Consider the following 56,692-nt stretch of genomic DNA (forward strand, 5'->3'; position numbering starts at 1 on the left):
GGGGCTCGTCGCCCTTCGCCTGGGTGGAGTTCTCGGTGCACTGCTGGTTCTGCGGCGCGGAGAGGATCGGCACGTCCTGGGCGACGGTGACCGGCACGACGCCGACCAGCGAGGCCAGGTTCGCCTTGGCCGGCAGGCCGATGCAGGGCTTGTTCAGCGAGCCCTGGATGAGCGCCATCTGCGGGCTCATGTTGCCGTACGTGGCCTGGTTGCCGTAGACCTGCTCGGCGCCGTTGCCATTCGTCGTGGTGACGCCGTTGTCGTTACCGATCGCCATCGCCGGGGCGGCGACGGCAGCCGAGGCTCCGACGACGGAAGCGGCGACAGCCGCAGCAGCCATAACCTTCTTGATCACTTCATGATCCCTTCTGGAGTAACCCCGTCCACCGGAGCGACCTGAACAACTGGCACCGGGCCGCATGGTTGCTCCGATTCACTCCAATGGCCCAGATGAATCCAACCGGGTGAAGACACGCAACCATTCCGGCCCACCCCGGTTGATCGGGGAGCAGGAATTGTGTCTCTGCCAGGAAAGGACCGCAGAAATGCTCAAGAAGGCAATGGCTGCGACGGCTGTCGCGGCTTCCGTCGTCGGCGTCTCGGCGACGGCCGCCCCGCAGGCGCTGGCCATCGGCAACGACAATGGCGTCACCACGGTCAACGGGAACGGTGCCGAGCAGGTCTACGGCAACGCCAAGACCACCGGCGACATGAGCCCCCAGCTCTCGCTCGCCCAGGGTGACCTGAACAAGCTGTGCCTCGGTGTCCCGGTCAAGGCCAACGCGGCCTCGCTCGTGGGCGTCCTCGTGCCGGTCACCGTCCTCCAGGACGTGCCGATCCTGTCGGCCGAGCAGAACCAGCAGTGCGCCGAGAACTCCACCCAGGCCAAGGGTGACGAGCCGCTGTCGCACATCGCGGACAACATCCCGGTGCTGTCGGGCAACGGCGCCATCGGCAGCTGATCGTCCGTCAATGAAGCGGCCAGGGCGGCCCGTACGGGAATTTCCGTACGGGCCGCCCTCGGCGTTTTCCGAAGTTGTCTTCCCGCTGCCTTGCCTTGAAGAGAAGCGTTTCTGCGTCGGTGCGGCCATCGCGTCAATTAAGTGCCGACGATCGAGTGAATTGTCAGGTGACACGCGTTCTTCAGTTTCTTCCTGTGTCTATCCCTCGTTTCACAGGCTGCAGGTCATGGTGCGAGCCGCCCAAGCTGTGCTCGCTCGGTTTCGGCCGTCATAGGGCATGACCGCAGAGAAGGGAACGTTCATGAAGAAGAGCGCTGCTGTTGTCGCTGGTGCGATCATGGCTCTCGGTATGGCCGCCCCGGCCTTCGCCGACGCGGGTGCCGAGGGTGCCGCCGTCGGTTCGCCGGGTGTCCTCTCGGGCAACGTGGTCCAGGTTCCCGTGCACATCCCCGTCAACGTGTGCGGCAACTCGATCGACGTGATCGGCCTGCTGAACCCGGCGTTCGGCAACACCTGCGTCAACGACTGACGACGTAACGCACCAGCCGTTCCGGCTGTGTCACGGCCGGCCTTGGACACTTTCCTGTTCCAAGGCCGGCTTTTTTTCCCACTTCTTCAAGCAGGAAGACAACGAGATTGCGACAGACCCTGGGTAAGGGAATGGTCGCGGCTGCCGCCGCGACAAGCATTCTGTCCCTGTGCGGCAGCCCCGCCATGGCCGAGACGTACACGGCCGGCGCTGCCAAGGATTCGCCGGGCGTCCTGTCCGGCAACAGCCTCTCTGTCCCGGTCGACGCGCCGGTCAACGCCTGCGGCAACTCCGTCGACGGCGTGTCCGGGCTCAACCCGACCTTCGGCAACTCCTGCGCCGGCGGCAAGGAATCGCACCGGCACAGTGAGCACACCGGACACCACCGGTGGGCCGAGCAGGCCTACGACGACTCCGACGACTCGGGCTACGGCTCCGGGGACGACTCGGGGTACGGCTCCGGCGATGATTCGGGTTACGGCTACGGCGAGCACTCCGGCCACGGCTACGGTGACCACTCGGGTTACGGCTCGGGCGATCACTCGGGCTATGGCTCGGGAGACCACTCGGGCTACGGCTCCGGTGACTCGGGCCACGGCAAGCCGGAGGACTGCGAGGAGACGCCACCCCCTCCGCATGGCGGTGACCATCACACGCCTCCGCCTACGGGTGGGGATCACCACACGCCGCCTCCTACTGGCGGTGACCACCACACACCTCCGCCTACCGGTGGGGATCACCACACCCCTCCGCCCACTGGCGGTGACCACCACACCCCGCCCCCGACCGGCGGGAACCACACCCCTCCGCCCACGGGTGGGGATCACCACACCCCGCCCCCGACCGGCGGCAGCCACACGCCTCCGCCCACTGGCGGCGACCACCACACCCCGCCCCCCACGGGTGGAAACCACACCCCGCCTCCGCAAGGCGGCGACCACACCCCGCCGCCTCCGCACGGTGGGAGCCACACCCCGCCGCCCGTTCTGGCGCACACCGGCAGTGAGGCCATGTTGGCCACTTCCGCCGTCAGCGCCGCGTTGATCGCGGGTGGCACGATCCTCTACCGACGAGGCCGGGCAGCGACCCGTAGGTAATGCGCACGGGGTGCCGGACGTCACCGCCCGGCACACCCGCGCCGCACTACGCGGTCAGCGTCGTACGAAATCCAGTGCGCCGCGCCGCCCCGGCGCCGGGATCATCCCGCCGCGCGGCTCCGAGTTCAGCCGGCGCCGGACTCCCCGGACCAGCGCGCCCGCCGTGAACGTGGCGCCGTGCACGAAGCGCATCGCCGGGCCGAAGCCCGAGGCCGTCAGCAGACCCGCCATGAAGAGGCCCGGGAGCGAGGACTCGAAGTCCCGGCCGACCTCCGGGGAACCGTCTCCCACCGTGGCCAGTGATCCCCGCAACTCGCTTGAGAGCAGCCCGAGTCGGCCGGTCGTCGCCTTGAACCCCGTGGCCGCGATGACGTGTTCGGTCTCCAGGGAGCGTGTCCCGCCCGCTCCGCTCACCGTCTCCAGGCGTACCCCGCCGGGCACCAGGTCGGCCGCCGCGACCTCGTGGCCGAGCAGTACCTCCACCGCCGGTTCGAACCGGTCCCGCACCCACCAAGCACCGGCCGGACCAAGGGCGTTGGCTGCGATCCTGGCCCGGGTCGACTCCGGGAGACGGCGGAAGAGGTCGGGGCGTTCGGCGTAGAACCAGTTGCGCCAGCCGGGGCCCAGGCCGCTGTGCGGGGAGCGGGCCTCCTGCCACCACGGGCGCTCCCAGGCCGGCGGTACGTCGTTCCAGTACAGCTCGTCAGCGCGCGCCAACACCCTTACCCGCGTGCCCTGTTCGGCGAGCAGGGCGGCCGTCTCCAGCGCCGCCTGGCCGCCGCCGATCACTGTGACGTCCTTGTCGCGGAAGTCGTCCAGCGCGCTGTGGTGGCTGCTGTGCGAGACGAGGGAACGGCTCAACCCCCGTAGCGCGGACGGGATTTCGACGAACGGCATGACACCGACCGCGAGGGCGACGGTCCGGGCGTGCAGCACCGTGCCGTCGTCCGTCACCGCCTCGAAGCCGCCGGGCACCGGTGCGATCCGTTCCACGGTCCGCTCGTCCACCTCGGGCACGGCGTTGCGGGCGAACCACAGTCCGTACGAGGCGAACATCTCGACCGGGATCGGCTCGCCGTGCCGGGACTCCACGCCCTGGGTCGCGCAGTACGCGTCGAGCGGCCAACGGCCTTCGGGATCGGACAGGTTGGAGGCCCAGGGTTCCGACTTGAGGAACATGCCCCGGGGCATGTGGTCGCGCCAGGACGCCATGGGCCGGCCGAAGACGCGCAGGTTCAGCCCGGCAGCCGCGGCGTGGGACGCGATGGACAGGCCGTACGGGCCCGCGCCCACCACCAGCAGGTCGTACATCAGCAACTGCTCGCTTTCTCGTCGTCGGTCAACTTGGTCAACTTGGTCAACTCGGCCTGTTCGGCGGGCTCGTCGAGCGGGCTCGTGCTCGACTGCCGCACCACCCGCGTCGCCGCGCGCGGCGGCACCGGTCCGCCGCCCAGTCGCTCCCGCAGCTTGCGGAGCACATGCCCGGCCCACAGGCCCCACATCGCCCGGCCCGGTGCCCGGTCGTCCGGCGCGTACCAGGCCAGTTCGCGTCCGGCGGGGGCCGGCCGCAGCGCGCTGAGCGGCGCGTAGTTCTCCACCACGAACGAGCGCCCGGGGCGGGGCGCCCCGTCCGGCAGCGGACGGTGGGTCAGGTCCAGGTGCAGCGCGCGGACCACGTCGAGGCCCGCGCTGTCGGTGAAGAGCCGGAACTGTGCGCCGGGCCGCGGGTTGAAGTCGAGCAGGTGGTAGCGGCCGGTCGTGCCGCAGAGGCGGAAGTCCAGGTCGAAGATGCCGCGGTAGCCGAGTTCGGCGGTGAGACGTTCGGCGAGCGCCTGTACCTGGGAGTTGGGCGTCCAGCGGCCCACCGCCGTCAGGCCCGCACCGCGGGGCCAGGCCCGCTGCTTGCGGCCGGGGCCGCCGCCGCGCACGGCGCCGGTGCGATCGACGTAGCCGTGGAAGAACCAGTCGCGGTCGGGCCCCGGGGGCAGGAACGACTGCAGCAGCAGTCGGCTGCCCGCTTCCTCGGCGCGCAGATACAACTCGCGTGCCTCCTGCGCGCTGTGCACCACCACCGTGCTGCGCAGCCCGGTCCCGCACGGCACCAGCCAGGGCCGGCTCCACTTCGCGACCACCGGCAGCCCCAGTTGCCAGGCCGCGCTCGCGGCCTGCGCCGGGCTCTCCGGGATCAGCGTCACCGGGTGCGGGATGTCGGCGCTCGCGCACACGGCGGCCAGTTCGGCCTTGTCGGCGACCCGTTCGGCCAGTGCGCCGGGCTGCTGCGGCAGCAGGTAGGAGGGCGCGAGTTCGTCGCGCAGCCGGCCGACGGCGACGGCGCTCGCGTCGTCCATCGGGATCAGTACGGCGGGACGCGCGATCCGCGCGGCCACCCGGCGCAGCGTGACGGCGATCTCGGCCAGGGACGCGCCGGGCGCCGGCGGGGGGTGCATCTGGCAGACAAAGCGGGAGCTGCGTACGGGACTTCCGGCGGAATCGGCGACCACATGCACCTCCACTCCCGCCCTGCCGAGCGAACGCACGGCCCCCAGCGTTCCGTGGTGAAAGGGATTCCGGTCGATCCGCAACAGAACTGCGGGGACACGGATGTCGAGCAGCGACACGGACTGTTTCCTTCGGTTCGGTTCACCCACGCGGGCGACAGGGACACTCAAAAGCCGTAACGGCGGTGGCGTAATTCATATTCGTATGACTGAGTGTCAAAAAGAGAAACGAGAACACGAGAGTGGAGAGAGGAGCAGGCATGGCCCCACAGCAACGACGGTCCCGGACCGGACGACTGGCCTTCGTCGCGGCTACGGTCGCCGCGTCGGCGGCACTGGCGTCGGGTCCCGGGTTCGCGGCGGGGGCGGAGGTGGCGCGGGCCACCGACCCGCCTGCTCCCGTGACCACCGCGCCCACGACCACCGTGCCCGCCACGCCTACGACCACCGCACCCGCGGTCGCCGTGCCCACGACCCCGGCCGTCGTCGCACCGGTGAAGACCCCCGAGCCGAAAGAGGCGCCGGCCTTCGGTGCCTTCCTCGACTCCGGTGCCCGTGGTGTGGCCCGGATGGCCGCGCTGAGCAGCTGGTTGGGCGGTGCCGAACTCCGCGTCGGCCACACCTACCTGCCCGGCAACCACTGGAGCGACATCGAGGGCGCCCCCGGTCTCCTCGACGTGTGGGCGGACTGGCGCACCGAGAAGACCGACCGGATGCTCGTCCTCAACGTGCCCATGCAGGAGCACAACGAGGACGGGGTCTCCGACTGGCAGGTCCGGCGGCTGCTCCAGCTGGGCGCGGCCGGTCAGTTCGATCAGCACTTCAAGGCTCTGGCCGAACGGCTGGTCGACCTGAAGGTGCCGGACACGGTGATCGTGCTCGGCTGGGAGATGAACGGCACCACGTACACCTCTCGCTGCGGGCCGGACCCGGAGGCCTGGAAGAAGTACTGGAACAGGATCGTCACCACGATGCGCTCGGTGCCGGGCCAGAAATTCCGGTTCGACTTCACTCCGAGCCGCGGTCGGGACGCCGTTCCCTGGACGCAGTGCTATCCGGGGGACGACACGGTCGACATCGTCGGAATGGATTCGTACGACCAGCCTTCCGGGCTGACGTTCGACGAGCAGGTGAAAGAGCCCTACGGACTCCAGGAACACGTGGACTTCGCCAAGTCCCACGGCAAGCCCATTTCCTATCCTGAATGGGGACTCTTCCGCAATGGCGACAACGCGGAGTACATGAAGCGGATGCTCGCCTGGATGGACGAGCACAAGCTGCTGTACAACACCGTGACCGACTACTGCCCGCACGGTGTGTGGCAGTGCTCCCAGAACCCGAAGTCGTCCAAGGTCTACCGTTCGGTCCTGTTCGGCCGCACGGAGGACCCGACCCCGGTCACTCCGGTGCCGACCACACCCACGACACCCACGACCCCGGTCACCCCGGAGCCGCCCAAGCCGACCACGCCTCCCACCCCGACGCACCCGGCCAACTGCTCGCCCGTGGAACTCGGCGACTGGGTCGAGTACTGGCTCGGCGGGAAGCTGTGCGTGAAGTTCGACTGGTGGCAGCGCGACCGCTGAACCAGAGGTGGCGGCGGGCCGCTCACGGTCCGTCGCCACCGCGTTCCCTCCACTTCCGCAGTATCGCCTTGCCCTGCCGGCGCGCGGCGACATCGCAGACGACCGCCGTCATCAGCGGCGCCGTGCGCCTCCGGGCCAGCAACAGCCGCTGGTTGAGCACCGGTTCGGGCCGCCAGTGGTGCTTGTACGGCTCGTTGCCGCGCAGCAGGCTGAGCGTGCCGGGCCCGTCGGTGCCGGTGTGCTCGGCGCACGCGTCGAGCAGCATCACCGCCACGTCCGCCTTCCGCTCCCGCAGCCGCGGATGCGCGCCGTAGAGATACCCGCCCGCGAGCCGCCGCGACAACAGCGTGAGGTCTACGGCGACCACGTCCTCGTCGAGCCGGAACTCGGTGACGACGGCGTCCCCGGAACGGACCATCGGCCCGACCGAGCGGACCAGGTGTTCGCAGAACCGGGTCTGGAGATGCTCGGACGTCACCTTCCGCCCCTGCCACTGGAGTTGATGCAGCTCCAGCAGCCGCCGCAGTGCTCCGTCCACCTCGTCGGGTCGTACGACAGTGCGCTCGACGCCGAGTGCGGTGAGCTTGCGGAGTTTGGCGCGGACGCGCTGGGCCTTGGAGGAGGGGAGACGGGCGACCAGTTCGTCCATCGGTACGGCGGGGAGCTCCAGGCACAGCGAGTCGTGGACGCGGCGGCGGGGGCCGTGCCAGCGGTCGTAGACGCGCTCGACCGCGCCGCCGGGCCGCACCTCGCGGAAGTCGATCAGCGCGGTGCGGGCGGCGGACGCGAGGGCCTCCGTCAGTGCGGCGACCGCCGGGTCGCCGTGGTCGTCGTCGAGCAGGACGTCGCCGTAGTCCGAGATCGCGCCGCCGAGCGGGACCAGCGAGGAGACCGGGCGGCGGACGAGCATCAGGGGTGCGGCGGCGACGAGTTCGCGGCCGTCGCGCACAACGAGCAGGCGCAGTCGGCCCGTTCGGCCGTACGACAGCCACCAGGAGTGCAGCCAGGCGTGGCTCTGGAAGGGGGTCGCCGCGCCGCACTTCTGGTACAACCGGCCCCAGGATTGGGCCAGTTCGGCGAAGGCCTGGGCGTCGGTGACGAGTTCGGTCGAGTACACCGGTGTCACAGGACGTCGGCCGCGGTGGCCGGGCTGGGCACGGAGGCCGGGCGGCCGGTCTCGTCGGTGGTCCGGCGCGGCCGTACCAGGAGCAGCAGGCCGCCGAGGAGGCCGCCCGCGCTCGCGCCGACCAGACCGGTCACCGCGGCGGAGGCCGAGGAGGGCCCGGCCGGCTTGATCGCCCGGGCGAAGGTCTGGAGTTCGACGTGGGTCGAGTCCTTCGAGTCGTTCGCGTGCACGGTCAGCGAGCGGGACACCGCGTTGGCCATGTCGGCGGCGAGGTCGGCGCGGGAGGAGACGGCTGTGACGGCGACCATCGGCGCGTCCGGCGAGGTCGCCGTCTGCACGCTCGACTGGAGCGTCTTCACCGGGACGCCCGCCCACACCTGCGCGTCGCCGAGCACCGCGAGCTGGGTGGCGACCCGGCCGTAGGCCTGCGCGAAGCCGAGCGCGGTCGAGGAGTCGGCCTTGTCGGTCGGTACGGCGATGACGTAGCTGGTGGCCGTATACGTCGGCGGCTTGGCGAGGCCGTAGCCGGCGCCGAGGAGTCCGCCGGTCATGGCGCCGGCCGCGAGGAGGGACCAGGCCGGAAGGGTCTTCGCGCGGGCGAGCGGTCGGTGCTGTCGGATCTCGGTCATGAGGAACTGGCTCCCTGGGGTGCGGGGGACGGCGACGAGGTGGAGACCGCCGCGTACACGTCCATGAGTTGGGCGGCGCTGCGGGTGATGCAGTAGTGGTGGGCGGCGTCCGGCGCGGTGCGCGGGCGCGGGCCCCGGGCGCGGGCCGCCGCCAGCGCGCGGGCGAAGACCTCGGGGCCGCCCTGGACGCGGAGTGCGGTTTCGGCGGCCTGTGGCGGGAGGTCCTCGACGGCGGGGCAGGAGGCGTAGAGCACGGGCAGCCCGGCCGCCAGACCCTCTACGACGGCCAGGCCGAAGGCCTCCTCGGGGGACGGCGAGGCCAGCAGGTCCATCGCCGCGGTGAGGGAGGGCAGGTCGGGGCCGGGGGTGCCGTCCGGGACGTAGGGGCGTTCGCCGGTGAACAGCACCCGGTCGGCCACTCCGCAGTCGTGGGCGGTGCGGCGCAGGAGGTTCTCCTCGGGGCCGCCGCCGACCAGCAACAGCCAGTAGTCGGAGGGGAGTTGGGTCAGGGTGCGGATCAGGACGTCGAAGCGTTTGCCGGCCGCGAGCCGGCCGATGCCGCCGACGACGTACGCGTCCTCCGGCAGGCCGAGGCGCTGGCGGGTGCGCAGCCGTTGGACCGGGTCGAAGCGGAAGCGGGGCAGGTCGATGCCGTTGGGGACCACTTCGATGCGTGGGCTGGGCACGCCCCACTGCTTGAGGCGTTCGGCGACCGTGGGGGAGACGGCGACCGTGGAGCGGCCCAGGCGTTCGCTGGCGAGATACAGGGCGCGGACCCCGGTGTTGAGGCCGCGACCCTCCATCTGCGAGTCGCCCAGGGAGTGTTCGGTGGCGACGACCGCCTTCACACCCGCGATCCGGGCGGCGAGCCGGCCGTAGACGCAGGCGCGGTAGAGGTGGGTGTGGACCAGGTCGTAGCCGCCGTTGCGGATGATTTTGACCAGGCGGGGGAGGGCGGGCAGGTCGCGGTTGCCGGTCATGCCGAGGTGGTGGACGCGCACCCCGTCGGCCGTGAGACCGTCGGCGACCGCGCCCGGGTTGGTGAGCGTCACGACATCGCAGTCGACCGGCAAGTGGCGCAGCAGCAGCCGGAGTTGCTGCTCGGCGCCGCCGATGCCGAGCCCGGTGATGATGTGCAGGGCCTTCATGCGGGACCCTCCACCGGACGGCGGCGCAGGCCGTGCAGCCGGTACTTGAGGAAGAGGCGGACGGCGGTGTCGTTCTGGCCGATGTGCACGCGGGGGAAGGCGTGTTGGCCGTTGAGGTCGCAGGGGTCGATGGCGCAGGCGTAGGTGTAACCGGCTTCGCGTACGGCGGCCACGGTGCGGGCGTCGATCGTGCCGTACGGGTAGCAGAAGCCGTCGACGTTCGTGCCGGTCAACTCGGCCAGTACGGAACGGCTTTCGGCGACTTCGGCCTTCAGGGTGGCGTCGTCCGCCTTGGTCAGGTCGACGTGGGTCAGGCCGTGCGAGCCGATCTCCATGCCCTCGGCGGCGGCTCGACGGATGCCGTCCGCGGTGAGGAGCGGTTTGCGCGGGCCCAGCGGGTCCCAGGAGTTGTCGCCGCCGAGCCTGCCGGGCAGCACGAAGAGGGTGGCGCCGCAGTCCCAACGGGCCAGCACGGGAAGGGCGTTGTCGACGAAGTCGGCGTAACCGTCGTCGAAGGTCAGCCCGACCAGACCGTGGCCCTCGCCCCGGGCGCGGGCGGTGAGCAGCTCGGCCATGGACACGCCCCGCAGACCGCGCCGGCTCAGCCAGCGCAGCTGCCGGTCCAGGCGGTCGGGGGTGACCGTGATGTGGTAGGGGTCGTCGGAGCAGTCGCCCACGGAGTGGTACATCGCCACCCACGGGACCGGGCCCGTGACGCGACTGCCGGTGGTCGGGGAATCAGCGGGAGCGGCCATGCGGGAGCCTTCGTGTGACGGAGCGGACGGATTCCAGTGCGGGTGCGAAGCCCTGGGCGTCCAGGGCCCAGCCGAGCAGGACGAAGACGACGGTGACGGTCGTGCAGCCGACGGCGAGACCGGGCAGCGGTGAGGGCATCGCGCGGGCGGCGAACGCCCCGGCGACCGTCGCGACCGCCGCCGCGCGCACCGGCCGGGTCAGCTCGACCAGGACCTGCCGGGTGCGGATCGGGACACTGCGCGGGCCGCTGCCGCACAGCAGGAGTACGGCGGTGACGGTGATGCCGGTGGCGTTGGCGGTGGCGATGCCGATGACGCCCCAGGGACCGACCGTCCAGGCACCGATCCAGGAGGTCACGACGATGCCGGCGGCCATCGCGCCGACCGGGAACCAGGTGGGGCGGCCCGCCGAGAAGTACGAGCGGACCAGGACACCGACCAGGGTCTGGCCGAGCAGCCCGAGCGCGTACACACGCATCACGCCGGCCGTGGCCGCGGTGTCGTGGGCGGTGAACGCGCCCCGCTGGAAGAGGAGTTCGATGATCTGCGGGGCACAGGCGATCACCGTGGCGGCGCCCAGCAGGACAAGGCACGCGGCGAGCGCGAGGTCCCGCTCCACCCGGTTGCGGGCCTTCTCCGTGTCGCCCTCGGCGAGCGCCCGCGCGACCACCGGGAAGGTGACCGTGCACAGCATCAGCGACAGCACCATCGGCATCTGGGCGACCTTCTGCGCGTAGTTCAGATGCGAGATGGCGCCGGCCGGGAGGTGGGAGGCGAGGAAGCGCTCGATGAGGACCTGGGACTGGCGGCAGAGTGCGAAGAGCAGCACGGTGGCCATCAGGGCGAAGTTCATCGGGCGGGGGGCCTCGGTGGTGCCGTCGACGCCGGTGTCCGGTGCCGTCGGCTTGTGGCTCCTCAACTGGCTTACCAGTGCGGGCAGTTGGGTCAGCACCATCAGGCAGCCGCCCGCGGCCACACCGAGGGCCGCCGACCGTACGCCCCAGTGGGCACCGAAGGCGTACATCCCGGCGATGATGCCGATGTTGTACGCCACGTAGATCGCCGCCGGTGCCACGAAACGACGGTGGGCGCGCAGGGCGGCGCTGCAGTAGCCGGCGAGGCCGAAGCTCAGGACGCAGGTCGCGGTGATGCGGGTGCAGCTGACGGCGAGCGCGGGGTTGGGCAGGCCGGGGGCGAGGGCCTCGACCAGGTAGGGGGCTGCTGCGATGAGCAGTGCCGATACCGCGATGAACGCCAGGGCGAGGCGGGGGAGGGTGGCTCTTACCAGGGTGCGGACGGGGTCGCCGGGGGCGCCTTGCGCTCTGTGGGCCAGCGCCATGCTGAACGCCGGGATCAGGGCGAACGCGAGGCCGTCCTCGATGAGGAGGGTGGCGGCGAACTCGGGGACGGTCCAGGCGACGAGGAAGGCGTCTGTTTCGCTGCCGGCGCCGAAGAGGCGGGCGAGGGACTGGTCTCTGGCGAGGCCGAGGAGGGAGCCGGTGATGGAGAGGGCGGCGGTGATGAGGGCGGCTTTGGCGAGGAAGCGGCGGGACTCGGGGGCCGGGGTGACTTCTGGGGAGGGGGACGGGATGAGGGCGGTTTCGGTGGGTTGTTGGGTGCTGCGCCGTTGGGGCTGGTCGCGCAGTTCCCCGCGCCCCTTTGGGGCGCTACCTGTCACCGTCATTGGATCCCGGCCTCTGCCTTGATCGCGCGCACCGGAGCCGCAACAGGAAGCTGCTCCTCCTCCCTGTTCGCCCCCACCAGCGACCACCACGCCGCCACCCCGAACACCACCGCCGTCAGGACTGTCGACGGGCCGCCGATGTCCGCGTACATGAAGTCGATCAGCTGCCAGATCAGGAGGCCTGAGGACACCAGTGCGCAGTCGACGCCGGGCTGGCCGGTGCGGTGGGTACGGAAGAGGCCGCGCAGGGCGCACACCAGCAATGCCAGCCAGCTGCCGGCCAGGGTGAGGAGGCCGATCAGGCCCTGTTCGCTGAGGACCAGGAGGTACATGTTGTGGGGGGAGAGCAGGGGCTGCTTCAGGTACCCGGCGCCCGCGCCGTCGGTGTCGCTGCCCGAGGAGAGGGCCAACGAGGCGTTGCCGTCGCGGTGTTCGGGGAAGCCCTTCAACCCGACGCCGGTCAGCGGGTGTTCGCGCCACATCGCGGTTGCCGCCGCCCACATGGTGTACCGGTCGATCACCGACTGGTCGGGGGCGTCGGTGACTTGGGTGATGCTGCTGATCCGCTCCTGGAGCATCGCCGAACCGACCCCGAAGCCGCCGACCAGGACCACGCCCGCCGCCGTCACGGCCGCGGCCACCTTCAGTGCGCGCCGCAGTCCGGCCAGCGCCAGTTGCAGCGCGCAGGTCGCGGCGGTCGCGATCCAGGCGCCGCGGCTGAAGGAGAGGGCGAGGGGGACGAGGAGAGCGAAGGTGCATGCGGCGGCAACTGTCCGTTGCCGTACGTCCTTTCGGCCCAGGCCCAGTGCCAGCGCGAGCGCGCAGATCAGGCCGAAGGACACGACCGTCGCCATGCCCATCACGTCGGTCGGTCCGAAGGTGCCGACGGCGCGGATGTCCTCGCCCTGGTAGGAGGCGCCGGTCGCGGTGACGTACTGCTTGACGCCGATCGCTCCCTGCCACAGGGCGAGGGAGACGAACGACCAGGCCAGCACGCGGAAGTCGCGCCGGTCGCGGACCAGCAGCACGACCGCCGCCGGGACGAGGACGAAGATCTGGAGGTAGCGGCCCAGGCCGCTCAGCCCCGCCCCCGGCGAGGACGCGCCCATCGCGGCGATGGACAGGCCCAGGACCGGAAGTCCCATGACCACCATGGCAGTTGGGGTGAGTGGACGCCTGCGCTCGCGGAGCAGCCGGATCCCGCAGTACAGCACCACCAGCCCGGAGACCGCGTCGGCGGGACCCGCGCCGCCCGCGCCCGGGGCGAGCGGCAGGCCGAGCAGGGCGATCACGGCGATGACCGGCAGGACCGGGGCGAACGTGCGCAGGCGGTGGTTCACGGCTCAGCTCCCCGTCGGACGTACGAGCGCGGTCGCGGTGCGGGCGAGGATGCAGATGTCCTGCCACAGCGACCAGTTGTCGATGTACGCGTTGTCGAACCGGCAGCGGTCCTCGATCGAGGTGTCGCCGCGCAGCCCGTGGATCTGGGCGAGGCCGGTGATACCGGTCTGCATCCGGTGGCGGGCCGCGTAGCCGGGGTAGGTCTGGCTGAACTGCGCGACGAAGTAAGGGCGTTCGGGGCGCGGGCCGACCAGGCTCATGTCGCCCCGGAAGACGTTCCAGAGCTGGAGCAGCTCGTCCAGCGAGGTCTGCCGCAGGAAGCGGCAGAAGCGGCTCATCTGGTGTTCGCCCGCGACGCTCCAGCGGGTCGCCGCCTCGTGCTCGTCGACCGGGCGGTGGGTGCGGAACTTGAGGAGTGTGAAGGGGCGGCCGTCCTTGCCGATGCGTTCCTGGCGGAAGACGACGCCGGGTCCGTCGGTGAGGCGCAGCACCGTCGCGCACACCAGGAGGAGGGGGCTGACCAGGAGGAGCAGGATCCCGGACACCAGGACGTCCAGTGCCCGCTTGCCGAGGCTGCCGCGCCTGCGGGAGCCCAACTCCAGCCGCCGGCAGGCGAATCCGGCGAGCTGGTCGCGCATCTCGTACGAGGGCGAGTCCGCGTCGACCTCCCAGACCACGCAGCCCGACTCCGCCAACGCCCGCAGCAGCGGCCCGCGTTCGGACCGTACGGAGGGATGCACGGTGAGAACGGCCCGGACGCCGTTCTGGATGAGGGCGCGTTCGACCTCCTCGCCGGTGGTCAGCACGGGCAGGCCCTCGGTGCCGTCGGGGCGGTCGGCGACGATGCCGATCGGCTCGACCCCGCACCCAGGGTGTCGTAGCACCGCTGCCGCGACGCGTTGCGCGGTCGTCGCCGGGCCGATGACCAGGGCGGTGCGGGGGTGGTTCAGCAGGGCCTTGCGGCGGCGGCGGTGGACCGCGCCGCGGGCCACGCAACCGGCCGCCGACTGCAGGGCGAAGCCCAGCAGCAGGGTGCGCGGGGACAGGGCGCGGTCGGGGGCGTAGGCCGCGGTGAGGGTGCCGAGCGCGAGCCAGGCGACGGCGATCCGGCCGCAGACGGCGGGCAGTTCGTCGAGGACACGCGGTACGGCGCGGGGGAGGTGCGGGCGCAGCAGTATCGAACCGGCGATCAGCAGCGCCACCAGGAGCGGCCGGCGCTGGCCGCCGGTCAGCGCGAGGGCGCCGAGGAGGGCGGCGGCGAGGTCCGCGCCCAGCAGCGGCAGCGGTGAGGCCGGGCGCGCGGGCGGTCGGCGGACCGGGAACCGGAAACCGCCGCCGGTGCGCCGGGGGATGACCGAGACGTTCGAGGATCCGTGGTCCCGTGGCTGTCCGCCGGGGGAGGGGACGGTGCTTTCCGCAGTCACGAGTGGATGGACTCCCTGCACTCGGTGGGCACGACGGACGTGTCCTTCTGTTTCGCCTCCGGGGCGCCGAGCAGTTCGCGGTATACCCCCGCGACCGCCTCGGCGGAGTGCCGCACGTCGTGCGTGGACTGGACGTACCGGCGTCCCTGGTGGCCGAGGGACTCACGCAGCAGCGGGTCGAGCAGCAGTTCGGCGACGGCCCCGGACAGCACCGCCGGGTTGTCGGCCGGGACGAGGCAGCGGGGCGCGAGTCCCGGGGGCAGGCTCTCGCGGGCCCCGGCCACATCGGTGACGACGACGGGCCGGCCGCAGGCCATCGCCTCCAGCGGGGCCAGCGCCATGCCCTCCCAGCGCGAGGGCAGCACCACCAGGTCGGCCGCCTGGTACCAGGGCACGGCATCGGCGACCGCGCCCGCGAACAGCACCGATTCCGGGGCGAGTTGACGCAGTGCGGCCCGGTCGGGTCCGTCGCCGACGAGCACGAGCCGCGCCGTCGGCACCCGCCGGACCACCTCGTCCCACGCGCTCAGCAGGACGTCCTGGCCCTTCTGCCGGCACAGCCGCCCCACGCACACCACCAGCGGCGCCGCCGGATCGACCCCGGCGAGCTGCTCGATCCCGGCCCGTACGGTGTCCACGGGGGCCGGGTGGAAACGCTCGGTGTCGATCCCGTTCGGGATCACGCTCCAGCGGCCCCGGACCCCGGCCCGCAGCCCGGTCGTGCGCTCCGCCTCGCTCACGCACACCGTCCGGGTGGCCCACCGGGCGCCCCAGCGCTCCCAGCCGACGGCGAGCGCGGCGGTGACCCCGCCGACCGCCTCGAACGACCAGGCGTGCGGCTGGAACACGGTCGGGATCCGCCCCCGCACGGCGAGCCGCCCGGCCAGCCCCGCCTTCGCGCTGTGCGCGTGCACCAGATCGGGCCGCACCTCCGCGACCACCCTGGCCAGCCGCCGCACCTCGGAGACGAGCGCGGGACCCGGCGACCGCGTGGCCTGCCACCGTCGTACGTCGGCGCCGAGCGCCCTGATGCCGTCCGCGAGGGAGCCGCCGTCGGGGCAGGCGACCGTGACGTGCAGGCCGGAGGCGAGCTGGGCCCGCGTCAGATCCGTGACGACCCGGGCGACCCCGGCGTCCACGGGCTGGGCGAGGTGCAGGACCCGTGGCCGAGGGTCGGTTGCTGGCTGGTGCATTGCGCGGTTTCCTCGCTCACGGGTGGCGCTCGGGACTGCGGGCGGGAACGCGCCTCACTGCTGGGCGTCGACGGCGACGAAGAGCGCCCCGAACCACGCCGCGTCCCGCTGGGAAACGAGCCGGAAGGCCAGCTGGTCACCGCCCGGCCGCAGCGCCTTGCCGAGATCGAACACATCGGAGTCGTAGCCGAGCGTGTTCGCATACGCGGGCGCACGCTCCGAAGGCGCCGCCCCCGGCTCGCTGATCGTGGAATTCAGCACGTCGTCACGGGGATTGGCACCGTCACCGAGCGGGACGGCGTTCGTACGACCGGTCGAGAGCGTGAGCGAATCCCCGGTCCGGCCGCGATCTCCGTTGTACGCCACCACGCCCGCGCGTCCCCCGGCGTGCGCGGGCGTGCGAAGCGCGCGCAGCCGGATCTGCGCGCCGGTAGCGGAGTTCAGCGCGTCGAACCCGTCCCACAGCTCCAGCCGGCGCAGCGGCTCCTGTGGCTTCTCGTACGCCACGACGAGCGTCCAGCCGCCCCACGCGCCGGCCGCCGACTGCCCCATCGCGGTGTTGACCTGGGCCACCGTGTAGCTGCCCGAACCACTCTCCCGGACCAGCTTCGTGACGTCCGCCGAGGCCTGGAACGCGTCCGCGCCGCCCGCCACCCGGTGCCCGACGACGGTGTCCGCGAGCACGTCCCGGTACTCGCCGCCGGGCTCCGCGATCAGCACCCGCCCGTTGTCCTTGGGCGGCTTCTGCTCGCCCACCCGGAGGTTGCCGCCCCAGTACAGGCGTGCGTACGTGGCCCGGGCGCCCTCGGGCAACCGGACCTCGGCGCGGGAGGAGTTGTAGGTGTTCGGGTCGTGGTCGACGTCGACGTAGAACATGTCGAAGTCGCCGTTGACCGCCTTCTGGCCCTCACGTGCGGAGGCGCAGGCGGCCGTGTCCGTACGGCAGCTGATGGAGGTGTTGGCCGCGCGGACGAAGCCGCCGTGCTGGAGGGCCCGGTAGCGCTGGGCCGGGGGGATGCGCTCCGTCTCGGCGGCGGACGGGGCGGAGGCGCCGGAGGCGGCCGGGGCCCAGATCGAGGCGAGGGCGAGGGCGCCCACCGACGCCCGGCGCAGCAGCGGACCCTGGGAATTGCGCATGACCGGCGGTGCCCTTTCGGGAAGTACGGCCCCTATATGCGATTTGCTGGCTATAGGGGTACTTCGGGAGGTGCGCAACTCTAGTAGCTATCCGGATTAATCAGGCGAAACGTGACAAGTGTGTCGGAATGGTGAAGTTCGGCCCTGTGGGACATCACCCCATTGGCGGCACAACCCCCGTGGGTGCCGCGCGTTGACACAGCGCCGGGCATCCCCGCCCGGGTGTTTGTTTCAACCCCAAGGAGCACCTCTCCATGTCGCGTATCGCGAAGGGCCTGGTCCTGACCTCCGTTGCCGCCGCCGCCATGGCGGGCACCGCCGGCATCGCCGCCGCCGACAGCGACGCGCACGGCGCCGCCGCCCACTCCCCGGGCGTGCTGTCGGGCAACGTCGTCCAGGTTCCGGTTCACATCCCGGTCAACGTCTGCGGCAACACCGTCAACGTCATCGGTCTGCTGAACCCCGCCTTCGGCAACACCTGCGTCAACGACTGACGTCCGCGCGCATCCCTTCGGCCGGCCGTTTCCCCGTGGTCCTTCCACGGGGGGACGGCCGGTTGGCGTTGGGGCGGTCGCGCGGGGCGTTGCCCCGAATGGGCGGTAGCGGCAGCGGCCCGGCGGTCCGGTCTTGACATGGCCCTCACCAGGCACGACGTCGTCCGTACGACTGACGGACGGTCACCCGGCGCGATCGACCGGTTGCAGATGGTGGTGAGCGCTTTCACGGTGGGCTCAAGATCTCAAAGCACCACCGAAAGGAACACCCCATGCGTGGTCTGCCCGCACGGCGCATCGCGTCCTCCGTACTCTGTGCCACCGTCCTGATCGGAATCGCCGGCCCCGCCGCCGTCGCCGCCGACAACGACTCGGCGCGGAAGCACGTCCACGCCGCGTCGAGCGTGCCGGTCCCTGGAGCCGACGGGCTGCTCGCCCAGGTCAAGGGTCTCGGTGACGTCGGCAGCGTGCTCACCCCGGTCACCGACCTGCTCACCCAGGTGCTCAAGGCCGACAACGGTCAGCTCTCCGCCGACCAGGCGCAGAAGCTCGCCGACACCGTCAACGAGGCCGTCGCCAAGATCACTGCGGCGGCTCCGGCGGCCCCGGCCGTGCCCGCGGCTCCGGCTGTTCCGGCGGCTCCCGCTGTCCCGGCCGTACCGGCGACGCCCGCGCTGCCGGCCACCCCGGCGCTGCCTGCGACGCCCGCCCTGCCCGCGACTCCCGCCCTCCCAGCTCTGCCGAAGAGCGGTGACGACTCCAAGGGCAAGGCCAAGGCGCCCGCCGACCTCGCCGGGGACGCCCTCGCCTCCCTGCAGAAAGCGGTCGCCACCCTGCTCGCCGCCGTCACCTCCGGCGATGTCGGCGCGGTCGTCCCGGCGGTCACCGGTGTGGTGACGGGCCTCGTCAACGTGGTCGCGGCCACGCTGCTGGGCGGCGGGCTGCCCGCTCCGAGCCTGGCCGGTCTGCCGGCGCTGCCCGCGCTGCCGTCCACGTCCGCACTGCCGTCCACGTCCTCGCTTCCGGCAGTGCCCGCGGCGCCGGCCCTTCCGGCGGTTCCCGCGCTGCCGGGAGTGTGACGCGAGCGGTCGTAGAAAAGCCGTTGGGCCGGTCCCTTTCCGGGGCCGGCCCAACGGCCTTTTCCGCCGCACGTCCCTTTCATATGAGGATGGGAAACGCCGATGAGACACACTCCGCATTCGGGTGGGGGCGCAGAAAGTTTCTGCGCACGGGTTTCCGGCCCGGCCGGAACTCGTTACACACGGCGACAGAATTCCCTCTGGTGACATGAGTTGCCGAAGAAAGGAACACGATGAAGTCCCTGAAGGCTGCCGCTGTCGTTGCCGGGTCCGTCGCCCTCGCCGGTGCCGCCGCGCCCGCGTTCGCCTACAGCCCCGCCGACGTGACGCCCACCAGCCTCACCGGCGCCGTCAACACCCTCACCAGTGGCCGGATCCAGCCCGTCGACGTGATGCCGCTGCAGCACCAGTCGGACGCGCTCGACACCGAGAACAAGCAGTCTCCGCTCAGCACCGTCAAGGGTGCGGCCGGCGCGCTGAACCAGCACAACCCGCTGCTCGGCGGTCTGCCGCTGCAGGGCTGAGTCCCGCCGGTGGTGTTCGAGGGGCGTCGCGAGGCGTCCCTCGTTCGTGTGGCGGGTCGACCGTGCCATCGGCCGGACGGGTGAGAACGCGTCCGGTGGCCTTCCGGCCCGTCGATAAGGTCGCGCGGTGACCTCAACCTCAAGCGAAACGCGCCCCTTCCGCGTCGCCGACCTCGGCACCCTCGTCGTCCTGGCGTGGAGCGGCGAGGCCCCCGACGGGGACATGCCCTACCTCCTCGCCTACACCCTGGGCGACGCCGCGGACGGCCCCGAGGCCGCGAGTGCCGCGGTGGAACGACTGCTGACCGACAACGGACTCCCGGTCGGCGGCGACGTCGTCGACGGAGCCACCCGGCCCAGCCTGCCGATCACCATGCTCGTCGAGTCCGGGCAGGCCGTCCTCAACATGCCGCAGCTCAACGCCCAGTGCGTGCCGCCGCCCGAGTGGCTCGCGGCGGTCGGCGAACGCGCCTTCGCCTACCTGGTGTTCACCACCCGCCCCTGGCCCGAGGCCGAGCCGGGCAAGCCCGTCACCCCCGAGGCGCTGGCCGAGTTCGCGGGCGCCGAGGAGACCCTGACCGCCGCCGCGCACGTGGTCCTGCCGGCCCGCAGCCTGCGCGGCTGACGACCGGACAGCGGGCGGGAACGCCGGTTCCGGCCCGCTGACGGTAAGCCGGCTCCGGCCCGCTGATGGGAATTCGGGAAAAGCTGACTACTGCGGCACTCGGGGGAATCTTGAACTGGTCTCCTTCCCGGGATCGTTACCCGGTCAGCACAAAGAGCCTCAGAACGCAGAGCCTCCGAATTCCGAAAGGGACCGTACTCACGATGAAGTCGACCACCCGAGGAACCATCGCCGCCGTCATCACGGCCGTGGCGGCCGCGACCGGCGCCGCCGCCGCGACCCCCGCCGCCGCGCTCGGCACGGTCCCGGTGCCCGTGCCGCTGGAGGGTGCGGAGAGCGCCCTCGGCATGGAACTCCCCAAGCTGGGCGGCGAGATCCCGGTGCCGATGCCGGGCACCCCCGAGGGCCCGCGGTACGTCGAGGGCCGGCTCATCCCGGAGCACGCGCTGCCCCAACTCCCGGTCCACGGCGGCCTGCCCGGTCTCGGCCTGCGCGCCCCGCTGCCGCACGTCCTCGGCGACGGCTTCGACCACATCGGCGTCAGCACCCCCGCCTCGGACCTGCGCACGCTGGCCCCGGGCCTCGCCCTGGACGCCCCGCTGACCCCGCCCAACCCCGACAACTTCGGCCTCCCGGACCTGAAGGCACCCCAGGCGGGCGTCCTGGCACCGGTCCTGCAGACCGTGCCGGGCGCGGACCTGGTCACGGGGGCGGGCCTCTAGGGCCGTAGCGCGGGAGCGCGGACGGTCGTACGGCTGGAGCGAACGCGGCCGGAGCACGAAGGTGGACATGGGCCCGGGTGGTGCGACCCGGGCCCTTCCGCATGTCATGGGTGCTTTCGGACGGTGACCGGGCGGGGTGTCGGACGGTTAGCCCCTCGAACGGTCGGAACGGACGAGGGAGTTGGACCATGAGCGTGAGCGTCGGTGGAGTATCAGTGGGCCGGGAGCCGGTCAGACCGGGGTCGGCGCGCAGGACGCGGCGGGAGGCGCTGCGCGGGGCGTTCGGTGCCGCGCTCGCCGTGGCCCTCGTGCCCGTCGTCGCGGCCTCCCGGCCCACCCGCTCCGGTGAGGATCCCGGGGACACCGCCTTCGACGAGACGTACCGGGGCCGCCGTATCCGCGGTGTGCTGAAGGGCAGTTGGCAGGTGACGGTCGACGGCCGGCCGCTGCATCTCATGCGGCGCGCCGACGGCACCTGGCTGAGCATGGTCGACCACTACCGCTCGTATCCCACCGCGCTGGAGGCGACCCGCGCGGCCGTCGACGAGCTCAGCCCCGGCCGTGAACTGCGGGAGGCGGACGGACAGATGGGGCAGATGCACATGGGGGGAGACCATGGCGTACACGCGTAAGGACGTCAGCACACTCACCGCCGGCGAGAAGCGGCGGTTCGTGGCGGCGATGCTGGAGATCAAACGGCGGGGCGAGTACGACGAGTTCGTGCGTACGCACATCGAGTTCTTCGTGCCCGACGGGGAGTACGGACTGCGCTCCGCGCACATGGCGCCCTCCTTCCTGCCCTGGCACCGGCAGTTCCTGCTGGACCTGGAGCGGGCGCTGCGCCGCGTCGACTCCTCGGTGACGGTGCCCTATTGGGACTGGACGCGGGACCGCAGCCCGAGTGCCCTGCCCTGGACGAAGGACCTGCTGGGCGGTACCGGGCGGCGCTCCGACCACCAGGTGACGACCGGGCCGTTCGCCTACGCGGCGGGCAACTGGAAGATCACGGAGAACATCACCGACGAGCCGTACCTCACCCGGGACCTCGGCCGGGCCGGTGCGCCGATCGCGCTGCCGACGAAGAACGACCTGGACGGAGCGCTCGCCGACCCCGTCTACGACACCGCGCCCTGGGACTCGACCTCCCGCACCGGATTCCGCAACCGGCTCGAAGGGTGGGGCACCGGGTCGGGCAGCGCGTCCTGGCGCAACCACAACCGGGTCCACAAGTGGGTCGGGGGCGTGATGCTCGGCGGCGCCTCCGTCAACGACCCGGTGTTCTGGCTGCACCACGCCTTCATCGACCTGCAGTGGTCCCGCTGGCAGAACCGGCACCGCGGCGCCCGCTACCTCCCGGCGAAGCCGCCCGGGCCGGGCGACGACCAGGAGGGGCGGATCGTGGCACGGCAGCAGCGGATGCCGCCGTGGGACGTGACACCGGAACAGCTGGAGGACGTCAGCAGGATCTATCGCTACGGCTGACCGGTCGCGGACACGGGGAGAGCCCCGGCGCCTGAGGTGCCGGGGCTCTTCGCGTACGTCCGTCCGCGCGTGCGGTCGAATCAGTGGCCGTAGCCGTTGTCGCCGTAACCGCCCGGGCCGGGGTGGCCGCCCTTGCCGTGGTCGCTCACGTTGGCGCAGGTGTTGCCGAAGGCCGGGTTCAGCAGGCCGATCACGCTGATGGTGTTGCCGCAGACGTTGACCGGGATGTGGACCGGCACCTGCACGACGTTGCCCGACAGGACGCCGGGCGAACCGACGGCCGCACCCTGCGCACCCGCGTCCGCCATGGCCAGACCGGCGCCGCCGAGCGCCACGGCGCCCGTGCCGAGAGCGACCACGGCCGCCTTCGCGATGCGAGACATCACGTTCTCCTTTGGTTCGGTGAGTGCGGCGGCAGGACTCGCCGCCGCACTTCGGGTTCAACGCGGCGGTCCATGCCTGGTAACGGCGACAGCGCGGGGATCACCTTTTTGAACAGGACTTCGAGCGCCGGGAGAGGACGTTCGACGGCCGGAAATTCGGTGCCCTCGGGGGCCGGTGTCCATTAGCCTCCCGGCATGGCAACCGACCAACTGTTCCGTCTGTTCGCCGAGCAGAACCGAGTACGTGCCTTCGCGGCGGTGGCCCTGGGCGCGGAGACCTCCGAGGAGGTCGCCCAGGTGGCCGGCCTCACCCCGAAGGGGACGGCCCTCGCGCTGCTCAAGCTGCGCGAGCAGGGCGTGGTGAAGACCATGGACGACGGTGAACTCCGCGTCGACTACGACCTGTTCAAGACCCTCGCACGCCAGGGCGAGGAGCCCGCCGACCAGGGCCCGGTCACCGGCGACGAGCACACCGACATGATCCTGCGGACCTTCGTCCAGGGCGGCCGGCTGATCCGCCTGCCCGCCCAGTGGACCCGCAAGCAGGTGGTGCTCCAGCACATCGCCGAGCAGACCTTCACCCCCGGCGTCGAGTACCCCGAGCGGATCGTCAACGAGAAGCTGCGCGCCTGGTGCGACGAGGGCGAGATCGACCATGTGACGCTCCGCCGATACCTGGTGGACCTGCACCATCTGCGGCGGGGCAACGGCATCTACCGGCGCATCGAAGCGTGACCTACGGCAGCTGTCGTACGGTCGAACCCGCCAGGTAGGCCCGGATGTCCTCGACCGCCTGGCCGTAGTACGTCGTGTAGTTGGCCTGTGACACATAGCCGAGGTGCGGTGTCGCTAGCAGGCGCGGTGCCGTGCGCATCGGGTGGTCGGCGGGGAGGGGCTCGATGTCGAAGACGTCGATTCCGGCGCCGGCGATACGGCCCTCGTGCAGCGCGGCGAGCAGGGCGTCCTGGTCGACGATCGCCGCGCGCGAGGTGTTGACCAGATACGCGGTCGGCTTGAGGAGGGCGAGTTCGGCGGGCCCGAGGAGACCCCGGGAGCGGTCGCCGAGGGCCAGGTGGACCGAGACGAAGTCGCTCTCCGCGAGCAACTTCTCCTTGGACGCGGCGAGTTCTACGCCGATCTCGTCCGCCCGCTCCTTGGTGAGGTGCTCGCTCCAGGCGGTGACCCGCATGCCGAAGGCGAGCCCGATCGTGGCCACCCGGCCGCCGATCTTCCCGAGGCCGAGCAGTCCGAGGGTGCGGCCGTGCAGGTCGGCGCCGACGGTCTGCTGCCAAGGGCCGCCCCCGCGAAGGGAGTTGTTCTCCTCGACGATGCCCCGGGCCAGGCCGAGCAGCAGGGCCCAGGTCAGTTCGACCGGCGGCGCCGAGGAGCTGGCCGTACCGCACACGGTGACGCCGTGCGCCTCGGCGGCGGCGTAGTCGATGACCGTGTTGCGCATGCCGGAGGCGATCAGCAGCTTCAGCCGGGGGAGCCGGGCGAACAGCGAGGCGGGGAAGGCGACGCGTTCGCGCAGCGTGACCACGATGTCGGCGGTGGCGAGGGCGGCGGCCAACTCGCCCTCGCCGTCGAGGTGTTCACGCAGGCTGACGACTTCCACCGCGTCCTCGACGGGCGACCAGTCGGCGAGACGGGTCGCCGCGTTCTGATAGTCGTCGAGGACAACACAACGCAGGCGCACGGCGGTTCGGTTCCTTAGGTCGGGTTCTGGAAGGTTATTCCTTCGCGTGGGACATCGCCGTGCGGGTCGGCTTGCCGAGGGCCCAGAACAGGACGCCGAGGAGGACGAACGCGGCGAGCGGTACGGCCTCCGTGAGGAGGTACTTCACGCGCTCGGCGTGGGTCCAGCCGTCCGGGAGGTAGTCGGCGCCGAACCAGGCGGTAGGCGCTCCCGGGGCGAGCAACTGCACACTTGCGAACACGATGAGCAGGGTGAGCACCACGCTGATCAGGATGGGGGCGGGTGCCTTGTAGGGGCGGGGGACGTCCGGGGCCTTGTAGCGGAGTACCGCGAGGGCCGGGAAGATGCCCAGGTAGCTGATGAGCGTGGTGGAGATGGCGAGGCCGAGGACGGCGCCGAAGAGCTTGGCGGCGCTGCCGTTGGTCAGCTCGTGGGCCAGCACCAGGACGAGGGTGGAGACGAGACCGCTGAGGATGTTGACCCGTACCGGCGTCCCGAACCGGCTGGAGATGACGCCGAGGAAGCGGGGCGCGGCGCCGTCGTAGCCGGAGACGGCGAGGGCGCGGTCGGAGCCCATGACCCAGGTGACGCCGGAGGACAGCACCGTGAGGATGAACAGGACCGCGGCGATGTCCCCGAGGACCGTGCCCGCGCCGCTGCTGGTGATGGTGCCGTCGGCGGCGACGTTGCCGCCGTAGACGGTGAAGACCTGGCGGATCGCGTCGAGGAAGCCGCCGAGGCCGGTGATGGCCTTGACCGGGAGGACGAGCAGGATGCCGAGGATGGGCAGCGCGTAGAGGACCACGGACAGGGCGGCGCTGCGGAAGATCGCGAACGGCACGTCCTTCTGCGCGTCGGTCATCTCGTCGCCCGCCGTGTTGGGCAGCTCGAAGCCGACGTAGTTGAACATCAGGACGGGCACCAGGCCGACGAAGCCCGCGTACGTCGGGGAGAAGTCGCCGACGCCGAAGCCGTGCAGGCCGTGCTTGATGCCGTAGATGACGACCGTGAGCGTGAAGAAGCCGAGGAGGACGAAGCGGCTCCAGGCGCCGATGGTGGGGATCCACTTGCCGACGTCGAAGGAGAGGATCGCGGCGAGGACGCCCACCCAGATGAAGACGAGGGCGAAGACGTAGAAGGCCGGGGTGCTCAGGTCCTTGCCGTCGTTGAAGAAGGTCGTGAACGCGGTGACGGCGGCGACGGCGAGGGTGCCGCCGAGCCAGACCGGGTTGGTGATCCAGTACAGGAAGTTGTTGACGGCGCCCGCGAGGCGGCCGAAGGCCCGGCTGGTCCAGATGTAGGGGCCGCCCTCCTCGGGGAACGCGGCACCGAGCTCGGCGATCAGCAGCGCCGAGGGCACGAAGAAGACCACGGCCAGCACGATGAGCCAGGTGAACGCCTCGGCGCCGGAGGAGGCGACCGTGCCGATCGTGTCCACTCCGACGATCGTGCAGAGAAGGAAGAAGAGGATGTCGAAACGGCCGAAGTGCTTGCGCAGCTTCTGCCGCTCCGTCTGGGCTGCGGCCGGCGCGTCGGCCGGCTCGAAGGCTGTCTGACCAGCGGCCACCGGGAGCTCCTGCGGGGACGAGGGGCGGGATTCGGCCAATGATCGGTGCCCGTGGGGAACCCCACAAGCGTTCGGGGCCAAGTCTTGACCATTACGTATCCAACGGGACGTAACGGAAACCGGGGGGAAACACGGGGGCGATCGGGCCACCGGCGCGGTGGGGCTCACGGCTTGCGGGCCATGCCGCCCCATATCAAGGGCCTGGGGAGATCGGGCGTCGGGACGGGCACGTCGGGACGCCAGTCGTCCAGCGGTACGAGGCCCGGTTGCTGGAGGTCGAAGTCGGTGAAGAACTGCTGGAGTTGACCGGCTGTGCGGAGCTGGCCGCGTCCTGTTTCTCCCTGGTAGAGGCGGAACAGTGTGGTCGCGCCGATCGGATCGGCGTCGGACACAAGGGAGTTGAGGGCGAGGGTGCTGCCCGGTGCCAAGCGGTCGCGGAGGGCGGCGAACTGGGCTGTGGTGGCGGGTGTTTCGGGCAGGAAGTGGACGACGCCGGAGACGATGACACCGAGCGGGGCGGTGAGGTCGATCAGGGCGTGCAGGTCGGGGTGGTCGAGGACGGATGCCATGTCCTGGACGTCGCCAAGGAGCAGTACGGATCGTCCGGGCTCCAACAGGGGTCTGCCGTGGGCGAGCACGGTGGGGTCGTTGTCGACGTAGACGACTCTGGTGTCGGGGTGGTGGCGGGCGGCGACCTCGTGCACGTTGTCCTGGGTGGGCAGGCCGGCGCCCAGGTCGAGGAACTGGGTGATGCCCTCGGCGGTCATGGCGGCCACGACTCGCACCAGCCAACGCCGCATGGCCCGGGCCAGCAGGGGTGCCTGCGGGTTGGCGGCGGTGATGCGTCGGGCGGCTGCGCGGTCGGCGGGGTAGTGGGTGTGGCCGCCGAGGAAGTAGTCGTAGATCCGGGCGACGTTGGGTACGTCGGGTACGTGCTCGATACCGGGCGATGCCTGGGGCGCGACCGGCTCGTCAGCCATGAGGGGTCACCTTTCGCTCAATGAGCTTCCAACGAGCTTCGCCACGCGGAGAGTTGCGCGGGGGTCGCTCCACGACCAGGGGCTGTGCGGGGTTCGTCGGGCACGACTCGGCAGGACACCATTCTCCGTCCGAGCGTCCGGGGCGGGGAAGACGGCACCGGGTTCCGCGGAGGTCCGCATCGCCTCACCCTCCGGGGGCGGAGTGCTCGGCGTCGGCGGCGTGGAGGACTTCGTGGATCAGCAGGTCGAGGTCGTCCGGGGTGGTGCGGTAGTTGCACAGGGCGGCGCGCAGGACGGTACGGCCGTGGACGGCGACGGTGGCGAGGTAGGCGCGTCCGTTGTCCTGGACGCGGCGGGCGACGCGGGTGTGCAGGCCGTCCGGGTCGCCCCCGTCGGGGTCGGTGATCCGGAAGCAGGCGACCGGCAACGGACCGCCCGCCAGCAGCTGAAGCCGGGGTTCGGCGGTGATCCGCTCGCGCAGCCCGTCGGCGAAGGCCAGGTAGTGCTCGATCAGACCGGTGACGCCGTCGCGGCCCAGGTGGTGCAGGGTGGCCCACAGGCCGAGGGCCCGGGTGCCAGGACGGGTCAGCTCGATCGTGGCATGGGACAGCCAGGGCAGGGCGTCCGGTTCACCGGCGGTGAGGTAGGACGCCTGGTGGGCGAAGGCCGTGTGCAGGTGCTCGGGGTCGGGGACGAGCAACGCCCCGCAGCCCACCGGCACGCTGAGGGTCTTGTGCGGGTCCACGGTCAGCGAATCGACGCCGCCGACGCCCACGTAGTGGGGCGCCAGGGCCGGCACACCGGCTCCGAGTCCGCCCCAGGCACCGTCCGCGTGGTGCCACATCCCCACGCTCCGGCACAGTTCCGTGACCGGTTCGAGCGGATCCACGGCGCCGGTGGCGGTGGTGCCCAGTGTGGTGACGGCGCAGAAGGGCAACAGGCCCGCGTCCAGGTCGGCGGTGACCGCGGCGCGCAGCGCGGCGGGGTCCAGGCGGTCGTGCGGGTCTGTGGCGACGGGGCGCAGCCGGTGGGCGGGCAGGCCGATGCAGGCGGCTGCCTTGGCGACGGACATGTGTGCCTGGGCGCTGTAGTAGAGGGTGAGGCGGGCGTGGTCGTGGTCGAAGGCGGGGCCGTCGGCGGAGCCGCGCCGGGCGAGGAACCAGGTGCGGGCGGTGGCCAGGGCGAGCAGGTTGGCCATGGAGCCGCCGCTGGTCAGGACCCCGCCCGCACCGTCGGGCAGGCCCGCCAGGTCGGCGAGCATGCGCACGGTGCCGCGTTCCAGGTCCATCAGGGCGTTCTCGCCCATCCCGCAGGTCGCGTTGATGGCGCAGGCCAGCAGATCGGCGACGATCCCGGCCGGTGCGGGCGGCGAGTTGACCCAGGCGAAGAACGCGGGGTGTCCGTTCCCGGTCGGGTACGGTGCGATCTCCTCGCGCACGAAGTCCAGCACCCCGCCCAACTCCCGGCCCCGTTGCCGCAGTTGTCCCGCACGCAGCCGGGATCGCACCCGCACGGGCAGCGGACGGCTCACCGGGCCCTGCGGCAGCTCGCTCAGGTACCGGGCGGCCCACTCGGCCGCCGCCACGAGTTCGTCCCGCAGCACCTTCGCGTGGACCGCGGGCGGCTCCGGGGACAGGCCGAACTCGCCGAACCGGGACGGAGCTTGGTCGTGCAAACGCTGAGTCATGGCGGCGTGGGGGGCCTTTCGTCGTCACAGACCCCCTGGTCAGCGAAGCGAGGGCCATGATCGTAACGAGCACGTGCATCGGCCGACACGTGTACCGGCACAACTCGACGCGGCCTCCCGCGAGGGTCCGCAGCCGACGTGGAGTGCCGCGCTCCTGGCCGTTCCCTGAGATGCCCTGAGAGGTGAGTTCCTGGCCGGTGCCGACATGGGCTGTGACTCCCTGGTGTCGGGCGCGGCCCGGCCGCGCAGGTGATAGCCGTTGATGCCCGCAAGCGCACTGCGCGGCACCTGCGGGAGCACAAGCTCGGACGACTGCACGTGCTGCACGCACGGCTGCGCGGTCGGCGGGGCGGTCCGACGAACGGCGGGAAACCGCTGCGAGGAAACCGTCAACTCACCCGCTGCCTGTAACGGCTCGGCAAAGAACTGTGGCTGCCCGGCGTCGTGATCTCCACCCTCAACCCGGCCCGGCACGGCACGAGGCACGGACAAGATGCTGGTGCTCAACGACCTCGCGACTCCGGAACCCTTCGTCGAGGATGACGCCGATGTCGCCGTCCTCGTCCACCGCGAGGACGCCCTCTGTGCGGCAAGCCCTTCCCGGCCCAGTAAGGCCCCAGCGGAACCGTCGAGTTACTGGCCTATCATTGCCGAGTGACTTATAGCCGCTGGATACCCCGAGCCGTCCTTGTGTCAACGCTGGTGTCGACCATCGCCAGCTGTAGCAGCTCGGGAAACGCAGTAGAGGTTTCCCCTCCCTCTCTTGACGCGGCGGGTATCAAGATCTGCCGATCCTTTTACGGAGCTTTGCCGGATTCACTGGATGGCCTCCGCCGCCGCACAGTGACCCCGAAGTCCGAACTGACAGCAGCATGGGGAAATCCTGCTGTTGTGCTCACCTGTGGAATCCCTCGCCCGGAGAAGATGAGTGACCCCAACGCAGACGCAGGGACAGTCGAGGGGGTGAACTGGCTCATGGAAAATTCGAGGGACGGCAGTTATCGCTGTACCACCACATATCGAAAGGTCTATGTGCAAGTCTTTTTGCCGGAGAAGCGTGCACATGATGTTGGCACCCTCATGCAGCTCGCCAAGCCGATCAAGAAATGGATCCCCTCGGCGCTGTAATTTGCACGGCCCTAACTTGCGGCGTCGACAATGGATCGTGCGTTCTTCAGCCACCTGCCATACTCGGTGCGCAGCTTCTTGAGGAATTTTTGATTTTGCTGGATGAAAGAATTCTCATAGGCAGTGTGCAGTGAAATCATGGTCCCCAAGAAGTTGACGTCGTCCTTGCATGCGGCATCGGCTTCGGCGGCGGCTCGTTCCTGTTTGTCCGCGGGGCCCGACCAGCGCTTATCCGTCATGGCATCGACCGGGCTGTCGTAGTGATATCCAGATTTGGCCATGCAGTCCGACCAGGATTTTGCCAGGGACTTCCAGCGGGTACTTTTTTCGACCTGAAGTGTCAGTTCGTTTCGCGCTGCCTGTATATGCATTTCCAGGTATCCCCGTGCCGCAAAATCTCCGTCCGAGGCTTTCATTTTCATCCCGCCGGCAAGGATTGTAGTACTCCCCAGAGGGGCTCCGGCGGTCATCTTTCGTGAGCTCCCCCCTAGACACCCGCCAGCGGGCACGCTTTTTCCATAGAACGTCTTTATGGCGCCCCCCATGAGGGCATCCTGAAGCTTGGTTCGCTTTTTCTGCCACGCGTTGTCCTTGGTCGCGCGGCGATCGGAAGCGGTGTCGGGAGGCGAGTCGTAGCCGTATTTCTCTGCCTCCTCTTTCGTCACCACGAACCATCCTGTCCGGAAATCTCGGACGCCGTTGGCCGCAACAGGCAGTACGGGGACTGGATTCTTGGTGTACCCCAACTTTTTCATGCACGAGTTGATCGATTCGGCCTCGGCCCTTTGGAGGGTCGCGTTCTCGCCGTTGGTGGGCAAGTATGAATCCAGAGGAAGCTTGACTGTGTCAACCTCTTCGAGATCGACTTTCTTGGCCTCTCCCAGGGTCGGCTTCAGTCCAGTGGTAATTGGCGGGTTTTCTATGGTTGCCGCAGCATTGCCGTTCGAGCAGCTGCATACGGAGAGCAGCACACCGCACGCGAACACACTGCCCAGTATTTTCTTTCGCACAATCGCTCCCGCATAATACAGTTTGCCGGACTTCGCGCTATCTGGGTGCGAAGTCCGGCAACTACCTGGAGGTTATACCGAAATCGGCCTGCAAAGGCCCACTCGCCTAGTAATCCTCAGCAATCCTTCTTGAACGAAGAGATCGCGTTGTTGTAGATCGTCCCGTCCAGGGTCGCCGGGCTCGCGTTGTACGAGAAGCCGAGCTTCCACGCCCCCGAGTAGCCGGTGTCCTTCCAGAAGACGAAGCCAATGCAAGACGTGTACGGGCCCCGGACGGCCATGGAGGAGATGTCGTCATTGACGTCGCCCGTGCCGCCCCCGATCCAGTCCAGGCCGGCCAGAGAGGAGTGCGGGTCGTTCAGGTCGTAGTGGCCCCCGGTGGCTCCCCACTCGGTGCCGTCGTAGACGCAGATGTTCCCGGTGTCCGTGCAGTCACCGTCACCGTCGGCCTGTGCGGTTCCTGACAGCGAGAGCGTGAGTGCAGCCGAGAGCGCGGCGCCGAACGTGATGGTACGCAGTGGAATGTTGCGCATTTCGCGTCTCTTTCCTGGTAATTGTCCGTTGTGGGCGCACCAAGAGGGACCCCGCAAGACACAAGAAACGCGCAACTCCCCCCTGAAGCACCATTATCGTACACCAGTGCTACACAATGTTCATCAGCTTTCACCTTGTGTGCGCTGCGGCAGTGTGACCGTTCGCGCTGCGACACAACCGATCGACGCCCTGATCGTGATGGCGTTAGCTGGTCGGCATGCCAGAACTGCGTACCGAGCGTCTCCTGCTCCGTCGGTGGCGGGAGTCCGACCTCGAACCGTGGGCGGCGATGAACGCCGATCCCGAAGTCCGAGAACACCTGGGGGAACTGCTGGCGCGGGAGCAAAGCGATGCCGCGGTGGCACTCATGCAGGCCGAGTTCGACGAGCGAGGTTTTGGGTGGTGGGCGCTCGAAGCACAGGAGACTGGCGAGTTCATCGGCCGCGCCGGCTTGGACGAGGTGGACGAGGACATGCCGTTCGCGGGGGTGGACATCGGGTGGCGGTTGATGCGTTCGGCGTGGGGTCACGGTTACGCCACGGAGGCCGCTCTGGCCTGCCTGGCCTTCGGCTTCGAGGCCCTCGGGCTGCCGGAGGTTGTGGCGTCGACGACCGTCAACAACCTTCGTTCCCAGGCAGTGATGCGCCGGATCGGCATGACCCGGGACCCGGCCGACGACTTCGAGGATCTGAGCGTGCCCAAAGGGCCGCTTCGCCAGTGTGTGCTGTACCGGACCCACCGCGGAGAAGCCCAGGGGCTACACCACGCGGCGGACACGACCCCGCTGTCGACGATCGCATGAGCCGCGGTTTCCCCTGGGCCGGCTGCCGACTCGCCAACTACCGCGAACAGCACCCGCCAACTGGCGCGAACGGTCACAGGCAGCATGCGTTGCCGTCCTCGGTCTCCCGCGCCGAGGAACGGCGTCACCGGCGCCGGACCTGCCAGCCCGTCGGTCACATCGCCGACGGGTGAGGCCGGCGAGCAGTCAGGTGCGGTTGTCGGTCACAGGGCGGCCCGCTCCTTCAGCGGTTCCCACCATGCGCGGTTGTCGCGGTACCACTGCACTGTCTCCGCGAGGCCTTGCTCGAAGGTCTTGCGGGGCTCGTAGCCGAGCTCCTCACGGATCTTCGTGCAGTCCACCGAGTACCGGCGGTCGTGGCCCTTGCGGTCGGTGACGTACTCGACGCTGGTCTCCCAGTCGGCGCCACACGCCTTCAGCAGCAGTTCGGTCAACTCCCTGTTGCTGAGCTCCGTGCCGCCGCCGATGTTGTAGACCTCGCCGGCCCGGCCCTTGGTGCGCACGAGTTCGATGCCCTGGACGTGGTCGTCGATGTGCAGCCAGTCGCGGACGTTGCCGCCGTCGCCGTAGAGCGGGACCTTCCTGCCGTCGAGGAGGTTGGTCACGAACAGCGGGATGACCTTCTCGGGGAAGTGGTGGTGCCCGTAGTTGTTGGAGCAGCGGGTGACGCGGACGTCCAGGCCGTGGGTGCGGTGGTACGACAGCGCGATCAGGTCGCTGGAGGCCTTCGCCGAGGAGTACGGCGAGTTGGGCTGGAGCGGGTGCGTCTCGGGCCAGGAGCCTTCGTCGATGGAGCCGTAGACCTCGTCGGTGGAGATGTGCACGAAGGTCTTGATGCCCGCGCGGTGGGCCGCGTCGATGAGGGTGTGGGTGCCGACCACGTTGGTGCGCACGAACTCCGCGCCGCCGTCGATGGAGCGGTCCACGTGCGACTCGGCGGCGAAGTGCACCACCTGGTCGTGCTCGGCCAACAGCTTGCCGACCAGCTCGTGGTCGCAGATGTCGCCCTGCACGAAGGCGAAGCCGGGGTGCTCGCGCACCTCGTCGAGGTTGGCCGGGTTGCCCGCGTACGTCAGCTTGTCCAGGACGGTGATCGCGACGTCGCCGGGGCCCTCGGGGCCGAGCAGTGTACGGACGTAGTGCGAGCCGATGAAGCCGGCGCCGCCGGTCACCAGGATCCGGGTGGAGGGGGCCGGAGCCGAAGGGGAGGTCATGAAGAGATCTGTACCTTGCTGTGGTCGCCCAGGACGAGACGGTGGGCTGCGGGGTTGCGGGGCGCGGGAGTGACCTGGACGTTGCGGCCGATGAGGGACACCTCGACCCGCCGTACGCCGGTGATGGAGGAGTCGCGCAGGACGATGGAGTACTCGACTTCGCTGTCGTCGATCCGGCAGCCCTCGGAGACCGAGGTGAACGGGCCGATGTACGAGTCGCTGATCACCGAACCGGGGCCGATGACGGCCGGGCCGACGATGCGCGACCCGCGGACCTCGGCGCCGGCTTCGATGCGCACGCGGCCGATGATCTCGCTGGACTCGTCGACGGTGCCCTCGATGCGGGGCTCGACCGTCTCCAGGACCGAGCGGTTGACCTCCAGCATGTCGGCGACGTTCCCGGTGTCCTTCCAGTAGCCGGAGATGGTCGTCGAGCGCACGTCCTTGTGCTGGTCGATCAGCCACTGGATGGCGTGGGTGATCTCCAGCTCGCCGCGCCAGGAGGGCTCGATGGAGCGGACGGCCTCGTGGATCGCCGGAGTGAAGAGGTACACGCCCACCAGGGCGAGATCGCTCTTGGGCTCCTTCGGCTTCTCCTCCAGCCCCTTGACGCGGCCGTTCTCGTCGAGCTCGGCGACACCGAACGACGTCGGGTTGGGCACCTTGGTCAACAGGATCTGCGCGTCGGGGTGCTCGGTGCGGAACTCGTCGACGAGGCCGGTGATGCCGCCCACGATGAAGTTGTCGCCGAGGTACATGACGAAGTCGTCGTCGCCGAGGAAGTCGCTCGCGATGAGCACCGCGTGTGCCAGGCCGAGCGGCTTGTCCTGCGGGATGTACGTGACGTCGATCCCGAGCTTCGAGCCGTCGCCGACGGCTTCCCGGATCTCTTCGGCGGTGTCGCCGACGATGATCCCGACATCCGTGATCCCGGCGTCGGCGATGGCCTCAAGACCGTAGAAGAGCACGGGTTTGTTGGCGACGGGCACCAGCTGCTTGGCCGATGTGTGGGTTATGGGGCGCAGGCGTGTGCCCGAGCCACCGGAGAGAACGAGAGCCTTCATGCGCGGCATCCTAACCGGGGCCCTGTCAAGCGACACTCCGGCCGGTCGGCCACAGTTCGCGAAACCGTTCCATGGGCTTTGTGATCCGTTTGTATCCTGGTCCGTCACTTGCTGTGACTGGGGCGGGTCGGCCACCCGCTAGCCTTAATCGAACGTCTACCGAGCGGTGACATGCGCCGGGTCCTGACGAATGACTCCCAGCAGCTGAGGCGGAAGAAGACACATGCCCATCAAGGTGAGCGTGGTGATCCCGGTCTACAACCCGGGCAAGTACATCGAGGACTGCATCGCCTCTCTTCTGCGTCAGAGCCTGCCGGACGACGAGTACGAAGCGATCTTCGTGAACGACGGTTCCACCGACGAGACTCCCGCGCGCCTGGACCGGCTCGCCGCCGAGCACGCGCACATGCACGTCATCCATCAGGAGGCGTCCGGCTGGTCCGGCAAGCCCCGCAACGCGGGCATCGCGGCTGCCAAGGGTGAGTTCATCCAGTTCGTGGACAACGACGACTGGCTGGGCGACGAAGCTCTCGAACGCATGTACAACTACGGCGTGGAGAACAAGGCCGACGTCATCGTGGGCAAGATGGTCGGCAAGGGCCGTGGCGTTCCCCGGGAGTTGTTCCGCAAGAACCGTCCGCGCGCCACTGTCGACAACGCCCCGCTGATCGACAGCCTCACCCCCCACAAGATGTTCCGCAAGGAGTTCCTCGACCGGCACAACCTCCGCTACATGGAGGGGCGTCGACGTCTTGAGGACCACGTTTTCGTCACCGAGGCGTACCTGCGGGCCGAGAACGTCGCGGTGCTCAGCGACTACCTGTGCTACTACCACATCAAGCGTGAGGACGCGGCCAACGCGGGCTTCCAGCGCTTCGACCCGGTCGGCTACTTCAAGAACCTGCGTGAGGCCCTCGACGTCGTCGAGGGCCTCACCGAGCCGGGCCCGCTGCGTGACAAGCTCTTCCGCCGCTGGCTGCGCAACGAGATGGTCGAGCGCATGCGCGGACAGCGCCTGCTGAAGCTGCCGGAGGACTACCGACAGGAACTGTTCGACGAGATCCACAAGGTGGTGGTCGAGCGCTTCGGACCTGGTGTCGCGGCCGGCCTGCAACCCGCGCAGCAGATCGTTGCGGGGCTGATCGCGGCCAACCGGCCGGCGGATGTCGAGGAGTTCGCCCAGTGGGAGTCGGGGATCAAGCCCTCCGGTGTTCTCGAGGAGCTCGGCTGGGAGGACGGCAGGCTGACGATCGGTTTCACCGCCGAGTACACGTCGGGCGGCGAGCCCATCACCTTCCGTGCCGACGGTGCGAAGGACCTGCTCGTTCCGCCGTTGCAACAGGCCAGCCTGGACGCCATCGCCCTGCTCGGTGCGAACACCGCTGCTCCGCTGGCCAAGTCGAAGGTGGACCTCGTCCTGCGCGAGCGTTCGACGGCTGCGGAGTTCTTCCAGCCTGTCGATCTGACCCGCGAGAAGGTCGCCGTGGAGGGGCAGGAGGGATATTTCAGGCAGGTGCTGCGTGCCGTCGCGCGGGTGAACCCGTTGTCGGCGGCGAACGGTGCCGGACTGGACGCCGGTATCTGGGACGTCCTTATCCGCATCAACTCGTGCGGGTGGGCCAAGGAGACCCGCCTCGGTTCCGTCCGCAGTGAGGAGGCGGGGCGCGGGCGCGGCGGCGCCGTCGTCGGCTCCCCGGCCCAGCTGGTCCTGCCGTACTGGACCGACCCGCAGGGCAACCTCTCACTCGACGTCGACCAGAGGACCGACCGGCTCGCGTACGAGTTCGCCGGTCTCGCCTCTGCCGACGTCACCGTGACGACGGACCCCGGCCGCCTCGTTGTCGTCCTGCCGTTCCACATCCAGGGCGAGAGCGAGGCAGCCCTGAAGCTGACGGACGTCGCGAGCGGTCGTGCGGTCGACCTCCCCGCCACGCTGACCGCCCGGGTGACCGGAGACGCCGACCTGGGTGCTGACCTCCCGCTCGGCGAGTTGGCGGACGGCCAGTGGCGGCTGGAGCTGACTCCGCCCTCGGCCGGGGTCGGCAAGCCGGTGGCCCTCCCGCTGGCCTTCGATGTCTCCGCGAGTGGAGGTGTCGTCGTCAAACGTCTCGCTGCTGCTGCGGCCGATCTGGCGGCGAAGGATCCCGGACGGCGCAGGCCTGGCACCCGCCCCGCGGCGTCGACGATCTTGCGCCGCGCCGCGGGCAAGGTCCGTCGGGCTCTGAAGAAGTAGCCGAACCTCGTTCCTGGGGCCGGGGCCGTGGCAGGTGTTCGGGCGGCCGGCGTCTCCGTGAAGGTCATCGGCCGTCGTACGGGATGCGGCCGACCGGCATGGCGACGATTGCTCTGACGGAACGACCGCTACCGCTTCGGTACGTGGATGTCCGTGCTGCTCAGCGTCTGCGGCCTGTCCGTGAAGACCCTCAGCCGTACCCGCAAGTGGGCCCGGTTCGGCAGGGAATAGCGTCCCGTGCTCGGCACGAGTTCGTAGCGCGCCGACCGGTGCGGACCCAGCACGGCCGGGCCGCTGCGCACGGTCCAGTACGCGGATGTGCTCTCGCCGGTGCTGGAGGCGAAGTGCGGAGCCAGCGCGGTGCCACCGGTGTTGGTCGCCTGCACGGTGAGCCCGTGTATCCCGCCGCTGTCGCCCCGTACGTCGCTGACCACCAGCCGGATCGGCGGCCCGCTCGCGGCAGCGACGGTCACACAGACGGCAGCGGGAACCAGCAGCACCGCGGCCAGGGCCACGCTGACCGCCCGCCGCCGCCCCAGAGGCAACCGGGGCTGCCACGCTGAAGCGAAGTCGGAGCTGGTGGCGGTGGCCGCGGCAGCGACCCACAACGGGGTCATCATCAAGTAATAGCCGTCCTGCGACCGCGTGGCCAGGTAGAACGCGCACCATGGCAGTACGGCGGCGGCGGGGCCCAACCGCCGTACGAAGAGGGCGAACAGCACGAGCAGTCCGGCGGCCAGCAGCATGCTGCCGTACGAGTAGAAGTCCAGCCGGCTGCTGCCGTCGGAGAAGTAGTACGACAGGCCCATGATGCCCTGGCCGTGCGGGATCCCGTGCTGGGTGAACGGCAGGGCCAGGCCGGCTATCCAGGCCCGGGGGCTCTGCGCGATGAAGTAGGCGTTGGCGGCCAGGGCCACGACCGCGGAGATCGCGGTGAACCGTGCGACCACACCGAGAGCCGCCCGCGCCGAGAGCTCACCGCGCCGTACCGCGTAGACACCGATGAGCAGGAACGGCGTCAGGAACCAAGGCAGTTGATGTGTCGCACACGCGGCCCCGAGGAGCCCCGCGCGCACGATGTCCGAGCGGCGAAGCCGCCCCCCGGCGCCGATCGAGGGCCAGCGGATCACCACCGGGATGAGCAGCACGAGTGCCGGGATCGCCGGGTAGCCCATGGCCGCGTATCCCTTGAGCATGGGGAAGCCCAGGCAGACCGCTGTCGCGGCCGACCGCCACGGTGTCGGCAGCAGCCACCACAGCACCGCGGCGCCGACGATCAGCAGGAGGGTCGGGACGAGCGTGGCCGCCTTGGCACCGATCAACGCGTACACGGGAGCGTTCAGCAGCAGTGCCAACGGCGGATACGCGAAGGAGTAGTCCGCGCCGCCCGACATCGTCTTCGTCACCCCGACGTGGTGTTGCTGGAACACCCACGGCCACTCGTGCCCGTACACCGCGTGGCCGTGCACCAGCTCGTGCGTGGCCTGGGTCATCAGCACCGTCTCGTCGTTCATCCCGCCGCCGAGGGCGTACGAGCACAGCGCCAGCACGATGCCGAGGAGCAGTACCCCCGCGTCGACCAGTACGAGAGCGCGACGGTTGCGCACCGCGAGGGCCAGGACGCCCAGGATCAGGATGCCGGCGTACCCGAGCATGATCACTCCGCCGACCTTGGGTCGGGAAGCGATCGCCGTCGACCATTCGCCGCGTGTGCCGATGAACAGGCTGATGACGGCGAGCAGTGTGATCGCGCGGTGCAGCGGAGCAGGGCTTGCCGACGGAGACGGACTCGGGTGGATAAGTGGGGCATGGGTGGCGATACCGCCGACCGTCTTGCTCATGTGGGGCACACCTCAAGCAGGGCAGATCGTGGTCAGATGAGACTGCTCTTGTAGTAGAAGCTCGCCATCTTATCCGTGGCGGTTGCTGAATTCTCCGAGGCGAACCCCATGACCAGTCGGCAGGCGGCCGTGTTGCTGGTGTCCGGGATCTGAATGGCGCGAGGCCCTCGGGTTCGCGGAAATAGAGGCTCTGGGCGGCCTTCGTGAGCTGGCGATCGCTGACGGACCCTGTATTCCAGTCGATTCTGGTGATGTAAGTGTTTCCATCAGGGTTGGTGGGCGTCGTCGTTGTGCTGTCGGCATACGCGTAGGCGTTTCCGTCGATCATGTACAGGTACTGGCCGAGGCTTGCGAAACCCTGGAAATCAGAATAGGCGCTACCGGTCGGCTGGGTGACCGTGGCCAGCGGAGTGAACGTGCCGGATTTGAAAGTGGCCAGGTCGTAGAGGCTGAATTTGAAGACGCCGCTGACTCGGTAGCGTACGGCCAGGCGGCTGTTGACCGGGTCGATGGCGACCGTGGTGCGGTCCGCTCCCGAGACCGGGCTGAACTTGGTCAGCTGGGACGAACCGGTGTTGAGGACCGTGCCGTTGGCGAACTTGAAGCGGGCCGGCTTGCTGCCCCAGCCATTGGTGTTGCCACTCTAATCGGTGGATGCGACGGCGTCCGTCTCGGTCCACAGATAGGCACTGTTGCCGGACGGCTCGGCGGCTGTCTGAACGCCATGACCGAAGCCTTTGAGATACATACGGCCGATTTCGGCACCGGTGAGGTCGAGTCGGGTCACGACAAGGTCGCCGTTGGCTGTGCGTTCGTCCCCGGTGTACTGGCGGGATTCGCCGGGGAGTTGTCGGGATCCCTCGACTACGCCTGGAACACTCTCGGCCAGCTCACCAAGACCACCGTGCACGCCACCGGCGGTGACAAGACCACCAGCTACGTCTACGACCCCGACGGCAACCTCCTGGAGCGCGTCGCCCCCGCCGAGTCCGTCCTCTATCTCGGCGCCCAGGAAATCCACAAGGCAGGCACCGCCGGTCCCGTCGCCACCCGCTACTACAGCGACGGCACCTCCACGTCCGCCATGCGCGTCGCCGGCACCGGCAACGGCAACCTCACCTGGGTGATGTCCGACCTGCAGAACTCCAGCCAGGTCACCGTCGACACCGCTACCGGCACCGCCAGCCGCCGTCGGTACCTCCCCTTCGGCGCCCAGCGCTCCACGTCGCTGCCCAGCAGCACCGACCGCGGCTTCCTCGGCAAGACCGAAGACGACTCCACGGGCCTGGACATCCTCGGCGCCCGCGCCTACGACCCCACCCTGGGGCGTTTCCTGAGCGCGGACCCGATGAGCAGTCCGTATGCACCGCAGGGGCTGAACGCCTATACCTACTCCCGCAACAATCCGACGAACTTCAGCGACCCCACAGGGCTCGACCCGGGCGGTACACAGGGCACTTGCCTGTACGACCCGTCACTGCCCTGCAAGAAGTCCAAGCCGGCCACGGCCGCCGGCGCCGGGGCCGCGGCGGCCGCGACCCTGGGCAAGCCGAACAAGGGCGACGGCGGCTCACGCACCCTCACCCTGAAAGACGGTTCGACGTATCGGCTCAACAACCGTGAGATCAACGGGAACGCCGACGAGAAGCCGGTCTTCGACTACCTCAACAACGGACTGAAAGACCAGGGCAAGTACTCGGACTTCGGTGACCAGGACGGCATCCAGTACGTCGGAATCCTGCGGGAATGGGCAGACGCACGGCCGACATGATTCGCCTGAAGTGGTCGGGCGGAAAGATCGTCGAAGCGATCCGGGTCGGCATCGTCACTCGTGCGAGCAACGCGATCAACGGCGCCATCATGCGGCTGAAGGACAAGGCGGGCCAGATGGCCGGCAAGGATCGGCAGGCGGACGCGTCCGTAGTGAGCTTCAAGGGGGTGTCCGAAGAGGATGCCAGCGCCATCCTCAGCGCGGCCAAGGACCAGGTCGACATGGACGCGGTGCGGGCGGTAAGCCTCGACCAGGGCAACTTCTACGACGAGACCCAGGTGATCAAGCCCGGGGCCAGCAGCGTGTTCGAAGACATCGACGCGGTCGTGGGTGTCGGCGGAGGTGCGCCGATCGTCGAGGACGGCGTTCCCCTCAACCCGCGTGGGTCGACCGGGAGCAGCGGGTCCACCCCGATCGAGCCCGAAGAGGAGCCCCTGCCCTTCGAACCGATCGAACCCATCGCCTGAGTGACCTGGTAGGAATGCGGAGGAAGGAGGCGGAACATGGGTGGCTTCAAGTGCGTGTGCGGCAGACTCTTCAGCGGTTCCCACAACCCTGGAGAACAGTTCCGCCTCGTCCCCGACGACCTGTTCGACCAGATCGCCTGGCCCGACCCCTCGGATCTCGACACCGAGGAACGGCAGCGGGCCGTGGAGGCGTCGTTCTCGTCCCTCTACGCGTGCGGCAACTGCGGGCGGCTTCACCGGGAAGGCGACAACGGTTCGCTCACCCCGTACGTCGCCGACGCCTCCCCGCCCCGGATCTGGGCCGACTTCACCGTCCGGGACGAAATCGGCCGCGTACTCCTCCGCCACGACAGAAGCCTCGCCGACATCCGTCGCCAGAAGCTCCTCCTCAACCCGCCCCTCGAAGTGGTTCTCTACGACGACACCGGTACTGAGGCGCGAGGGGAGGCCGGCTTCGGCGACGACGGGGCCGGAGGCTGGGACGAAACGCTTTGGGCGGTCACCCTGGAGGGTTCCGACGCCTGAGTGGTCACCAACGAGGTCACGCAGCCGTCCAGTTCCTCGGCGGCCAGGACGGTCTTCGGGTCGCCGCCGCGGCGCCATACGGCCCGCAGGCGAGGCCTTGGCCTCAGGAGCGCCTTCGTCGTCGTGGACGGCCTGCTCTCCGCGGATTGGCTTGAGCGCCCCCGGCAGGACTCGAACCTGCGGCCAAGCGCTTAGAAGGCGCCTGCTCTATCCACTGAGCTACGGGGGCCGGGTGTGGTGGCCTCGGTCGTGGTGTGCCCGGGTGTGGGCCGGTCCGTGACGTTGCCGGGGACAAGGATAGGGCTCCCGGGTCCTTGTCCCTGTTGCTTCCCCTCCGTGGCTCGATGTGGAGGTTCGGTGAAGCGGTCCTGATAATCGCAGGCAGGTACGAATCGTGCACCGCTTTTGGTGCCCCGCGCCACGGGTGTTGTGCACTCGTTATGCCTGGACTGTGCCCATGCCCCAGTCATCCCTTCCGTCCGTTGTGTTCTGTCGGCGCGCAGACATGCTCATATGCTTCAGAATTCCCCCAAAATTGGGCATTCTTCACATGTGGTGACCTTGGACGTACGGCCTCAGCTGCTCGACGCACTCTCCGCCCTGCGCGACCGTGTCGCCGCCGCACGCTTCCCGCTGCCCCTTGCGGGGGCTCCACGCGCGCGTGCCAACCGCGACGAACTGCTCGCCCAGCTCGACGACTATCTGGTGCCCCGCCTCAAAGAGCCCGAAGCGCCCCTGCTGGCCGTGGTCGGCGGTTCCACCGGCGCGGGCAAGTCGACGCTCGTCAACTCCCTTGTGGGGCGCCGGGTCAGCGAGGCCGGGGTGCTGCGGCCGACGACCCGCACACCGGTGCTTGTCTGCCATCCGGAGGACCATCACTGGTTCAGCGGGATGCGCGTGCTGCCCGACCTCACGCGCGTGTGGGTGCCCCATCAGGACCCGGGGGACGAGTTGCTCCTCCCCGGTGAGGACGGTATGCGTGTGCTGCGGGTCGAGACCGCCGACTCCCTCCCGCGCGGAATCGCCCTCCTGGACGCGCCCGACATCGACTCCCTGGTCGCCGACAACCGGGTACTGGCCGCCGAACTGATCTGCGCGGCCGACATCTGGGTGATGGTCACCACGGCCGCCCGCTACGCCGACGCCGTGCCCTGGCATCTGCTGCGCTCCGCCAAGGAGCACAACGCGACCCTGGTGACCGTCCTCGACCGGGTGCCCCACCAGGTGGTGTCCGAGGTGTCCCGGCAGTACGGCGCCCTGCTGGCCAAGGCCGGGCTCGGCGACGTACCCCGCTTCACGGTGCCCGAACTCCCCGAGTCCGCCTGGGGCGGCGGGCTGCTGCCGGCCAGCGCCGTGGCGACACTGCGGAGTTGGCTCGTGCAGCAGGCCCAGGACCCCGGGGCCCGGCACCAGTCCATGGCGCGTACGGCCTACGGCGTCCTCGACTCGCTGAAGTCGCGGATGCCCGAGCTGGCCGGTGCCGCCGCCGCCCAGTACGCCGCCGCGCTGCGGCTCACGGCCGCCGTCGACGGGGCCTACGACAGCGAGCACGCGCGTGTGCGGGGGCGGTTGCAGGGCGGGGCCGTGCTCGCCGGGGACGCGTTGAAGCGCTGGCGCGCCTTCCCGCTCGACTGCTCCGCGGGCGAACTGCTCGACGCCCTCGCCGAAAGCCTCGCCGCACTGCTCCTGTGCGCCGTCACGGCCGCCGACGAACGCGTCGACGACGCCTGGCGCCGCGAACCGGCCGCGGATGCCCCGGAGCTCACCGACCGCGATCCCTCGCTGGAGAGCGCCGAGCACCGCATCGGGATGGCCGTACGGCGGTGGCGGCGCGAGCTGGAGGAGTACGCCGAGGAGGAGGTGGCCGACCTCGACCGGAGCATCGCGCCCGACCCCGAGGTGGTCGCCGCCCTCGTTGCCACCGCGCTGCTGGGCGGCCGTAGGGCGCGGTCCGCGGGTGAGGGGCTCGCCGAGCGGATCGGTGCCCACGGGGCGCTGCGGCTGCGCGACCGGGCCGGACGGCTGCTCAACGACCACCTGGACCGGGTCGTGCACACCGAGCGCGAACGCAGGCTCGCCCCGCTCGACGCCCTCGACGTGCACCCCGAACCCCAGGCCGAACTCATCGCCGCGCTGTCCGTACTGCAGAAGGAGAGGTGACCGGTGACTGCCGTCACTGACCAGGACCACACGGACGAGATGGACCACGCCGATCGCGCCCGGCCCGCCGATCCCACTCCCGTGGAGGGCGGTTCGGAAGCAACCTCCGGAAACGACCTCCCCGTAGAGGACGCCCAGGAAGTCGTCGCCCCGGAGGACGCCGACGACCACGCGCGCGTGCGGGCCGCCACCTCCGGCCGTACGGAATCCAAGGCGGCCGTAAACCCAACGGACCCCAAAGACCCCACGGACCCCGAGGAAGCGACCGGCTCCTGGGACGACGGGCTCATCGCGCGGCGGGTCAACGAGACCACCGCCGCGCAGCAGGCCGCCGCCGTGGAGATCAGGGCCTCCCGGACGCAGGCGGCGCACACCGCGCACCACACCGCCCACGTCCCGGCCCCCTTGGCGTACGACGGGCCGCTACGGTCCCGTCTCGACGCGTTGCGCGAACTGGTGGGGCTCTCCAGGACCCGGCTCGACAGCGGGACCCTCGCGGAGGCGGGGCGGGTCCTCGACGAGGCCGCCGCGCGGCGCAGGCTCTCCGGGCAGCACACCGTCGTCGCCATCGCGGGCGCCACCGGCAGCGGCAAGTCGCAGCTCTTCAACGCGCTCGCCGGAGTGGCCATCTCGGAGACGGGAGTACGACGGCCCACCACCGCCGCGCCCATCGCGTGCAGCTGGAGCGACGGCGCGGCCACCCTCATCGACCGGATCGGCATCCCGGGACGACTGCGCAGGCGCCCCCTGCAGAGCGCCGAGATGGAGGCCCAGTTGCGCGGGCTCGTCCTGGTGGACCTGCCCGACCACGACTCTGCGGCCGTCGCGCACCGCGAGCAGGTCGACCGGGTGCTGGCGCTCGTCGACGCGGTCATCTGGGTCGTCGACCCGGAGAAGTACGCCGACGCGATCCTCCATGAGCGCTATCTGCGGCCGATGGCGGGCCACGCGGAGGTCATGTTCGTCGTCCTCAACCAGATCGACAGGCTTCCCGGGGAGGCCGCCGACCAGGTTCTCGACGATCTTCGGAGACTGCTCGACGAGGACGGGATCGCCCTGGGGGAGTACGGCGAACCCGGCGCGACCGTGCTGTCCCTGTCCGCGCTCACCGGCGACGGCATCCCCGAACTGCGCGAGGTTTTGGGCCAGTTCGTGGCGGATCGTGGAGCGGCGGCACGGCGAATTTCAGCCGATGTCGACGCGGCGGCGTGGCGGCTGCGGCCCGTCTACGCCACGGGGCGGCGCACCGGGCTCAGCGAGGAGGCGCGGGACGAGTTCGCCGCGCGGCTCGCGGACTCGGTGGGAGCCACCGCGGCGGGCGAGGCGGCCGAACGCGCCTGGCTGCGCAACGCCAACCGGGCCTGTGGCACGCCCTGGCTGCGGCTGTGGCGCTGGTACAACGACCGGCGCGAACCCACCACCGGCCGACTGCCCGTCCGCGCCCAGGCGGACGAGGAGGCCACGGCACGCCAGCGCGTCGAACAGGCGGTCCGTACGGTCGCCGACCGGGCCTCCGGCGGGCTGCCCGCGCCGTGGGCGCAGGCGGTGCGGGAGGCGGCCGTACGCGGGGCGCAGGGGCTGCCCGAGGCGCTGGACGAGCTGGCGGCGCGGGCCGGGCTGCCCGTCGGGCGCCCGCCGCGGCCGGGGTGGTGGCCGGCGGCCGTGCTGGCGCAGGCGTCCATGACGATCCTCCAAGTCGTCGGCGGGCTCTGGCTGTTGGGCCAGATCATCGGGTTCATGGCGCCGAACCTGGGAGTGCCTGTGCTGTTGATGGTGGCCGGCATCATCGGCGGCCCGCTCGTCGAGTGGAGCTGCCGGATGGCGGCCCGCGGCCCAGCCCGGCGCTACGGCCTCGACGCCGAGCGGCGATTGCGGGAGGCCGCGGCGGGCTGTGGACGGGCGCGGGTGCTCGATCCGCTGGCCGCCGAGCTGCTGCGGTACCGGGAGGTGCGGGAGCAGTACGGGCGGGTCACGGGGGCGGGGATCGGAGCCGGGTGAACCTCGGTCCGAACGTCGTTCCCTCGTCCGGGTGATGAGGTTTTCCACAGGTGGGCGGTGGTGCACAGCGCTCAGCGGGCTCGGCTCGGCGGAGGCAGTCTGACTGCAGCCGTACGGGACGGGCCCGTACGCGTTTCCGCCCGGCCTGCGCGGCCGGGTGAGGGAGGGATGCGCGATGAACGAGACCATGGTCTGCGCGGTGGGCAACGTGGCGACACCGCCGGTGTACCGGGAGTTGGCGGCGGGACCGTCGGCGCGGTTCCGGCTTGCGGTGACCTCGCGCTACTGGGACCGCGAGAAGAGCACCTGGACGGACGGCCACACCAACTTCTTCACAGTGTGGGCCAATCGACAGCTGGCCACGAACGTGGCGGCGTCGCTGACGGTCGGTGACCCGGTCGTCGTCCAGGGCCGGTTGAAGGTGCGCACGGAGGCACGCGAGGGCCAGCCGAACCGGTCCTCGGCGGACCTCGACGCCGTGGCGATCGGCCACGACCTGGCGCGCGGCACCTCGGCCTTCCGGCGGGCCAGCAGGCCGGACACGGCGGCCTCCCCGCCCCGGCCCGAGCCGGACTGGGAGACCCCGGCCGGGGATTCCGCCGACGTCTCCGAGCAACCGGACCGGCAGCGACAGGCCGAGCCCGTCGCGGTGACGTGATGTCAGTGAATGCCCCGAGCTGATCGAACTACGGCTTATCCGTGGCTTATCGATGAATGCGTTCCGTATGGCTCGGTGGATTTGTCGATAAGCCCCGCTCGCGGGTGATCTTGGGGATAACGATTCCGATTCGGAACGGTTATCCGATCACCCGACTGGAGAACGTGGTGCGCCCGCGTCCCTAGGATGCCGGACATAGCTCGGGCACAGCTCTCGGCGCTACAGATTCTGCTGGTGGGACCACGCCACGCCCCCCACGCCCATGGGTCCTGCTCGAAGGGGAATTCCGTGTCTTCTGCGTTGTCTGTCTTCTCCGTGCTGTCACCACGTGGCCGGGGCGCCGTGCGCTTCGTCGCCGCGACCTGGGCGTGCGGACTCGTCGCCGCCGGTGTGCTGGCCGGCGCGGGCCCGGCCTTCGCCGACGAGACACCGCAGACCCAGGGCGGGGCGACGGCCACGATAGGCGGGCTCAAGACGTACGGCGACGCCGTGATCCACGACGCAGGCGGCAGCGATGTGCAGGTCTCCGCGGGCCTGTTCGAGATGTCCGTGGACGGCGGCGGCACCCTGCAGACGTACTGCGTCGATCTCCAGAACCCCACCCAGCGCGACGCCAAGTACCACGAGACCGCGTGGAGCGGCACGTCGCTGGGCACCAACAAGAACGCGGGCAGGATCCGTTGGATCCTGCAGCACTCCTACCCGCAGGTGAACGACCTCGCGGCGCTCTCCGCGAAGGCCGGCACCAAGGGCCTGACCGAGAGCGACGCGGCGGCCGGCACCCAGGTGGCCATCTGGCGCTACTCGGACGGCGCCGACGTCGACGCGGTCGACCCGCAGGCCGAGAAGCTCGCGGACTATCTGCAGAGGAGCGCGCGTGACACGGCGGAGCCGCAGGCCTCGCTGACCCTCGACCCGCCGGCCGTGTCCGGGCACCCCGGCGAGCGGCTCGGCCCGGTGACGGTGCACACCAACGCGAGCGGGGTGACGGTGACACCGCCCGCGGACGCCGCCACGACCAAGGTGCGGATCGTCGACAAGGACGGCAAGGCCGTCACCTCCGCGTCGGACGGAAGCCAGGTGTTCTTCGACGTCCCCGAGGACGCGGCGGCAGGGTCGGCCGAGCTGACCGTGCAGGCCTCCACCACCGTCCCCGTCGGCCGGGCCTTCACCTCCGAGAACAGGAGCCAGACGCAGATCCTCGCCGGTTCCAGCGAGTCGACGGTCTCCGCCGCCGCCGACGCGGACTGGGCGAAGACGGGGGCGATACCGGCACTGTCGGCGCGGAAGAACTGCGTCGCGGGCGGCGTGGACATCACGGCGGCCAACGAGGGCGACGAGACGTTCACCTTCGATCTCATGGGTGTCGAGCACGGCATCGACGCCGGGACGTCCCAGACGGTGACGATCCCGTTCCAGGAGGACCAGGCGTACGACTTCACGATCACGGCACCGAACGGCTACGAGAAGCGGTTCGCCGGAGTCCTCGACTGCCGGACGCAGAGCAACGCGGGCGGCGTCGTGACGCAGACGCTCAGCGAGCCCAGCCCCGCCACGGTGGGCGGCACCACCGTCGACACCAACCTCGCCGAGACGGGCGGCTCCGCCATCACCCCGATGATCATGGTCGTCGCCCTCGGCCTGGTCGGCATCGGCGCCACGGCCCTGATCCTGCTGCGGGACCGCAAGCCCGGACAGCAGGGCTGAACCGGGGACCGGGCGCCGCCGTCGGTGGCCAACCCCCAGTTCACAGCCCCCTCGCCCATACGCGTTTCCCCCGAGGGGCAGGGGTCAGGCAAGATGGACTACATCTGCCCACTCCAGATTTCAAGCTGCCGGACGGTTTCTCTTGGCTGAGTACATCTACACCATGCGCAAGACGCGCAAGGCGCACGGCGACAAGGTCATCCTTGACGATGTGACGCTGAGCTTCCTGCCCGGCGCGAAGATCGGTGTGGTCGGACCTAACGGTGCCGGTAAGTCCACCGTTCTCAAGATCATGGCGGGCCTTGAGCAGCCCTCCAACGGCGACGCCTTCCTGTCGCCGGGTTACAGCGTCGGCATGCTCCTCCAGGAGCCCCCGCTCGACGAGTCGAAGACGGTCCTGGAGAACGTGCAGGACGGCGCCGCCGAGATCATGGGCAAGCTCAAGCGCTTCAACGAGGTGGCCGAGGAGATGGCGACCGACTACTCGGACGCCCTGCTCGACGAGATGGGCAAGCTCCAGGAGGACCTGGACCACGCCAACGCGTGGGACCTGGACACCCAGCTGGAGCAGGCCATGGACGCCCTGGGCTGCCCGCCCGGCGACTGGCCCGTCACCAACCTCTCCGGTGGTGAGCGCCGCCGCGTAGCGCTCTGCAAGCTGCTGCTCGAAGCCCCCGACCTGCTGCTCCTCGACGAGCCCACCAACCACCTGGACGCCGAGTCCGTCCAGTGGCTGGAGCAGCACCTCGCGAAGTACCCCGGCACCGTCGTAGCCGTCACCCACGACCGGTACTTCCTCGACAACGTCGCCGAGTGGATCCTCGAACTCGACCGCGGTCGCGCCCACCCCTACGAGGGCAACTACTCCACCTACCTGGAGAAGAAGGCCTCCCGCCTCAAGGTCGAGGGCCAGAAGGACGCCAAGCGTGCCAAGCGTCTGAAGGAGGAGCTGGACTGGGTCCGCTCCAACGCCAAGGGGCGTCAGGCCAAGTCCAAGGCGCGTCTGTCGCGCTACGAGGAGATGGCCGCCGAGGCGGACAAGATGCGGAAGCTGGACTTCGAGGAGATCCAGATCCCGCCGGGCCCGCGCCTGGGCTCCATCGTCGTCGAGGTCAGCAACCTCTCCAAGGCCTTCGGCGACAAGGTCCTCATCGACGACCTCTCCTTCACGCTGCCGCGCAACGGCATCGTGGGCGTCATCGGCCCGAACGGCGCCGGCAAGACGACCCTCTTCAAGATGATCCAGGGCCTGGAGACCCCGGACTCCGGTTCCATCAAGGTCGGCGAGACCGTCAAGATCTCCTACGTCGACCAGAGCCGCGAGAACATCGACCCCAAGAAGTCGCTGTGGGCCGTCGTCTCGGACGAGCTGGACTACATCAACGTCGGCCAGGTCGAGATGCCGTCCCGCGCCTACGTCTCCGCGTTCGGCTTCAAGGGCCCCGACCAGCAGAAGCCGGCCGGCGTGCTCTCCGGCGGTGAGCGCAACCGCCTCAACCTCGCGCTCACCCTCAAGCAGGGCGGCAACCTCCTGCTCCTCGACGAGCCGACGAACGACCTCGACGTCGAGACCCTGGGCTCGCTGGAGAACGCGCTGCTTGAGTTCCCCGGTGCGGCCGTGGTCGTCTCCCACGACCGGTGGTTCCTGGACCGGGTGGCCACGCACATCCTCGCCTACGAGGGTGACTCCAAGTGGTTCTGGTTCGAGGGCAACTTCGAGTCCTACGAGAAGAACAAGGTCGAGCGGCTCGGCCCGGACGCCGCGCGTCCGCACCGCGCCACCTACAAGAAGCTGACCCGGGGCTGATCTTCTTGCGCCACATCTACCGCTGCCCACTGCGCTGGGCGGACATGGACGCGTACGGCCACGTCAACAACGTGGTCTTCCTCCGCTACCTGGAGGAAGCCCGTATCGACTTCCTGTTCCGCCCGGACAAGGACTTCAAGCAGGGCTCGGTCGTGGCGCGACACGAGATCGACTACAAACGCCAGCTCGTCCACCGGCACCACCCGGTGGACATCGAGCTGTGGGTCACGGAGATCAGGGCGGCGTCCTTCACCATCACCTACGAGGTGAAGGACGGCGACCAGGTCTACGTCCGGGCCGCCACGGTCATAGTGCCGTTCGACTTCGAGGCACAACGACCGCGCCGGATCACCGCCGAGGAACGGGAGTTCCTGGAGGAATACCGGGACGACGACGAGGACGAGGCCGTCGCGGCATGACGGTCCTCCACCTCGCCGACGAAGGGGAGGCGGCGGATCTCGCGGCCTTCCTCTCCCGGCTGCTCCACTACGACCGCGCCGCCGCGGTCCGCCTCCAGGCAGTCGGCACCGCCCTCGCCGTCTTCGGCCGTCCGCCGTCCTTCGAGGTCCTCGCCATCCGCACGGTGCGCCTCGCCAAGCCGTACGAGAACGGCCTTCACGACACGCTCGACGTGACCGTCTCCGCCGGTGAACTCCTGGAATCCCTCGACGAGTCGGCGGCCACGGCCCGGGTACCGGCCGCGGTGACCGGCCCGCCGTGGGCCGGCGTCCTGCCGCCGCGCGGCGGCTGGACTCCCGAGTCCGGGCTGCCGGAACCGCAGGCGCTGCGCGGGATGATCGCCGCCGGGGTCGCCGAATTCCGGTCCCGTACGCAGGAGTTGGCGCCCGAGGGCCGTACGCGCAGCGAACTCGACCGCATAGGGCGGGAGATCTGGTCCCGGACGGTCGGGGACACCTCGCTGCCGGTGCGTGCGGTGCACGCCGCCCAGTCGCTCGGATTCCTGCGCCCCGGCGGGGAGCCGGGCCTCTTCTCGTCCGGCGCCTGGCTGCGGCTGCGCACGCCGTACGGCTCGATCGCCGTACGACGGGCAGGAGTTGGCGCACTCGGCGTCAGCGTGCGCTGAGCGCGCCGTCCAACTCCCCGCGCGCCAAAGGGCGTTCAGCCCTCGGTGCTCAGCCTTCCGCGCTCAACCCTCGGTGTTCACCATCGAAGCGGCAGCGTACGTCAGATAGTTCCACAGCGTGTGCTCGTGTTCCTCGGACAGGCCGAGTTCGTCGACGGCGACCCGCATGTGCCGCAGCCAGGCGTCGTGCGCTGCCCGGTCGACCTGGAACGGGGCGTGGCGCATCCGCAGCCGCGGGTGACCGCGGTTGTCGCTGTACGTCGTCGGGCCGCCCCAGTACTGCATCAGGAACAGGGTGAAGCGCTCCTCGGCCGGGCCCAGGTCCTCCTCCGGGTACATCGCCCTCAGCAGCGGGTCCTCGGCGACACCCTCGTAGAAACGGTGCACGAGCCGACGGAAGGTCTCCTCCCCGCCGACCTGCTCGTAGAAGGTCTGCTCCTGAAGCGTGCCGCGCCGAATCTCTTTCACGCTCCCATGGTCTCAGACGGCGTGGCGGAGGACTTCGGACTTAGGACCTTGCCCCGGCGGACCGCTCGCCTCCCCGGCCGGACCGCAGGACAGTGGACGTATGGGTGCGCACGCTCTCGGCAGGGAACTGGACGCCGTGGCCGGCCCCGCGCGGGCGGAGCTGGTGCGGCGGATCGGGCTGAGCGGGGCGTGGGACGCGGACCCGGGGTGGCGGGCGGTGTTCGAGGCGGTGCCGCGGCATCTCTTCGTGCCGTACTACTACGTCGGCGTCCAGGGCGGCCACGAGAGGCTGTGGGCCGGGAGCCCCGACCCGCGCGTCCGGGAGCGCTGGCTGCGCGGGGTGTACGCCGACGCCCCGCTGGCCACCAGGCTGCGCGACGGGGAACTGGTGTCGTCCAGCAGCCAGCCCTCGCTGATGGCCAGGATGCTCGTCGAGCTGGGGGTGACGGACGGCAGCCGGGTGCTGGAGATCGGCGCGGGCACCGGCTACAACGCGGCGCTGCTCGCCCACCGGCTCGGCGACGGCCTGGTGACCACCGTCGACCTGGAACCGGAGATCACCGAGTCCGCGCGCGCCCACCTCGCCGACGCCGGGTACCACCCGACCGTCGTCACCGGCGACGGCGCCCGCGGAGCCCCCGAACACGCCCCCTACGACCGGATCATCGCGACCTGCGCCCTGCCGTCGGTGCCGCCCGCCTGGCTCGCCCAGTGCAGTCCCGGCGCCCGTGTCCTGGCCCCGCTCGCCACCGGACTGATCGCGCTCACCGTGCGGGACGCCGAGCACGCCGAGGGCACCTTCCTCGACACCGCCGCGTACTTCGTGCCCCTGCGCGGCACCGGGCCCGCCCCGGCGGACGAGATCCCGCACCGCCCCGGCGACCACGAACTACTCCGCTTCCTGTTCACCCTCACCCACGGCACCCTCGACCCGCGGGACGCCCACGAACTGTGGGACCGCGAAGGGAGACCAGGACGCGAGCGCTACGGCGTCACGGTCGCCGACGGCAGGGTGCGGGCGTGGCTGGACGATCCGGAGGGGCCGTACAGCTGGCCCCTCCGCTGAACCGTGCCGCCTCTAGCCCCGCCGGACCGTGATCGTCGTCCACGCCCCCACATGCACCCGGTCCCCGTCCTGCAACGGCACCGGCACGAAGGGCTGGATGGGCTCCTCGCCGCCGTTGACCGTCGTACCGTTCGTCGAGTTCTGGTCGACGACCGCCCAGCTGCCGTCCGGCTGCTGGACCAGTACCGCGTGCTGGTGCGAGACGCCCGGGTCCTCCGGCGGCACCGACAGGTCGATGTCGGGGGACTCGCCGGTGGAGTGCCGGCGGCGGCCGATGGTGATCTGGTTGCCGGTGAGCTGGCGCTGCTGCTCGGGGGAGTACGCGGGCAGGTTGAGACCCGCGGCCTCCGGGCCCGAGCGCTGCATCATCGCCAGGAAGTAGTCGCGGTCCGGGCCGATCGTCGCCAGCCAGGTCGTCGGCTGCTGGTACGCCGGGCGGGGCGGGGGCGGGGCCTGGGTGGAACCGGGCTGCGGATAGCCGTAGCCGCCACCACCCTGTCCGGGACCTCCGGGGCCGCCCGGGGAGCCGGGGGTCGGCGGGGAGATCACCCAGTCGTCGTCACCGCCGCCGAAGGACGGGCCGCCCTGCTGCGGACGGTTCGTCTCCTGCGGGAACCTGGGCGGGGCCGGCGGGGCGGACTGCTGGAACGCCTGCGGGGCGCCGCTCGTCTGACCCGGGCCCGCGGGGGGCGTAGGTCCTGGCGGCGGGACCGGCCGGGAGGGGTCGGGGCCGAAGTTGGAGGGACCCTGCGGGGTCGAGGGTTCGTTGCCGAAGGGCCGCGGCGGACCGGACGGGTCGCCGCCGAAGCCCTGTGCGCCGCCGGGACCACCGCCCTGCCGCTCACCGCCGAAGGCACCGGGGCGGCCACCGCCGAAGTCGCCCTGGCCGGGGCGCTCGTTGCCGAACTGGCCGCCGGGGCCCGGGGGTTGCTCGTTGCCGAACGGCCGCCGACCGGACGCCTCGTTGCCGAAGGGCGGAGGGGGCGGGCCGGAGGGGTCGTTGCCGAACGCCCGCGGCGGACCGGACGGGTCGTTGCCGCCGAAGGGCGCGGGACCGCCACCCTGCCGCTCGCCGCCGAAGCCCGAAGCACCGCCGGGGCCACCGCCCTGGCGTTCCCCGCCGAAACCTGAAGCGCCGCCCGGGCCGCCCTGGCGCTCGCCGCCGAAGCCCGACGCGCCACCGGGACCGCCACCCTGGCGCTCACCGCCGAAGCCCGACGGACCGCCGGGGCCACCCGGCCGCTCGTTGCCGAAACCCTGCGAGCCGCCGGGGCCGCCGGGCCCACCTTGCCGCTCATTGCCGAAGCCCTGCGAACCCTGGCCGCCAGGACCGTCAGGCCCACCCGGCCGCTCGCCGCCGAAGCCCTGCGAGCCGCCGGGGCCGCCGGGCCCACCCTGCTGCCGCTCGCCACCGAAGCCACCGGGGCCGTTCGGACCCCCGGGACCCCCAGGACCCCCTTGACCTCCAGGACCGCCGGGAGCACCAGCGCCTCCGGGACCTCCGGGACCCCCCGGACCGCGACCCCCCGGCCCACCGGACCGGTTCGTCGGCTCGTTGCCGAACGGGGGTATCGGCTCGGCCGGGCGGTTCATCTGTGAGGGGCGCGATCCCTGGTACTCGTAGGAGTCACCGCCGTACGTCGGACCGGGCGGCGGCTGCTGGAAGCGGGCCGCCGGGCTCGGGCCGGGGTTCGACGGGCGCGGGGCCGCCGGGGTGTACGAGGTGGCCGTGTTGGTGAGGAAGTTCCACCGGCACTCCTCGCAGAACGGCGCACCGCCCTCGCGGGGCGTACGGCACTGCGGGCAGAGCTCCGCCTCGGCGCTCGGGCGCGCGGGCGGCGGGAAGCCGTAGCCGCCGCCGGGAGGCGGGGGAGGGGGCGGGGGTACGGCACCGGCCATGCGGTGACCGCAGACCTCGCACCAGTCGTCGGAACCCGACTGGTGTCCGTTCGGGCAGGTCGGCATGTCGGCTCGTCCCCCTTTCTCACAGGGTTGTTCTAGCTAGGTCACTTCTTTACACGAACAGTCTTTGTGGACCGTGTTTCGAGGGTCATCTCGTCGGCCTCCGCGACCTTCGCCTTCAGTCGCACAGTACCCGCCGCGGCATCGACCACGTCCACCACCTTCGCAAGCAGTTTCGCAGTATCCGCGTTTCCGGAGACGCTGGCGAGCTGAACGGCCCGTCCCAGTTTGGCCGTTGCTCCATCGACATCACCTGATTTGCGAAGATCGAGACCTTGTTGGATGACTTGCGCCAGTTCGGCCTGGCCGGTGTAGTGCGCGACCTGGGGGTTGATGGACGTGGACGCCACCATGTCGTCGGTCCACACGGCCTTCACCAGCCCCTGGGCGCCCAGGTTCTGGGTACTTCCGTCGGGCTGCGGGACGACCAGCGAGACCCGGGCGGCGAGCATCTCCTGGCCGACGCCGGCCTCGGGGACCTCGACGCACACGTGGTAGTCACGGGACTCGTCTCCCCAGGACCCGGTGGGGTAGTCCCCGGCACGCGGGCCCGCCTCGGTGCGGCGGTCGGTCAACTCCTCGACCCTGGGCGCGACTTGCTTGACGAATTTGATGGCCGTGCCCACCGGCGTCCACAGCCGCAGCGCGACGTCCGCGACCTCCTTGCCCATCGCCGTCTCCATCATCTTCGTGAAGTCGGCGGCGAGGTTCGCCGGGTCGGCGACGATGTCGGCGGTGCCGAGCAGTGCGGAGGCGATCCCTGTGACTTCTTTCACTTCCCAGTCGGTGCCGACACCACGGGCGTCACAGGTGAAGCGTCCGGCGCAGGCGTCGAGGGCGGCCTTCAGGTCCTCCGGCGACTCGTGCTCGTTGCGGCCGTCGGTGAGGACGATGCCGTGGCGTATGGAGACGTCCGCCGAGGACAGCAGCCGGTCGGCGAGCCGCAGCCAGGTGCCGATCGCGGTGCCGCCGCCCGCGCTCAGCTTGCGCAGCGCCTGCTTGGCCTGGCCGCGGGTGGTGGCGTCGGCGACCGCGAGCCGCCCGTTGCCCGGATAGACCTCCTTGGCGATGTGCGTGCCGCCGATCACCGCGAAGTGCACCCCGTCGCGCAGGGTGTCGATCGCGGCGGCGGTGGCGTCCCGGGCGTTGCGCATCTTGGTCGGCGGGTAGTCCATCGACCCCGAACAGTCGACCATGATCGCCACAGCCGCGTCCGGGCCCTGACCGGGCGAGTACAGATGGGGTGCCGCGACCGCGCTCCCCACGGTGCCGCCGCCGGTCGAGGTCACGGTGACGATCGCGTTGACCTCACGGCCGCCCTCGGGCAGGTACTCGTTCTGGTACACGTCCACCGAGAACTGCGGCACGTTCGACTTCGAGAAATTGGCCATACCTACTCTGATCCCCCTCGAATACCCCACCTGGATGGGGCGATGACTATGAGCGGACCGGTCCCCTCCGGTCCGAGACCGCCCCCGTTTGTACGGCCTCAGCCGATTACTGCCCCTTGCGGCGGGGCCGGGAACGGCACGACGGCCACTGTTACGTTGTCGTGGCCCCCGCCGTCCAGCGCGTGACCGACCAGGACCTGGGCGCTGTGCAGCGGGCGGACCATGGCATCGGGGGGTACGACCTCGGCCATCTCCTCGGCCGACTCCGCGTAGTTCCACAGGCCGTCCGTGCACACCACCACTACACCCGGCCGGTCCGGCTTGAAGGAAGCCGTGTGCGGCTCCAGTTCGTACGCGTCCGCGCCGAGCCAGCCGGTGATCGCGTGGGCGCGCTCGTCGGCGTAGGCCTCCGCCTCGCTCATCAGGCCCGCGGCGACCATCTGGGCCGCCCACGAGTCGTCCTCGGTGAGCCGGGCCGGCGGTGAACCGCGGTCCACCGGGATCCAGTAGGCGCGGCTGTCGCCGACCCAGCCGACGACGAGGAGGGTCGGGGTGACGACGGAGGCGACCAGGGTGCAGGCCGGGGCGTTCTGGTGCGGGGCGTGCTCGCGGGCCGTCGCGGGCTCCTCCGCAAGGGAGTTGACCGCGTGCGAGGCCGCGATGATCGCCTCGTGCATCGCCTGCTGCGGATGCGTGCCCTGCGGCAGCGCGGCCAGCAGCGACTCACCGGCCTTCCGGGACGCGGCCAGCGAGGCCGCGTCGGGCCGGGTCGCCGAGGACACCCCGTCGCACACGACCGCCACCAGCGCGGGCGCCCCGTCCGGCAGCACGCACTGTCCTACGGCGAAGGCGTCCTCGTTGCGATGGTGGCGCAGCCCGCGGTCGCTGACCGCCGCGAGCGGGCCCGACTCCTGTTCCATGTGGTCGCGTTCGCGGGGCTGGGCGTGCCCGCAGTTCTCGCAGTAGCCGTCCGGATCGACCCGGCCCGACCGGCAGGCCACGCACACCTTGGTGCCCTCGGCCGGGGTCTGCAGATCGGCGGCGACCCGCGGGTCCGGTGCCTGCAGCGGGTACTCGTCGGGCTCCGGCGGCCGGTCGAACCGTACGCCCGTGGCCGGGGAGACCGGTGAACCGGTGGGCGGCAGCGGGGAGTTGGACGGCAGCGGGGTGCCGCCCGAGTCGGTGCCGGCCAGGTCGGTGGGCAGATGGACCGTCGGCGCGGTCTCGGGGCCCTCCGGCTGGGGGACCACGGGCCAGTTCACGTCCGTGGCCTCCTCGGGAGGGAGCGAACCCGCGCCGTTCATGGTCAGCGTCGGGTGGTCGTCCGGCGGCGCGGGCGCGGCCGACAGGTCGTACCCGCACGCACCGCAGAAGCGGTCACCCGATTCGAGCGGCTCCTCGCAGCTCGGGCACGCGGACAGCTGGGGCATCTGGGACATCAACTACACCCACGT

Annotated in this window: 53 protein-coding genes and 1 tRNA gene (1 of these 54 running past the window's edge); 26 read left to right on the forward strand and 28 right to left on the reverse strand. The window is 70.4% G+C overall.

Annotated features, from left to right (window positions below; genetic code table 11):
• On the reverse strand, window positions 1-355 hold a 355-nt coding region (locus OC490_RS13010), incomplete at its 3' end, for a rodlin (protein WP_262058055.1).
• A 190-nt stretch (window positions 356-545) separates the two neighbouring features.
• Here OC490_RS13010 and OC490_RS13015 point away from each other — a divergent pair.
• The 3 genes from OC490_RS13015 (at window position 546) to OC490_RS13025 (ending at window position 2,588) form a co-directional block, all read left to right on the forward strand.
• Window positions 546-962, forward strand: coding sequence for a rodlin (locus OC490_RS13015; RefSeq protein ID WP_262058056.1), 417 nt, complete (start codon window positions 546-548; stop codon window positions 960-962).
• A gap of 301 nt (window positions 963-1,263) precedes the next feature.
• Window positions 1,264-1,491, forward strand: coding sequence for a chaplin ChpD (gene chpD, locus OC490_RS13020; RefSeq protein WP_033284615.1), 228 nt, complete (start codon window positions 1,264-1,266; stop codon window positions 1,489-1,491).
• 107 nt (window positions 1,492-1,598) lie between these two features.
• The gene (locus OC490_RS13025) at window positions 1,599-2,588 is read left to right on the forward strand and encodes a chaplin family protein (protein ID WP_262058057.1); all 990 of its coding nucleotides are present in this window, start codon (window positions 1,599-1,601) and stop codon (window positions 2,586-2,588) included.
• A 54-nt stretch (window positions 2,589-2,642) separates the two neighbouring features.
• On the opposite strand, the gene OC490_RS13030 is transcribed toward OC490_RS13025, so the two are convergent.
• Together OC490_RS13030 and OC490_RS13035 are read right to left on the reverse strand one after the other, a co-directional pair.
• Window positions 2,643-3,899, reverse strand: a complete 1,257-nt coding sequence (locus tag OC490_RS13030) for a lysine N(6)-hydroxylase/L-ornithine N(5)-oxygenase family protein (RefSeq protein ID WP_262058058.1) — start codon at window positions 3,897-3,899, stop codon at window positions 2,643-2,645.
• The gene (locus OC490_RS13035) at window positions 3,899-5,206 is read right to left on the reverse strand and encodes an ATP-grasp domain-containing protein (protein ID WP_262058059.1); all 1,308 of its coding nucleotides are present in this window, start codon (window positions 5,204-5,206) and stop codon (window positions 3,899-3,901) included. Before OC490_RS13035 ends, OC490_RS13030 begins: the two co-directional genes overlap by 1 nt.
• A gap of 140 nt (window positions 5,207-5,346) precedes the next feature.
• Here OC490_RS13035 and OC490_RS13040 point away from each other — a divergent pair, with 140 nt between their 5' ends.
• A complete protein-coding gene (locus OC490_RS13040; RefSeq protein ID WP_262058060.1) occupies window positions 5,347-6,672 on the forward strand; it encodes a glycoside hydrolase family 26 protein in 1,326 nt (441 codons plus the stop codon).
• A gap of 22 nt (window positions 6,673-6,694) precedes the next feature.
• Here OC490_RS13040 and OC490_RS13045 read toward each other — a convergent pair whose 3' ends face one another.
• From OC490_RS13045 to OC490_RS13085, 9 genes are read right to left on the reverse strand one after another with little or no spacing between them, the layout of a single operon-like run.
• A complete protein-coding gene (locus OC490_RS13045; protein ID WP_410098613.1) occupies window positions 6,695-7,789 on the reverse strand; it encodes a GNAT family N-acetyltransferase in 1,095 nt (364 codons plus the stop codon).
• Between the two features lie 5 nt (window positions 7,790-7,794).
• Window positions 7,795-8,427 carry a lipopolysaccharide biosynthesis protein gene (locus tag OC490_RS13050; RefSeq protein WP_262058062.1) on the reverse strand — a complete coding sequence of 211 codons (633 nt, stop codon included), beginning with the start codon at window positions 8,425-8,427 and terminating at the stop codon, window positions 7,795-7,797.
• Window positions 8,424-9,575 carry a glycosyltransferase gene (locus tag OC490_RS13055; protein WP_262058063.1) on the reverse strand — a complete coding sequence of 384 codons (1,152 nt, stop codon included), beginning with the start codon at window positions 9,573-9,575 and terminating at the stop codon, window positions 8,424-8,426. The genes OC490_RS13050 and OC490_RS13055 overlap by 4 nt, the downstream gene beginning before the upstream one ends.
• Window positions 9,572-10,330: a polysaccharide deacetylase family protein gene (locus OC490_RS13060; protein ID WP_262058064.1), complete on the reverse strand. Its 759-nt coding sequence runs from the start codon at window positions 10,328-10,330 to the stop codon at window positions 9,572-9,574. The genes OC490_RS13055 and OC490_RS13060 overlap by 4 nt, the downstream gene beginning before the upstream one ends.
• Complete coding sequence (murJ, locus tag OC490_RS13065) at window positions 10,314-12,014, reverse strand: murein biosynthesis integral membrane protein MurJ (RefSeq protein WP_262058065.1); 1,701 nt, start codon at window positions 12,012-12,014, stop codon at window positions 10,314-10,316. The genes OC490_RS13060 and murJ overlap by 17 nt, the downstream gene beginning before the upstream one ends.
• The gene (locus OC490_RS13070; protein WP_262058066.1) at window positions 12,011-13,354 is read right to left on the reverse strand and encodes an O-antigen ligase family protein; all 1,344 of its coding nucleotides are present in this window, start codon (window positions 13,352-13,354) and stop codon (window positions 12,011-12,013) included. The genes murJ and OC490_RS13070 overlap by 4 nt, the downstream gene beginning before the upstream one ends.
• Before the next feature lie 3 nt (window positions 13,355-13,357).
• Window positions 13,358-14,779 carry an exopolysaccharide biosynthesis polyprenyl glycosylphosphotransferase gene (locus tag OC490_RS13075; protein ID WP_262058067.1) on the reverse strand — a complete coding sequence of 474 codons (1,422 nt, stop codon included), beginning with the start codon at window positions 14,777-14,779 and terminating at the stop codon, window positions 13,358-13,360.
• Window positions 14,776-15,972, reverse strand: a complete 1,197-nt coding sequence (locus tag OC490_RS13080; protein WP_262058068.1) for a glycosyltransferase — start codon at window positions 15,970-15,972, stop codon at window positions 14,776-14,778. Before OC490_RS13080 ends, OC490_RS13075 begins: the two co-directional genes overlap by 4 nt.
• A 54-nt stretch (window positions 15,973-16,026) precedes the next feature.
• Entirely contained in the window at window positions 16,027-17,109 is a 1,083-nt protein-coding gene (locus tag OC490_RS13085) for a DUF3344 domain-containing protein (RefSeq protein WP_262058069.1), read from the reverse strand.
• A gap of 254 nt (window positions 17,110-17,363) precedes the next feature.
• Between OC490_RS13085 and chpG the strand changes: the two genes are divergently transcribed.
• The 7 genes from chpG to OC490_RS13120 all read left to right on the forward strand — a co-directional run bounded on the left by chpG (window position 17,364) and on the right by OC490_RS13120 (window position 22,035).
• Entirely contained in the window at window positions 17,364-17,603 is a 240-nt protein-coding gene (chpG, locus tag OC490_RS13090; protein WP_019065678.1) for a chaplin ChpG, read from the forward strand.
• A gap of 272 nt (window positions 17,604-17,875) precedes the next feature.
• A complete protein-coding gene (locus OC490_RS13095; RefSeq protein WP_262058070.1) occupies window positions 17,876-18,682 on the forward strand; it encodes a hypothetical protein in 807 nt (268 codons plus the stop codon).
• A gap of 233 nt (window positions 18,683-18,915) precedes the next feature.
• Window positions 18,916-19,206, forward strand: coding sequence for a hypothetical protein (locus OC490_RS13100; protein ID WP_019065677.1), 291 nt, complete (start codon window positions 18,916-18,918; stop codon window positions 19,204-19,206).
• Window positions 19,207-19,333: 127 nt separating this feature from the next.
• Entirely contained in the window at window positions 19,334-19,831 is a 498-nt protein-coding gene (locus OC490_RS13105; protein ID WP_262058071.1) for a DUF5949 family protein, read from the forward strand.
• Between the two features lie 203 nt (window positions 19,832-20,034).
• Window positions 20,035-20,553 carry a hypothetical protein gene (locus OC490_RS13110; protein WP_262058072.1) on the forward strand — a complete coding sequence of 173 codons (519 nt, stop codon included), beginning with the start codon at window positions 20,035-20,037 and terminating at the stop codon, window positions 20,551-20,553.
• A gap of 188 nt (window positions 20,554-20,741) precedes the next feature.
• Window positions 20,742-21,185 carry a tyrosinase cofactor gene (locus tag OC490_RS13115; protein ID WP_262058073.1) on the forward strand — a complete coding sequence of 148 codons (444 nt, stop codon included), beginning with the start codon at window positions 20,742-20,744 and terminating at the stop codon, window positions 21,183-21,185.
• Complete coding sequence (locus tag OC490_RS13120; RefSeq protein ID WP_262058074.1) at window positions 21,169-22,035, forward strand: tyrosinase family protein; 867 nt, start codon at window positions 21,169-21,171, stop codon at window positions 22,033-22,035. The genes OC490_RS13115 and OC490_RS13120 overlap by 17 nt, the downstream gene beginning before the upstream one ends.
• 80 nt (window positions 22,036-22,115) lie before the next feature.
• Here OC490_RS13120 and OC490_RS13125 read toward each other — a convergent pair whose 3' ends face one another.
• Window positions 22,116-22,418, reverse strand: a complete 303-nt coding sequence (locus tag OC490_RS13125; protein WP_019065672.1) for a chaplin — start codon at window positions 22,416-22,418, stop codon at window positions 22,116-22,118.
• A 195-nt stretch (window positions 22,419-22,613) separates the two neighbouring features.
• Here OC490_RS13125 and OC490_RS13130 point away from each other — a divergent pair, with 195 nt between their 5' ends.
• The gene (locus tag OC490_RS13130; RefSeq protein WP_262058075.1) at window positions 22,614-23,153 is read left to right on the forward strand and encodes a DUF2087 domain-containing protein; all 540 of its coding nucleotides are present in this window, start codon (window positions 22,614-22,616) and stop codon (window positions 23,151-23,153) included.
• 1 nt (window position 23,154) lies between these two features.
• On the opposite strand, the gene OC490_RS13135 is transcribed toward OC490_RS13130, so the two are convergent.
• From OC490_RS13135 to OC490_RS13150, 4 genes are all read right to left on the reverse strand, one after another.
• Complete coding sequence (locus OC490_RS13135; RefSeq protein ID WP_262058076.1) at window positions 23,155-24,114, reverse strand: D-2-hydroxyacid dehydrogenase family protein; 960 nt, start codon at window positions 24,112-24,114, stop codon at window positions 23,155-23,157.
• Between the two features lie 34 nt (window positions 24,115-24,148).
• On the reverse strand, window positions 24,149-25,681 hold the full coding sequence (locus OC490_RS13140) for an APC family permease (protein WP_262058077.1): 1,533 nt from the start codon (window positions 25,679-25,681) through the stop codon (window positions 24,149-24,151).
• A 164-nt stretch (window positions 25,682-25,845) separates the two neighbouring features.
• Complete coding sequence (locus OC490_RS13145) at window positions 25,846-26,661, reverse strand: SAM-dependent methyltransferase (RefSeq protein WP_262058078.1); 816 nt, start codon at window positions 26,659-26,661, stop codon at window positions 25,846-25,848.
• 184 nt (window positions 26,662-26,845) lie between these two features.
• Window positions 26,846-28,348, reverse strand: coding sequence for a pyridoxal phosphate-dependent decarboxylase family protein (locus OC490_RS13150; protein ID WP_262058079.1), 1,503 nt, complete (start codon window positions 28,346-28,348; stop codon window positions 26,846-26,848).
• Between the two features lie 690 nt (window positions 28,349-29,038).
• Between OC490_RS13150 and OC490_RS49550 the strand changes: the two genes are divergently transcribed.
• Window positions 29,039-29,476 carry a DUF3515 domain-containing protein gene (locus tag OC490_RS49550; protein WP_410098620.1) on the forward strand — a complete coding sequence of 146 codons (438 nt, stop codon included), beginning with the start codon at window positions 29,039-29,041 and terminating at the stop codon, window positions 29,474-29,476.
• 11 nt (window positions 29,477-29,487) lie between these two features.
• On the opposite strand, the gene OC490_RS13155 is transcribed toward OC490_RS49550, so the two are convergent.
• Together OC490_RS13155 and OC490_RS13160 are read right to left on the reverse strand one after the other, a co-directional pair.
• A complete protein-coding gene (locus OC490_RS13155) occupies window positions 29,488-30,486 on the reverse strand; it encodes a hypothetical protein (RefSeq protein ID WP_262058080.1) in 999 nt (332 codons plus the stop codon).
• 116 nt (window positions 30,487-30,602) lie between these two features.
• Entirely contained in the window at window positions 30,603-31,019 is a 417-nt protein-coding gene (locus tag OC490_RS13160; RefSeq protein ID WP_262058081.1) for a peptidase inhibitor family I36 protein, read from the reverse strand.
• Window positions 31,020-31,237: 218 nt separating this feature from the next.
• Between OC490_RS13160 and OC490_RS13165 the strand changes: the two genes are divergently transcribed.
• Window positions 31,238-31,822, forward strand: a complete 585-nt coding sequence (locus OC490_RS13165; RefSeq protein WP_262058082.1) for a GNAT family N-acetyltransferase — start codon at window positions 31,238-31,240, stop codon at window positions 31,820-31,822.
• 203 nt (window positions 31,823-32,025) lie between these two features.
• Here the strand turns inward: OC490_RS13165 and rfbB are convergent, their stop codons facing one another.
• Complete coding sequence (gene rfbB / locus OC490_RS13170; protein WP_262058083.1) at window positions 32,026-33,036, reverse strand: dTDP-glucose 4,6-dehydratase; 1,011 nt, start codon at window positions 33,034-33,036, stop codon at window positions 32,026-32,028.
• On the reverse strand, window positions 33,033-34,100 hold the full coding sequence (locus OC490_RS13175) for a glucose-1-phosphate thymidylyltransferase (RefSeq protein WP_262058084.1): 1,068 nt from the start codon (window positions 34,098-34,100) through the stop codon (window positions 33,033-33,035). Before OC490_RS13175 ends, rfbB begins: the two co-directional genes overlap by 4 nt.
• Before the next feature lie 223 nt (window positions 34,101-34,323).
• On the opposite strand from OC490_RS13175, the gene OC490_RS13180 reads away from it, so the two are divergent.
• Complete coding sequence (locus OC490_RS13180) at window positions 34,324-36,333, forward strand: glycosyltransferase family 2 protein (protein WP_262058085.1); 2,010 nt, start codon at window positions 34,324-34,326, stop codon at window positions 36,331-36,333.
• Between the two features lie 128 nt (window positions 36,334-36,461).
• On the opposite strand, the gene OC490_RS13185 is transcribed toward OC490_RS13180, so the two are convergent.
• A complete protein-coding gene (locus tag OC490_RS13185; protein WP_262058086.1) occupies window positions 36,462-38,174 on the reverse strand; it encodes a hypothetical protein in 1,713 nt (570 codons plus the stop codon).
• 724 nt (window positions 38,175-38,898) lie between these two features.
• Between OC490_RS13185 and OC490_RS13190 the strand changes: the two genes are divergently transcribed.
• Genes OC490_RS13190 through OC490_RS13200 form a run of 3 tightly spaced genes read left to right on the forward strand, consistent with a single transcriptional unit; the run spans window position 38,899 to window position 40,937 of the window.
• Window positions 38,899-39,945 carry an RHS repeat-associated core domain-containing protein gene (locus OC490_RS13190; protein WP_262058087.1) on the forward strand — a complete coding sequence of 349 codons (1,047 nt, stop codon included), beginning with the start codon at window positions 38,899-38,901 and terminating at the stop codon, window positions 39,943-39,945.
• The gene (locus OC490_RS13195) at window positions 39,921-40,412 is read left to right on the forward strand and encodes a hypothetical protein (protein ID WP_262058088.1); all 492 of its coding nucleotides are present in this window, start codon (window positions 39,921-39,923) and stop codon (window positions 40,410-40,412) included. The genes OC490_RS13190 and OC490_RS13195 overlap by 25 nt, the downstream gene beginning before the upstream one ends.
• Window positions 40,413-40,448: 36 nt before the next feature.
• Entirely contained in the window at window positions 40,449-40,937 is a 489-nt protein-coding gene (locus OC490_RS13200) for a hypothetical protein (RefSeq protein WP_262058089.1), read from the forward strand.
• Between the two features lie 156 nt (window positions 40,938-41,093).
• Here OC490_RS13200 and OC490_RS13205 read toward each other — a convergent pair.
• A tRNA-Arg gene (locus OC490_RS13205) sits at window positions 41,094-41,166 on the reverse strand.
• A gap of 323 nt (window positions 41,167-41,489) precedes the next feature.
• Here OC490_RS13205 and OC490_RS13210 point away from each other — a divergent pair.
• The 7 genes from OC490_RS13210 (at window position 41,490) to OC490_RS13240 (ending at window position 50,351) form a co-directional block, all read left to right on the forward strand.
• Window positions 41,490-43,097 carry a dynamin family protein gene (locus OC490_RS13210; RefSeq protein WP_262058090.1) on the forward strand — a complete coding sequence of 536 codons (1,608 nt, stop codon included), beginning with the start codon at window positions 41,490-41,492 and terminating at the stop codon, window positions 43,095-43,097.
• Between the two features lie 3 nt (window positions 43,098-43,100).
• Window positions 43,101-45,095 (forward strand): YfjP family GTPase, encoded by a 1,995-nt coding sequence (locus OC490_RS13215; RefSeq protein WP_262058091.1) that lies wholly within the window; start codon window positions 43,101-43,103, stop codon window positions 45,093-45,095.
• Between the two features lie 175 nt (window positions 45,096-45,270).
• Window positions 45,271-45,753, forward strand: coding sequence for a single-stranded DNA-binding protein (locus OC490_RS13220; protein ID WP_262058092.1), 483 nt, complete (start codon window positions 45,271-45,273; stop codon window positions 45,751-45,753).
• 288 nt (window positions 45,754-46,041) lie between these two features.
• Window positions 46,042-47,460, forward strand: a complete 1,419-nt coding sequence (locus OC490_RS13225; protein ID WP_410098614.1) for a Cys-Gln thioester bond-forming surface protein — start codon at window positions 46,042-46,044, stop codon at window positions 47,458-47,460.
• Window positions 47,461-47,602: 142 nt separating this feature from the next.
• Window positions 47,603-49,267: an energy-dependent translational throttle protein EttA gene (ettA, locus tag OC490_RS13230; RefSeq protein ID WP_262058093.1), complete on the forward strand. Its 1,665-nt coding sequence runs from the start codon at window positions 47,603-47,605 to the stop codon at window positions 49,265-49,267.
• Window positions 49,268-49,272: 5 nt separating this feature from the next.
• A complete protein-coding gene (locus OC490_RS13235; protein WP_262058094.1) occupies window positions 49,273-49,686 on the forward strand; it encodes an acyl-CoA thioesterase in 414 nt (137 codons plus the stop codon).
• Complete coding sequence (locus OC490_RS13240; RefSeq protein ID WP_262058095.1) at window positions 49,683-50,351, forward strand: hypothetical protein; 669 nt, start codon at window positions 49,683-49,685, stop codon at window positions 50,349-50,351. Before OC490_RS13235 ends, OC490_RS13240 begins: the two co-directional genes overlap by 4 nt.
• A 63-nt stretch (window positions 50,352-50,414) precedes the next feature.
• On the opposite strand, the gene OC490_RS13245 is transcribed toward OC490_RS13240, so the two are convergent.
• A complete protein-coding gene (locus tag OC490_RS13245; RefSeq protein ID WP_262058096.1) occupies window positions 50,415-50,819 on the reverse strand; it encodes a globin in 405 nt (134 codons plus the stop codon).
• 100 nt (window positions 50,820-50,919) lie between these two features.
• Between OC490_RS13245 and OC490_RS13250 the strand changes: the two genes are divergently transcribed.
• Window positions 50,920-51,885: a methyltransferase domain-containing protein gene (locus OC490_RS13250; RefSeq protein WP_262058097.1), complete on the forward strand. Its 966-nt coding sequence runs from the start codon at window positions 50,920-50,922 to the stop codon at window positions 51,883-51,885.
• Window positions 51,886-51,897: 12 nt separating this feature from the next.
• Here OC490_RS13250 and OC490_RS13255 read toward each other — a convergent pair whose 3' ends face one another.
• The 4 genes from OC490_RS13255 to OC490_RS13270 form a co-directional block, all read right to left on the reverse strand.
• Window positions 51,898-53,850 (reverse strand): FHA domain-containing protein, encoded by a 1,953-nt coding sequence (locus OC490_RS13255; protein ID WP_262058098.1) that lies wholly within the window; start codon window positions 53,848-53,850, stop codon window positions 51,898-51,900.
• Between the two features lie 41 nt (window positions 53,851-53,891).
• Entirely contained in the window at window positions 53,892-55,238 is a 1,347-nt protein-coding gene (locus OC490_RS13260) for a vWA domain-containing protein (RefSeq protein ID WP_262058099.1), read from the reverse strand.
• Window positions 55,239-55,336: 98 nt separating this feature from the next.
• Window positions 55,337-56,680: a PP2C family serine/threonine-protein phosphatase gene (locus tag OC490_RS13265; RefSeq protein ID WP_262058100.1), complete on the reverse strand. Its 1,344-nt coding sequence runs from the start codon at window positions 56,678-56,680 to the stop codon at window positions 55,337-55,339.
• Window positions 56,681-56,692: the 3' portion of a serine/threonine-protein kinase gene (locus tag OC490_RS13270; RefSeq protein WP_262058101.1), read on the reverse strand. The gene runs 2,592 nt beyond the window's last position; 12 of the gene's 2,604 nt are visible here — the last part of the coding sequence; its start codon lies beyond the right edge, outside the window — the gene reads right to left on this strand; the stop codon is at window positions 56,681-56,683.

The organism is Streptomyces sp. STR69 (assembly GCF_024519455.1).
Taxonomy (GTDB): domain Bacteria; phylum Actinomycetota; class Actinomycetes; order Streptomycetales; family Streptomycetaceae; genus Streptomyces.

What these genes read in the sequence shown, in the direction of transcription:
- OC490_RS13015 (WP_262058056.1), top strand. Translation starts at nt 546, where the DNA reads ATGCTCAAGAAGGCAATGGCTGCGACGGCTGTCGCGGCTTCCGTCGTC.
- chpD (WP_033284615.1), top strand. Translation starts at nt 1,264, where the DNA reads ATGAAGAAGAGCGCTGCTGTTGTCGCTGGTGCGATCATGGCTCTCGGT.
- OC490_RS13030 (WP_262058058.1), bottom strand. Translation starts at nt 3,899, where the DNA reads ATGTACGACCTGCTGGTGGTGGGCGCGGGCCCGTACGGCCTGTCCATC.
- OC490_RS13040 (WP_262058060.1), top strand. Translation starts at nt 5,347, where the DNA reads ATGGCCCCACAGCAACGACGGTCCCGGACCGGACGACTGGCCTTCGTC.
- OC490_RS13050 (WP_262058062.1), bottom strand. Translation starts at nt 8,427, where the DNA reads ATGACCGAGATCCGACAGCACCGACCGCTCGCCCGCGCGAAGACCCTT.
- OC490_RS13055 (WP_262058063.1), bottom strand. Translation starts at nt 9,575, where the DNA reads ATGAAGGCCCTGCACATCATCACCGGGCTCGGCATCGGCGGCGCCGAG.
- OC490_RS13060 (WP_262058064.1), bottom strand. Translation starts at nt 10,330, where the DNA reads ATGGCCGCTCCCGCTGATTCCCCGACCACCGGCAGTCGCGTCACGGGC.
- murJ (WP_262058065.1), bottom strand. Translation starts at nt 12,014, where the DNA reads ATGACGGTGACAGGTAGCGCCCCAAAGGGGCGCGGGGAACTGCGCGAC.
- OC490_RS13080 (WP_262058068.1), bottom strand. Translation starts at nt 15,972, where the DNA reads ATGCACCAGCCAGCAACCGACCCTCGGCCACGGGTCCTGCACCTCGCC.
- OC490_RS13085 (WP_262058069.1), bottom strand. Translation starts at nt 17,109, where the DNA reads ATGCGCAATTCCCAGGGTCCGCTGCTGCGCCGGGCGTCGGTGGGCGCC.
- chpG (WP_019065678.1), top strand. Translation starts at nt 17,364, where the DNA reads ATGTCGCGTATCGCGAAGGGCCTGGTCCTGACCTCCGTTGCCGCCGCC.
- OC490_RS13095 (WP_262058070.1), top strand. Translation starts at nt 17,876, where the DNA reads ATGCGTGGTCTGCCCGCACGGCGCATCGCGTCCTCCGTACTCTGTGCC.
- OC490_RS13100 (WP_019065677.1), top strand. Translation starts at nt 18,916, where the DNA reads ATGAAGTCCCTGAAGGCTGCCGCTGTCGTTGCCGGGTCCGTCGCCCTC.
- OC490_RS13110 (WP_262058072.1), top strand. Translation starts at nt 20,035, where the DNA reads ATGAAGTCGACCACCCGAGGAACCATCGCCGCCGTCATCACGGCCGTG.
- OC490_RS13115 (WP_262058073.1), top strand. Translation starts at nt 20,742, where the DNA reads ATGAGCGTGAGCGTCGGTGGAGTATCAGTGGGCCGGGAGCCGGTCAGA.
- OC490_RS13120 (WP_262058074.1), top strand. Translation starts at nt 21,169, where the DNA reads ATGGCGTACACGCGTAAGGACGTCAGCACACTCACCGCCGGCGAGAAG.
- OC490_RS13125 (WP_019065672.1), bottom strand. Translation starts at nt 22,418, where the DNA reads ATGTCTCGCATCGCGAAGGCGGCCGTGGTCGCTCTCGGCACGGGCGCC.
- OC490_RS13130 (WP_262058075.1), top strand. Translation starts at nt 22,614, where the DNA reads ATGGCAACCGACCAACTGTTCCGTCTGTTCGCCGAGCAGAACCGAGTA.
- OC490_RS13145 (WP_262058078.1), bottom strand. Translation starts at nt 26,661, where the DNA reads ATGGCTGACGAGCCGGTCGCGCCCCAGGCATCGCCCGGTATCGAGCAC.
- OC490_RS13150 (WP_262058079.1), bottom strand. Translation starts at nt 28,348, where the DNA reads ATGACTCAGCGTTTGCACGACCAAGCTCCGTCCCGGTTCGGCGAGTTC.
- OC490_RS13160 (WP_262058081.1), bottom strand. Translation starts at nt 31,019, where the DNA reads ATGCGCAACATTCCACTGCGTACCATCACGTTCGGCGCCGCGCTCTCG.
- OC490_RS13165 (WP_262058082.1), top strand. Translation starts at nt 31,238, where the DNA reads ATGCCAGAACTGCGTACCGAGCGTCTCCTGCTCCGTCGGTGGCGGGAG.
- rfbB (WP_262058083.1), bottom strand. Translation starts at nt 33,036, where the DNA reads ATGACCTCCCCTTCGGCTCCGGCCCCCTCCACCCGGATCCTGGTGACC.
- OC490_RS13175 (WP_262058084.1), bottom strand. Translation starts at nt 34,100, where the DNA reads ATGAAGGCTCTCGTTCTCTCCGGTGGCTCGGGCACACGCCTGCGCCCC.
- OC490_RS13180 (WP_262058085.1), top strand. Translation starts at nt 34,324, where the DNA reads ATGCCCATCAAGGTGAGCGTGGTGATCCCGGTCTACAACCCGGGCAAG.
- OC490_RS13185 (WP_262058086.1), bottom strand. Translation starts at nt 38,174, where the DNA reads ATGAGCAAGACGGTCGGCGGTATCGCCACCCATGCCCCACTTATCCAC.
- OC490_RS13190 (WP_262058087.1), top strand. Translation starts at nt 38,899, where the DNA reads ATGACCGAAGCCTTTGAGATACATACGGCCGATTTCGGCACCGGTGAG.
- OC490_RS13195 (WP_262058088.1), top strand. Translation starts at nt 39,921, where the DNA reads ATGGGCAGACGCACGGCCGACATGATTCGCCTGAAGTGGTCGGGCGGA.
- OC490_RS13200 (WP_262058089.1), top strand. Translation starts at nt 40,449, where the DNA reads ATGGGTGGCTTCAAGTGCGTGTGCGGCAGACTCTTCAGCGGTTCCCAC.
- OC490_RS13220 (WP_262058092.1), top strand. Translation starts at nt 45,271, where the DNA reads ATGAACGAGACCATGGTCTGCGCGGTGGGCAACGTGGCGACACCGCCG.
- OC490_RS13240 (WP_262058095.1), top strand. Translation starts at nt 49,683, where the DNA reads ATGACGGTCCTCCACCTCGCCGACGAAGGGGAGGCGGCGGATCTCGCG.
- OC490_RS13250 (WP_262058097.1), top strand. Translation starts at nt 50,920, where the DNA reads ATGGGTGCGCACGCTCTCGGCAGGGAACTGGACGCCGTGGCCGGCCCC.
- OC490_RS13255 (WP_262058098.1), bottom strand. Translation starts at nt 53,850, where the DNA reads ATGCCGACCTGCCCGAACGGACACCAGTCGGGTTCCGACGACTGGTGC.
- OC490_RS13260 (WP_262058099.1), bottom strand. Translation starts at nt 55,238, where the DNA reads ATGGCCAATTTCTCGAAGTCGAACGTGCCGCAGTTCTCGGTGGACGTG.